Genomic DNA, 54633 nt, shown 5'->3' on the forward strand with positions numbered 1-54633 from the left:
AAGCTTCTTTTTCATGCAAACTTTAGAGGGAAGGGGAGAAGGGATTTCTTAATTTTTTATTTAGTTGTTCTTGACTTAAAGTTGTTTTTATCTAAAATATTCTTATGGAAAAAATAGAAAAGCAAAGCTTAAAAAATAAAGTGTTAGAGCTTTTAAAATCACATAAAGATAAGCTATATGAAAAATTTGGAGTGCTACATATAGGATTGTTTGGTTCTGTAGCAAGAGGAGAAGACAAATACTCTCAGATTAAATGGAAAAGAATGGCTGGTATGAGGGATGTGTTGATTCATAATATTTGAGTTGTATTTTTTAACAATAAATTAACGATTGGAGTTTATAATAAACCGAGGAGACTAGCCATGAAAAAACTTTTACTTGCTATGAGTCTTTTTGCTGGTGTTGGGTTTGCCCATGAAACGCCTTGGGGATGGGATATAAAACCGGCTGGGAAATATGTCTATACGTATAACTTTCCAACAAATGTGGTGATATCAAAGCATCATATATTTGTACTCACAAACGGAGCAACATCCTATCAAACCCTTACTATGTACGATAAGAATTTACATGAGCTTTTTCAAGTAAAAGCGTGGAAAGACGAGGTAAGCCCGTCAAAAGAACCAAATTATTTATTTTTACCCTATCAGAGCTTTTACCAAGGCATGTATTACAAAGACCAAAAGCTTTATGTGGCAGGTGGATTTTCTGACAACATTTTGGTATTTGATGTTTATCCTAAAAGCCTAAAATTGGATAAAAAGATCTACCTTAAATACAAACCTTTTCCTAAAAATCAATATCCCTATATTTATCAAGGCTTTAGATACGATTTGAGACATTTTTATCCTGATGCCGTGGTAAAAGGTGATAAATACATATATGCCACTGGACTTTTATCAAATGCTTTAGCCAGAATAGATGAGGATAATAAAAAAATTGATTATCTAAATGTAGGAGCTTATCCTTACTCTATAGCTTTATCTCCAAAATACATCTTTGTAAGCCTTTGGGGAGACAACGCCGTAGCAGTGGTGGATAGAAAACACTTTACCTTTGTGAAAAAAATATACGTAGGTAGAAAGTTAAACAAATTTAGCAAATCAGCTGGCGTTCACCCTACAAATCTTTATTATCAAGACGGGAAGCTTTTTGTAAGCTTAGCAAACAGCGGTAAAATAGCCATTATAGACACTAAAAGTTTTAAAGTATCCGGCTTTTTAAAAGATAAACTATTTAAAAATCAAGAACCTGGCGCTTATCCAAACAGCTTATACGAAAAAAATGGTAAACTTTTTGTATCGAGCGCTGGCACAAATTCTATAAATATTTTTGATGTTAAAAGCAAAAAATTGATAGGTGCTATACCAACCGGATGGTACCCAAGCGCCATGAGTATCGGAGATAAGAATATATATGTAGTCTCTGCAAAAGGTCTAGGCTCTTTTCCAAATACAAAGTATCAGTGGATAGGCATATTGATGCCTGGTATTTTACAAAAAGTTTCTTTAGAAGATGTTGATAAGAATATTTCAAGTTATACGAAAGATGTGTTCAAATACGATAAGTTTGATGGTATAAAAAACCAAGAGCCTATTGTAAAGTTTTTAAGAAAACACATAAAGTATGTGGTTTTTATACTAAGAGAAAATAAAACCTTTGACGAAGATTTTGGCACCTACAAAAGAGCTGGCAACAAGTCTGCCACGATTAAATGGGCTGACCCAAACTTAGCACTATATACCAAAAAAGAACTTCCAAATTTGTTTAACTTTGCCAACAACTATACGCTTATGGCAAATTTTTATGCCGACGGTGAAGTGACAGCCCAAGGTCATCAGTGGACTACGGGGGCAAACGTATCTGATTTTGTAGAGAGAACGTGGCAAGAGTATTATTCTGGAAGGGGATTAGCTGAAAACCCTGGATGGACAGAGGCTCTTACTTTTGGGTACGCTACAGGTTGGGGTGGTATACCAAACGGTGTAGACAATCCTTTTGCAATATACGAAAACCTAAGCAAATTAGGAAAATGGTCAAACCCTTGGATTTCCTATCCTTATAAGCTCTACCTTTTCAACAACCTACTAAAGCATCATGTATCCTTTGAAGATTTTGGTGAATTTGTATCAAGAGATAGATGGGGTAATATTCCAAAAGCTATGAAACCTCATATAGCATACTCCTTTCCGGGTTGGAACAGATTTATACTAGATACTTACAGAGCAAAAGCAGCTATAAAGTGGTTTAAAGCTCACAATATGCCAAGATTTTCTTACATATGGCTTCCAGATGACCACACCGCAGGACTTCACCCTTGCTACTACACGCCACAATACTATGTAGCCAACAACGACTATGCCACCGCCAAACTAATAGAATATCTATCTCATACTCCTTACTGGAAACATATGGCTATATTTATAACAGAAGACGATGCCCAATCTGGAGCAGACCACATAGACGCTCATAGGACTTTCGCTGTAGTTGTAAGCCCTTGGGTAAAACCTGGCTACATATCTACAAAACACTATTCTCAAATAAGCATAGTGAAAACCATTGAAGAAATCCTTGGAATACCTCCTATGTCTATATTTGACCAAACTACTCCCATTATCTCCGATATATGGACCGATAAGCCAAACTTTAGTCCTGTAAAAGCTATAAAACCTGATGTAAAGATGGCTTTTAACAAAGGATATTGCAACAACTATACGCTTTTAAGAAGAGAAGCAGGTTTAAAAGGCAAATATGTAAACAAAGAATGGCTTAAAAAGCATATGAAAAAAAGCCAAAAAGATAGCTCTTATGTGCCATCTCCTAAAAATCTATATACGCCAACATCTTTATTAAAAGTATCAGGTTTTGAACAATTTAAACAAACAGCTATAGCCACCAAAGGTTACGAAGGATATAAAAAGATGCTTAGCTATATAAAAAGCCTTGCAAACAAAGAACATAAAAGTATATGGGCTTTTATAAGTAATTGATATATATCATAGAGTAAATTAAAAAAATTAACGGAATCTTAACAAAAGATAGTTAAGATAAAAGGTATGAAAGAGGTGCAAATAGTAAGCGCAAAAGAGGGTAGGATAAGGCTAAAGGTAAACAAAGTCTATCACGGGGTGGTATACGACCTTTTGAGAAAAGCGCTAAAAGACGAAGAGATTGTATCTAAACCCTTCACCAATAGCATACTAATAAGCTGCTGTAAAGATGAAAACGCTTTACCTTTGATAAAAAAAGTGTTAAAAGAAAACGGCTTTAAAGTGGAAACAAAAGGCGATGAAATAAATTTACTATTTGCCTTCCAGCTGATGTTAAATGTAGGAGGGGGACTGGAGGGCATTGCTTTTAACGTAGCTAAAGACATTGTTTTAGATAGAGTAGGGCTTGGGGCCATATCATACTTTGTATGAAAATAGAAGATATTTCATTTTCACATCATAGAATAAGGATAAAAGGAAGCGTGGTTTACAACGAGGCTTTTGTAAAAGTGTTAAAAGAACTATTTGGCGAAGAAAACGTATATGTAAATTATCACACTAAAAGCATTAAAATAGAATCCGAAGAAATACTATCTCAGGATGAATTTCAAGAGCTATTGGAAAACCAAGATTTAAAACCGCTTGGTGAAACAGTTTGTATTACAGACTTGCATCCTTTTATATCTAGGACTATAAAATCAGACGTTTTGAAGCTTTTTTTATACACCGTTGATTACGGTTTTAGGATAGGTGCCATAAGGTTTATATGGGTAAACTGGTTATTCAACAAACTTGTAATAAAATTTTTATAGGAGGTATATATGTTTGAAAATCTTATCGGGTGCTTTTCGAGAAGATACTTTACCTGGGGTCTTGGCACGGTAGCAGTTATGTACGTGCTTGGAAAAGCTTTAGAGGAGTTTAAGCCTGTTTTAGTGGGAGTTACAAAAGAGGGTATCAGCTTTGGACAGTGGCTAAACGCTTCTTTGGAAGCCAAAAAAGAAGTGGTAGAAGATATAGTCCATGAGGCAAAGTCAGAGCTAAAAAAGGAAATAGAGCTAAAAATAACGCTTTTACAAAAACAGCAAGAGCTTTTAGAAAAGTTAAAATCATCTTTATAAGGAGGAAATAAATATGTGGTCAAAGTTAGGCGATATAGTCTGTAGCAAGTACACATCTTTTGGGCTTGGAATGTTTGCCGGTGTTTTTGGCTTTTATATGATACATAAAATATCTGAACATCAGGAGCTTATGAGAGTGCAAGAAGAGATAAACGAGCTTATGAATAGGCTAAATCAAAAAACGTTGGCACCTTCACAAGAACAACAGTCATGAAAACTCTTGTAGTAAAACACAAAACTTACGGTAGGATAAGGGTCAACTCTTTTTACCTTAAGTATTTAGATGTTTCAAAAGAAGCTATAGAAGATTTTATAAAATCTCAAGATGGTATTTTGGATGCTAAGCTAAACAAAGCCACTGGAAGCCTGTCTATATCTTACGACCCAAACAAGATATATATAGAAGAGTTTTTAGAACTTATAAACAACACACCTATCGATGTAATACTTGGTATATTAAAATCACAAAAAACAAAACCAAAAACACAAAAAGAAGAACCCTCTAAATTAAGAATGATTGTGGGGGCTGTGGGAGGGTTGCTTTCTTTAACGTCTGTGTTGCCAAATCCCTTTATAAAAGCGTTGGCTATATTTGGTTCTATACCATCTTTTAAAAGCGCTTTTTCAAACCTTTTGAAAGGCAAGCTGTCTTATCAGCTTTTAGATTCGTTGGCCCTTGGTATAACCATCCAGAGAAACATGCTACTATCAGCCAACATAATGAATCTATTTATAGGGTTAGGAGATTATCTTGAAGACAAACTAAACCAAAAAGCTAGGGCTTCTATAGAAGACCTTCTAAACGTAGATGGTGAGACCGCTTATATAGAAAAAGATGGCACAAAAATTGAGGTACCTATAGAAGAGATATCTACAGGAGATATAGTGGTGGTTTACGCCGGTGGTAGGATTCCAGTGGATGGCGTGGTAGCAGAAGGTAAAGCAGTTGTAAACGAGTCTATATTAACAGGAGAAGATAAGCCTGTTTTAAAAGAGGCTGGGTCCAAAGTATACGCTGGCACAAACGTTATAGACGGAAAAATCTATATAAAAGTAGAACAAAAAGGCGCAGATACCATCATCTCAAAAATCGCTTACATGGTAGAATCCTACATGGACCAAAAACCGGGCGTTTACGATAAATTTAACAAACTAGCCGATGCTACGGTCTTACCTATCTTAACAATAGGCTTGATCAACCAGCTTACCACCAGAAACTTAGCAAAAACATCTAGCATACTAACAATAGACTATAACACCAATTTAAGGGTATCTATACCAATAGCTGTGGCTTCTTCTATATCAAAAGCCTCAAACCACGGAGTACTTATAAAAGGCGGAAGGTCTTTAGAAGAGCTTTCTAAAATAAATTGCTTGGTAATGGATAAAACTGGCACTATCACGAGAGGAGAGCCTATTATTACAGATTTGATACCATTAGAAGAAGATTTATCCCAAGAAGAGCTTTTGAGAATAGCCGCCTCCTTAGAGCAAAGGCTAAAACACCCTATAGCTGATGCTATAGTAAATATGGCAAAAGAAAAAGGGCTTGAGCTTTACGAAAGAGAGGATTCTGATTACGATATAGGGCTTGGCATCTCAGCAAAACTAAACAACGAAGAATATAAGCTTGGCTCATCAAGATATATGGCTAATCATAAAATAGCTATACCAAAACACATAAAAGACATAGTCAGAGAGAAGCATGATGAAGGTAAAACAGTTTTATACCTTGCAAAAGGCAAAAAGATATTAGGTTTAATAGCTTTTAAAGATACTATAAGGGAAGAAGCCAAACAGGTAATAAAGAAATTAACAGATATGGATATAAAGATAGTTATGCTAACCGGTGACAATGAAGAGGTAGCACAAGCTATAGCTAAAGAAGTAGGTATAAAAGAGTTTAGAGCAAGGGTATCTCCAGAGGAAAAAGCCAAATACGTAGAACAGCTTAAAAAAGAAGGCTTCAAAGTGGCTATGGTAGGAGACGGGGTAAACGACTCTGTAGCACTCTCAGCGGCAGATGTTGGTATAGCAATGGGGGACGGTTCTCAAGTAGCTATAGACGTAGCAGATGTGGTGCTTGTAAAGGAAGATTTAAATCTTATATACAAAGCTATAAAACTTTCTAAAGATGCAATGAGAGTAGTAAACAACAACATAAAGTTTAATTTTGCTATAAATACCCTTGGAATGGCTATAGGTATATTGGGTTCTGGTAACCCTGCATTCTCGGTAATGATAAACAATGGTTCTACCATACTCTCAGCTCTATACTCTATTACACCGGATATAAAAAATGGATGAGAAAAATCTTGGGAGAGGGCTTTATTTTGTATTTGTTATAACGTTTTTGGATTTTTTACTTGAAGTCTACTACGGATACGCCTTCAACAGCTTAGCTTTGTTGTCTGACGCGGTTTACATGTTTATGGATTTATCCGGTCAAGCTTTGGCAATATTTGCCATGTATTTATCCAAAAAGCCTCCAAACCCAAAAAGGACTTTTGGATATTACAGGGTTGAAATACTATCAGCTTTGTTTAACGGCATCACTGCCGGATTTTTCCTAATAATGATATTTTTACACGCTTTTAAAAGGCTTTTACATCCAGAGTATGTAAACGCTGGTGGTGTTTTTTGGATATCTATCTTGGGTCTCTTAGTAAATATAGTTGGTATCGTGATACTTTACTTTGGCTCAAAGCACAGCTTAAACATAGCCGGTGCTTTTTTAAGGGTTTTAATGGATGGGCTTAGCTCTGTAGGCGTTATAGCATCATCTATTCTTATAGAACTTACTGGCAACTACATATTTGACCCTATAATGAGTATACTAGTAGGTCTTAGCGTTATATACCCTATTTACAAAGTATTATCAAAGTCCATAGACATTTTGATGGAATCTTCCCCAGAGTATATAAACTTAGAGGAGTTAGAAAACTTTATAAAACAGCACTTCCCAGAAATAATGATAAAATCTATACACGTTTGGAGTCTTGTGCCAGGTAAAAATATAATGTACGCGAGATTAAGAGAACAAGACTTGGAAGCTTTAGAAAACACGCCTTTAAAAGAGGTAAGAGATAAGATAAGAGCCATGAAAAAAGAGCTAAAAGAAAAGTTTGGTTTTGAGAGAGTAGTGATAGAGCTTTATTAAAGGGTTGAGGAGGTTGGTATGATAGGGGCGCTATCGCAAAAAACATACGGTTTTCGTTTAAAAGCTTTTAAACCAAAAATTACTTTTAGGTTTGAAGTGGGGAATTTTACCGTAAAGACCGCACAGAATTCCAAAGAGTTAAGGAAAGCTCTTGAATTAAGACATAAGGTATTTTATCAAGAAATTCTAAACAAAAGCAAGCTTTTTAGAATAGACATAGACAAGTTTGACTTTATAGCAGACCACATTATTATAATAGACAACAAAACTCAAAACGTAGTTGGTACCTATAGAGTTATAGCATCTAACTTTAGCGATAAGTTTTATTCGGAAACAGAGTTTGATATATCTAGTATAAAGCTTTTAAAAGCCACAAAGATAGAGATTGGAAGGGCAAGCGTGCATAAAGACTATAGAAGCGGAACCACGATAGCTTTGCTTTGGAAAGGCATTGCTTACTACGCTAAATTGGTGGGAGCTAAGTATGTGTTTGGATGTTCTAGCGTTCAAACGGAAAACTTGCTGGAAATAGTTTTAGCTTATAAATATTTAAAACAGTTTGAAAACAAAATGGTGATTCCTTTGCCGGATTTTCGCATAAAAAACTTTGAAAACTATGTAAAAACTCTTGATGCTGTAAATATGGATGTAAATAGTCTAAAAGCTTTTGTGCCCTCTCTTATCCAAAGCTATTTAAAAGCTGGTGCTGTAATATGCGGTGAACCTGCTTTTGACAAGCATTTTAAATGCGTTGATTTTATAACGCTTCTTGACGCTGACCATCTTAACAATTCTTTCAACAGAAGATTTAAATCATAGAATAATAACATAAACCAGCACTAAGCTATATCTTTTGGAGGTAATATTATGAACGTATTTTTGGACATTTTTAGTTTTGCTTTGTTTTTTGGTATTCTCACCGTCGTTTCTCCTTTTTTGGGTAAATATATGGCAGATGTATATGAAGGCAATATATACAAATTTTTAAAACCTATAAGGTATTTGGAAAAGGCAATATACAAAATACTTGGCATAGACGAATCCAAAGAGATGAATTGGAAAGAGTATCTTTATGCTTTGCTATCTTTTAACTTCTTAGGGTTTTTGATACTTTTTTTGACGCTTTTATTTCAAAAATATCTTCCATTAAATCAATACAACATACCAAACATGAGCTGGGATTTGGCTTTTAATACAGCAGCAAGCTTTGTCACAAACACAAACTGGCAAGCTTACGCAGGCGAAACCCAAGCTACATATTTTTCTCAAATGACAGGCCTTGCCCTTCAAAACTTTTTATCGGCTGCCAGCGGTATAGTGGTAGCTTTGGTACTAATAAGGGCTTTTGCCAGAAAAAACACCGTATATCTTGGAAACTTCTTTGTAGACTTTACAAGGACAATCCTGTATGTGCTTTTACCGCTGTCTTTTTTTAGCGCTTTGTTTTTAGTGTCCCAAGGGGTTATACAAAACTTTTCTCATTATAAAAGTGCAGAACTTTTAGAAGCTTTTAAAAACGGTAAAGATATAATTACCCATCAAATACTTCCTATGGGTCCAGTGGCTTCTCAAGAGGCGATAAAACTTCTTGGTACAAACGGCGGTGGGTTTTTTAACGCAAACTCAGCTCATCCCTTTGAAAATCCCACTCCTTTATCAAATGTTTTTGAGGCTTTTATTATAATCCTAATACCAGCTTCTTTGGTATTTACATTTGGTTATATGATAAAAGATAAGAGGCAAGGATGGTTTTTATACAGCGTTATGCTCTTTGTACTTCTCTTAATGATGGGTATAGGGTATTACTTTGAATATTACGGCAATCCCATAGTAAAAAAACTTGGCGTAGAAGGTCCATATTTAATAGGAAAAGAGCTTAGATTTGGCATGGGTGGGACTATGCTATTTTCAAGCATTACTACGGCCGTTTCTTGCGGTGCTGTAAATGCTATGTTTGATTCTTTTACACCTTTAGGCGGTCTTGTACCAATGTCTTTAATATCTTTAGGAGAAATCATATTTGGTGGTGTTGGTTCTGGACTTTACGGAATGCTAGCCATGATAATAATAGCTGTTTTTGTAGCAGGGCTTATGATAGGAAGAACGCCAGAGTATCTAAACAAAAAAATTGAAGCGAAGGAAATGTGGTCTTCTGTTATCATAACGTTGGTGGCTGGTGTAACATCTTTACTTCTTACTACGTTGGCCCTTTATACGAAATGGGGTCTATCTTCCATATCAAATCCTGGACCGCATGGGCTTAGCGAAGTTTTATACGCTTACATATCAGCTTCTAACAACAATGGAAGCGCCTTTGCTGGTTTAAACGCAAATACTGTATTTTACAATATCACCACAGGTTTGGCAATGTTGATAGGTAGATTTGTACCTATAGTAGCTGTATTTTATATGGCGTCTTCTTTATCGCTTAAAAAACATATACCACCAAGCCCTGGTACACTTCCTACCCATACGTTGGTGTTTGGTGTTTGGGTTGTTTTTATCATAATAGTTGTGGGTGCTCTTACATTCTTACCAGCTTTTTCGTTAGGACCTATTCTTGAGCATATGCTTATGCTAAAAGGAGTTACATTATGAAGAAAAAAGAGCTTAGTATCTTTGATAAGAAAATTCTAAAAGAAGCATCTATAAACTCAATCAAAAAACTAAACCCTGTTGAGCTTTTAAGAAATCCAGTGATGCTATCGGTGGAAATAGGAAGCGCCATTACTACTATTGACTTTTTTTACGATTTAGCCACCAACAACAATTACGCTTGGTTTAGTGGTAACGTAAGCTTATGGCTTTGGCTTACAGTGTTATTTTCTAACTTTGCAGAATCAATAGCAGAATCTCGTGGTAAAGCAAGGGCCCAATCTCTTAGAGAGGCAAAATCAAATCTTTTTGCTAAAAAGCTAAAAAACAAAGACGATAAGAATTATGAAACAGTACCAGCCTCTTCACTTCAAAAAGGTGATTTGTTTTTATTAGAAAAAGATGATATTATACCCATAGATGGGGAGCTTGTGGACGGGGTTTTACTTGTAAACGAATCTGCCGTTACGGGTGAATCGGCACCAGTTATAAGAGAATTTGGCACTGATAAATCTTCTGTAACTGCTGGGACCAAAGTTGTATCTGGGACTGGAGTAGCTGTTGCAAGCGTAAATCCAGGAGAGACCTTTATAGACAAAATGATATCTTTGGTAGAAGGAGCTAAAAGAAGGAAAACACCAAACGAAATAGCTCTTGATGTTTTAATAATATCCCTTACCGTGGTTTTTTTGGTGGTAGTCATAAACTTTAGAGCCCTTTCTTATTACAGCGTTCATTCTACCGGCAAAGGTTCCGTGGTATCTTTAGTGGTACTGGTGGCGTTGTTCGTATGCTTGGCGCCAACCACCATAGCAGCTCTTTTACCAGCCATAGGTATAGCTGGCATGGATAGGCTTTTTAGGAAAAATATAATAGCTCTTTCTGGTAGAGCTATAGAAGCCGCTGGTGATGCAAACGTATTGTTTCTTGACAAAACAGGAACTATCACCTACGGCGATAGACAAGCCTACAAACTCATAACAGTAGAAGGTGTTTCTGAAGAAGAGTTGGCAAAGGTAGCTCATATAGCTTCTTTAGGAGATAGCACCGCTGAAGGTAAGAGTATTTTTGCTTTTACAAAAGAAAAATATAACTTATCAATAGATTTAAAGGATTATAAAGTAATAGAGTTTGATGCATCAACAAGAATAAGTGGCGTGGATACAAACAACGAACACTATAGAAAAGGTTCAAGCGATGCTATAGAAAAGTATGTATCAAGTTTAGGCGGGGTCATACCAAAAAATCTGGATAGAATAGTTGAAGAAGTGGCAAAAGAAGGCGGTACTCCATTGGTAGTAGCTAAAGATAACAAAATATACGGAGTAGTTTATTTAAAGGATATTATAAAGCCTGGTATAAAAGAGAAGTTTAAGGAACTAAGAAGAGCGGGTATAAAAACCGTTATGATAACAGGAGACAACCCTCTTACAGCAGCCACTATAGCAGCGGAAGCCGGTGTGGATGATTTCTTAGCTCAGGCAAAACCAGAAGATAAATTAAGGCTAATAAGAAAATACCAAGAGGAGGGCTATATGGTAGCCATGACAGGAGATGGCACCAACGATGCACCGGCTTTAGCTCAAGCGGATGTTGCAGTAGCTATGAACTCTGGTACTCAAGCCGCTAAAGACGCCGCCAACATCATAGACCTTGACAACGACCCATCAAAGCTAATAGAAGTGGTAGAAGTTGGCAAAGAAATCCTCATAACAAGAGGGGCTATCACCACGTTTAGCATAGCAAACGATATTTCGAAATACTTCGTTATAATACCAGCAGCCGTTAGCAAAAGCTATCCAGAACTAAATATATTAAACATATTACACCTTGAAAATCCTTATATAGCAATCTTATCAGCGGTTATATTTAACGCTGTTGTAATACCGATGCTTATACCTTTAGCCTTAAAGGGTGTTAAGTATAGGCCCATAGATGCCCAGACACTGTTGGTAAGAAATTTAAGCATATACGGTATAGGCGGTGTTTTATTCCCGTTTTTTGGGATTTGGATTATATACTGGATTTGTGAAATGATTTGGAGAGTGTTATGAATGCTAAAAGCTTAAAAAACGTATTTTTGCTTTTTGTAATATTCTTTGTCTTACTAGGCATTTTATATCCTGTAGCAGTTACAGGGGTGGCAAAACTAATATTTCCTTATCAAGCTTCTGGAAGCCTTTACGAGCTAAACGGCAAAATAGTAGGCTCTAAACTTATATGTCAACCTGTATCTGACCCTGCTCTTTTCTGGCCAAGACCATCCTCTACATCTTCTTATCCTTGTAATCCGCTTAGCTCTGGTGGTTCCAACATAGGACCTACCAACAAGCAACTGGTAGAAAACATAGAATCGAGGATAAAAGTATTAAACTCATACGGACTTGAAGCTCCCTTTCCTTCTGATATGGTCATGGGTTCAGGAAGTGGCTTAGAGTCTTACATATCGCTGGAGAATGCTCTTATGCAAGCCAAAAGAGTATCTCATTATTCTGGTATACCCTATGAAGAGCTTTTAAAAATGATATATAAAAATGTCGACGGAAGGACTTTTGGCATATTTGGAGAAAAAAGGGTAAACGTTGTGAAACTTAACATGGAGCTTTTAGAATGGAAGAAGAAAGACCAATTCCAGAAAGTTTATTAGAAATAGCAGAAGAAAAGAAAAATCGCGGCAAACTCACCATATACCTTGGTGCGATGCCGGGGGTTGGGAAGACTTATGCAATGCTAAGTGATGCTAGAATTAGAAAACAAGACGGTGTAGATATAAAAATTGGGTTTGTAGAAACGCATGGAAGAAAAGAAACAGAAAAGCTCTTAGAAGGTTTAGACATTATTCCACCTTTGGAAGTAGAATACAACGGTATAAAGTTAAAAGAGCTAAACTTAGATGAAATACTCAAGATAAAACCTCAAATTTGCATTATAGACGAGCTACCCCATTCTAATCCACCTAATTTTAGAAATAAAAAACGTTATCAAGACGTAGAAGAGGTATTGAACGCTGGTATAGACGTGTGGACAGCTATGAACGTCCAGCATATAGAAAGTATAAGCGATATAGTATATCAAATAACTGGAGTAAAGGTAAGAGAAACCGTACCAGATGAGTTTGTAAAAAATGCTGACGAGATAAAGCTGATAGACTTGCCACCAGAAGAGCTTATCCAACGGTTAAAAGATGGGAAGGTCTACGTGCCTGATTTAGCCCAAGAAGCCATAAAAAAATATTTCAGACCTGGCAATATAATGGCTTTAAGAGAGCTATCTATGAGGATAGCCGCCGATAAACTAAATAAAAAACTAAATACATACATGAAAGAACATGCAATCGCTGGCCCTTGGGCTATAAAAGAAAGAATAGTAGTAGGTATATACGCTAGTCCTTTTGCAGAACATTTGGTAAGAGCAGCTTACAGGGTTGCTACCGAGATAGATGCAGATTGGATAGCTATTTACGTTGAGACAGAAAAGCACGCTTATCTTACAGATAAAGAGCTTGATTGGTTACAAAAAGCTTTAGAACTGGCAAAAAGTTTAGGGGCAGAGATTGTTTGGATAAAAGACGAGGATGTACCAAACGCCATCATAAGATATATTAAAAGCCATAACATAAATAAGATAATAATAGGAAAACCGAAAAAGTTTCCAATCTTTAGAGGTTCTATATTTAGAAAAATAGCTCAAAATACAAAATATGTTGATATATACATATTAGACCCGCCTATTGCCGAAGCAGAACTTTTTATACCGTCAAAAAAACGTATAAGCCTTCCTAAATTATATCTACCTAAACTTTACAATGTCTTTATCGGCTTGTTTCTTGTATTTCTCGCCACATTTATAGGGCTTCAGTTTAGAAGTTTTTTAAATCAACTAAATCTGGTATTTTTATTTTTGTTGGCGCTTAGTTTAGCAGCCGTGATGTTAGATACATACTCAACAATTTTTGCCACGCTAGTTAGTATAATTATATTTGATTATTTCTTTATTCCGCCCTATTATAGTTTTGCAATATCTGATATAAACTATTTCCTATCTTATACGGTTTTCGCTGTAATGATAGTGTTTATAAATCTTCTTTCAGTAAGACTGAAAAGAAATCTAAAGCAACTCCAAAAAAGCGAGGAAAAAAGCAATGTTCTTTTTGAGCTTAGCAGAAAACTGCTTAGGATAAATTCAAAAGAAGAATGTATATCCATTACCGTAAGATATGTAAAGATTTTCGTAGAAGATGTAGCGATATTTCTAAAAGACAAAGAGAATATACATATCCAAGCAGTAACAAAGAATATGAACATAAACGAACGAGTCAAAACAATAGTCCAGTGGTGTATAAAAAATAAAAAACCAGCTGGATTTTCTACGCAGACCTTCTCAGAAGACCCGTATTTTTATATGCCACTTATCTATAAAGACGACATATATGGAGTAATGATTTTTGATATGTCTAAAAGCAAAGAAACGGATTATGAACTTATATCTATCTTAGAAGCTATAGCAGATTTATTTACCGCTAGTATAGTAAAATATGTTTAGAGATATTATTGGTTTAAAGCCGTTAGTGTAGTAGGAACGTTGTTGGCGGTACAACTAAGGTAACTATAGTCTGAAGCTGTAGCGCTTGATATAGTGCATAAAAGACCCAAAGAGTTAAAAGCGTTTGATACAGCTTGAATATATTCATTTGGTATTTGGCTTGTAACAATTGTAAAAGAAGTGCTAGTAGAAAGATAAGACCACGTAGTAGCCCAGGGCCCTATAAAATGAAGCAAAGCGCAGCAATTGGCAGGGTTTGACGGAGGATGCGAGTTCCAATCACATGTGCCTTGAGCACCATTTAAGCTATACCATGAGTTCCCGTCTGTGCAAGATATTTGTGGATAAGCCCCAAGCACATCGTAGTAATCTTTCAAACCCAAAACAAACGTCCTTGCTTTATAAGAATAATTTTGCTCATGAGTAGTAGCGTTGATAGTCCTATAGCCTATAAATACCGCTCCCAAAAATATGCTAACTATAGTAAGCACAAGCAAAAGCTCTATGATAGAAAAGGCGAGTGGCCCAAAGGGCTTATTAGTATGCACATCTTTTAAACTGCCTAGTGGCCTCGCAAGAGGCTTATTGGGATGCACATTTTTTAATTTAGGCAGTGGCCTCGCAAGAGGCTTATTAGAATGCACATTTTTTAATTTAGGCAGTGGCCTCGCAAGAGGCTTATTAGTATGTATATCCCTCGAAATTGGCAGTAGCCTTAAAGGCTTATTGGGATGCATGGTCTTTAGCTTCAAGCTTTTCATATCAATAATATTATAATCCTGAAAAAAAATATGTTGTATGCGATAATAGTATATATGAAATTTGGGATATATTATAATATATTACTATGCTTGATGATTTTTTGCTCTATCTCTTACTCTCTTGATATAAACGCTCTTGATAGTGTTAGTAGAAACATATTTAAAAAGGGTTTTTTCTTGGGCTGGCAGATGAGGAAAAGAGAAAATATATGCGGGTCTTACGTAATTCCGTCTGGATGGTGGGTTTATATGGATTCATCAGATTTAAGCTCATACAAGATAGGCTATTATAAGTTTATAGCCATGAGAAACGGACTTACTCCCCTTGATGGCATAGGCGATGTTGTGTTTGGAGTATTTGATAGTGAAGCTGATGCTAACCATGCAAAAGAACTGCTCCAAAAAGAAGGTGTAAAAGGTGTAATATGGGTAGAGTATAAACCCGCAGAAGCCGTTATAAACCCCTGTGTAAATTTTGATTTAAACTATGGCAAGACACATCTTGACAAAACCCTTTATTTTATGGAAATGGCTCTATCAGAAGCCAAGAGAATAGTAAATCCCTCTGTAAATAAAAAAGCGTTAATACATGATATAAGCACAGTAATTTTGGGCCTTGAGAAAGTAGGAGCTAAAACAGAAACCCAAGATATATATAAAAAAGAAAATATAAATACTATAAAAGTGCCGCCTAATTACGAAAATCTTATAGAGAGGTCTAAGCTATGGGCAAAATGAAGTTTGTTTTAATGATTTTGGCAATTTGTAGCGTTATAGAAAATGCAAACGCACAAAATGAGTATGCACCAAAGATATCCTTTAAGGATATAGTGGAGTCTCAGGTGGGAGTCGTGAAAAAAGTAATGGATTTAAGCAAAGAGGTAAGCGAGTTAAAAACAGCCTTAGCAAAACTACAAGAGCAACAAGAAAAAACCTACGCTAAACTATCTGCCATAGAACAGGATCTGAAACAAAAAACTAAAACTTCCAATTCCAAATCAATCAAAAGTGCAGTTTCAGTGCCATCTTCTTATCAAAATCTTATAGAACAAGCAAAATCATGGGCAAAATAATATTTTTGCTTTTAATATTTATATTCTCTTGCGTAGCAAGTGCAGAAGGCGAGTACCAACCAAAGATTACTTTTAGAGATATAGTAGAATCTCAAATAGGCGTCATAAAAAAGGTGGTAGATTTAAATAAAAAAACAAAGGAACTAAGTAAAAATCTAGAAAAAGAGAAAAAGAAAGTAGAAGGTTTGGATCAAAATGTTACAAAACTACAAGAACAACAACAATTGTTTTCTAAAAAGCTAGAAAAAATAGAAAAAGAAGTAAGAGATCTAAAACTAGAACATTCTATAAAAGGTCTTGTGATAGAAAGTGAAAGCTCCAAGAAGTCCATAGGTTTTGGCAAACCCTACAAAAGAAAAACAGTCAAAGAGCTTATAAAAAACGGACCTGAAAACATATATTTTTGTGTAGACTCATTATCTTACATTCGCAAATATCCATCTATAAAATCTGTTGCTATAGGCGCTTCTTACAAAGGCGATACGTTGCAATGTCTTACGCCCTGTGGTCTTGAAGGGCATAGATTTTACTGGCTTCATATATTAAATCTTCGGACAGGTTATAAGGGCTATAGTATACTAAATAGCTCCATAAAAGAAGGCAAGTGTAAATGAAAAAGTTTCTCGCTTTTATAGGTATATTGCTGTTTATATCAATCTCTTATTCTTACCATCTTATTGGGAACTACGGAGCTACACCAAAAAACAAAACCAATACATCACCTGGTTTTATAATAAACAGCCAAAATGCTTTTTTGCTAAAACCTGTCACCTTAAATGTAAAAGATGTCCCAATACCACAAGTTTTATCTTATCTTTCAGGTATAACTCAAGTGCCTATAGAACTAAAAGACAACGTGCAAGATAGGGTTAGCTTCTACGGACAAGGTACATTAAAAAGTATATTAGACACTTTTTGCGCTTACAACAACCTGTATTATAAGGTTGAAAACGGGAAAATAGTAGTTAGAAGATATATAAGCGCTGTATTTCAGTTAAATGTGCCAATGACCACTACAAAGGCATACAATTACAATATGACGTTTGGTCAAAGCGTCACCAATAGCTCCTCTGGCGGTGGTATGTTAGGGGGTACAGCCACAAACCCTATACAAAACACAGGTACAAATAGCTCTAGCTCAACTTTTAATTTCAACGAAAACTTAGCTCAAAACATTGTAAATCTTATAACACCTCTTTTACAAGATAAACATTCAAAGATATCTTACGATCCAAATACCGGTCTTCTTACATTTTTTGGCTCTATAAACGATTATAAAACTGTAAAATCTATAGTAAATAAGCTAAATAAAGAACTGTCAGAACCCATAAAAATAAGAATAGATATAATAGCTATAAACCTTTTAAACGAATACTCTACCGGTATAAATATTCAAGCACTATTTAACAACTTAAAAAACTTAAACGTTTCTTTAAATACGCCTATGACAACTGTGAATAGCACAAATTTATTGTTTAAGGCAAGTATTACTGGAAGTAATTATAGCGCCCTATTGAACGCTTTAGAGCAATACGGCAAAACAAGGAGCATCGACAGTGAAACTTATACAGTGTTACCAAACCAACCCATAGTATATGCCCCTACCAATACCCAATCTTATATAAGCTCATACAACATATATATACCACCGACAGTGGCTGGCGTAGTTTCCACCCCTGCATACATACCAATAGTTTCTTATCTCAACACTGGCACGAGCATTACTATATTACCAAGGCTTACAAACAAAAAAAGGCTTATGGTTGATGTTTATTATTCCCAAAATACGCCTCAAAATATAAGTACTCAAAATATAACAATAAGCCAAGGAGTAAATGTCCCTATACAATTTCCAGAAATTTCATCTCAGAACTCTGTTTTAACATCTGTTTTAAAGCCAAGGCAAACTATAGCTCTTATAAGCTCTGTCTATGACCTCAAGAAAAACAACGAGGCTGGCATACCATTTTTGATAAGGATACCTCTTATAAAATACCTTTTTGGCAACACCGATAAATATTCAAACAAAGTGCAATTCATAATAACAATAACCTACGAGGGTTTGGGTGAAAGATGAGCGCGGAACAACCTCAAATACCACCAGAGAAACCTTACAAAAAATATTTGGAAAAAATTAAATCTTTTTTTAAAGATTTAAATTTTAAAGATTTTAAAATAAAAAAATATTTTGAAGCACCCCCTAATGATTCGACCGCAGACCACACAAAAAAAGAAAATGAAAAAAGAAATTTTGAAAAGATAATTTTAGGCGTAATTGTAGGATTTGTTTTTGGGGCTTTAGCAAGCAGTTTGATACTGTATTTTAAGATAAAAAGGATTCAAGAAGAATACGAAAAAACTCAAACAAGGCTTCAGATACTGTCTTCAAGATTAAAATCAAGCCAAAACCAAACAAACACAACCCAAAGCCAGAATATTCAAGATCAAAAGCTTGCTACTGCTCAGATTTTAAGCGTAATAAACAACTTACCGCCTTCTAATGCTTTTGCCAGTTTCTATGTAAACAAACTAAACGAAGAAAAATATAAAACAATACAAGAGCAAAAGTTGAGTTTAAAAAAATCACAACCTCCACCTTTACCACCTCTTAAAACATTAATAGGTAAAAATCAAGCAAACAACAGTCTACCGCAGCTTACTCCCACAACCCCACCAATACCTCAAGTATCTATGATAATATGTTCAAACAGTTGTTACGCTATTTCTTCAAACGGTCAAGTTTATACAAACGGTTTTGTACAAGGAAATTATAGGCTTGTGGTGACTCAAAACCAGATTTATTGGGAAAAAATCGATGGAAAATAACAATTTGCTATGGCAAACATAACTGTTTCAAGAAAACCGGAGAAGAATAAAGCCTGTATACAAAAACAAGAAGGAAGGAGGATAAGATATTATTGCGTAGAGAAAAAGGAGCTAAAAGATTATCTGTATGACATACTATATATGCAAGAAAACAATATAAATTTAGCCGTTAGAATAGTGCCAGAAAAAAAGAAATACTATGAATACGTTATAGCTGGCGATAGAATACAAATAAATGAAAAAGAACTTACAACAGATCAAGACCCCGAGAGCTACATAGCCACAGAGTATTTGGGAGAACCAGTAGTTATAATAAAAGAACCTCTAAAAAAAATAAAAAAACTATACGGTCCTCCGTGGTATCAAGACAAGCAAATTATAGCTCTTATTGTGATGTGGGTTATCATAATTTTTGGAGGCGCTGTATTTCTTTATCTTAAAAGCCATCAAAATAGAGAACTTACATTAGGGCATGGTGGACTTGCCGGTAAACCACCACCACCGCCTATGGGCAAAAGTCTTGGTTTAGCTCAAAAAACATCTATGATGGAGTCTTTTACAAAAGATGCTCTTTATCAAATAGCTTATGCCATAGAACAAGTATCGTCTATTGGTTATCCTGCTTATATATCTGATATAACTTATTTTATAAAAGATGAAAAGGCTGCTCCTGGTAAGGATGAAAAATTGAGTGGCAGTCTTGATATAACGTTTAGATTTGCCTATCCTGCCAAAGGTTCAAAACTTGTTAGTACAAAACCAGTACCGATATACTCTAAAACCGTTCACATAGATTTGGCGCAAGATTTTCCTGTAAAAGTATCTCATATAGACGAAGAAACTTGTGGTATGAAGCTTTTAAAAGATGGATTAAATTTGTACGATGTTGATAATTTAGAGTTTAAAGGAGATATCAAAAATTATAAAGATTTTTATGATTTTATACAAACTATGTTTTACTGCAAAGGCTATATAGAGTCTTTAAAACTTACTAATCCAAATGATATATTGTCCAAAAATACCAACAACGCCAAGAATCCTAATATGGTAAAGAAAAACATTGATATAAATGCAAATATAGATTTGTACCTTATCAAAAACAATTCTCTACCATAAGGAAAATAATATGCTTAGTAAAATTAAATCAAGACTTAGAAAAAAGGAAATAGAAAAAATTATATACGATGCAGAAGTCCAATCCGGATATGCCAACATATCTGTTGAAGAAATATATGAAAGGGTAAACAAGTATCTAAACTGGCCAGAGCTAGAAGATATAATAGAAGATATCCGTTCTGGAATGAAAAAATCCGACATTTATGAACCATACCTTTCTTATGAAGCTATTACAATAATTAGAAACGCCGAAGACAAATCTTTACCGGTTTATAGGATTTTAGAGGAATTGAAAAACATATCTGAGGCTATAGAAAAGGCAAAATCAAAACTTGTGCAAATGATAATAATGCCGATTTTTACGTTTATAGCCACCGTCATCTTGGCAGATTACGTACTTCATAAAATAGCCACCACTCTTTTGGCTACAAAGCTTATAAAAGCTCCGTTTTATCTTCCTTTTCTTATGAAATTTTTTATACCTATAAACTTTTTATTCTTAGGACTTTTTATATTCTTTGTGGTCATAAAACCAGATTATACTCCCATTGTAAAGAATATTTTTAAGGAGCTAGAAGGGGTTAGGATACTTAACACCACTAGACTTTTTTATATGGCAAATATACCAATAGAAGACATCATTCTTTATGTGGAAGAAACTTCGAAAGGCAGTATAAAAAAAGCTTTTTCCTCTGTGGATACCAATTTGGAAGGATTTTTGGAAGCCCTAGGGTCTATCCTTAAGCTTACAGAGATAGCATCTTTAGAAAGTGCCTTTTATACAGGCAAATTTAGAGATACGCTTTTTTCTTTGGCAGAAAGAAAACTAAGAGAGCTTGGTGTGTTTGTAGAAAGTATAGCTGCCACCGCCAATATAGCAGCGCTAGGACTAATAGTCATACCTCTTATACTTCTTATCGTACCTTACTTCCAAATGGCTTTTGAGCTTATAAACAAAGTTTCCTCTTTTCTCATGAACACCGGCGGTTAACTGTCGTAGACTTGTAAACCTTGGCAGACTTGTAAACCGTGGCAGACTTGTAAGTTGTAAAAGATTGTAGTGCATATATTCAGATTTATGATATATTTTATTTATATGGGGTTTTGTAAAAAGCCTAAAAAATTTATAAAGATGAGGACTGTTGTAAATTTGGGAGCGCTCTTATCTGGAATAAGTATGCTGGTTTTTCTAAGCAAAAATGCTTATCCTGTAGTATACGTAGTGCCTCCTGATATAGACATGTATATGCATCAAACAAACGATGTTTACAAAACTCTTATAGAAAATTTATGCGGTGCTGGCAACAACGGTCAAGGTATTATAAAAGATTGTTTTAAATCTCTTACCGCTTATACAAACTCAGCCGCCTCTTATAGCTTTACACCGCTGGCAAATCCAAACATAAACAATCTATCCACTACCATAGGAAATGCCAACATAATATCTTCCACTGTAGCTTTTTCATCTGTCACAAACTCTGCTATGGGTTCTAGTACTTATTGTTTTCCTATAGGAAATTCTTCTACATGTTTTAGCATAGAAGATTACACTACGATGCAATATCAAACCGTATTGCTATCGGCTAGCTATGCTAATGGGCAGCTCGTTAGCGGCTCTTCTGGAACGGTATGGATGCCGTCTTGCACATATCATACTGGTAATAGCGCTCTCTACGCCGAATTTATAGTATTTGCACCTACTTCATGCTCTTACGATTTTTTAAATCCAGGGTCTCAAAACAACGTGGTAGCTAGCAAAGTCGCTTGTCCGTCGGGTGATAGTGCAAGTACTTGTTATACAATAAGCGCATCTTGTTTTTTCGGTTCAAATACAAATTCTAGCACCGTAAGCGGTCTTTACTATACCAATCTACCAGTGCTAAGCTTTTGTCCTACTTGGAGTGAATCTTAATGTGGTTTATAATAGAAATTCTTTTAGCTTTATCTATCTTGTCCACTGTATTATCTGGTATTTATTATCTTATACCTGCTTTTAATAGAAGTACCGATGTAGCAAAATCTCAAATAAAAAGTATAAATCTAAAAAACGCTCTTTTAAACGTATATATGGATATAGCCCAAGCAGAACAAAATTGCGGTGGATATTCAGAATGTCCAGCTACACCCCTACCTTGTAATATTTCTTATACAAACGGTGGATTAAGTTTTAGTTATGTGGTAAGTTCAAATTTAAACATTACAAATGCCGTCCAAAGTGCATTTAACCAAGCTGGGTGTTCTGTAAGTATATACAGCACAACAATATCTATATTCTGCCCAAGTATTACGGCTTCTAATATAGACTTTTGCTCAAATCCAAATTATGAATCTTATACGTTTGTAAACCCCTCACCACCATCAATACCAAGCATCACGTTTTATACAATACTACAACCGGAAAATCCAGCAAGTCCATTATCAGCTCCTTACGTGGTAGATTATACACCTGTATATCAATATTATCAAAACGTATCTTTTTCCAAGTTTGAACAGATAGCATCTTCTATGAAAAATTATGTACTAGAAAGAAGAACATCGGAAATAGCAAACTCTTGTACATGGAACGGTTCTAATTGGACAGGCGGCATGGAATCGAGCTACGATTTTTATGTACCATGGATATTACAAGCATGCTCTAGTTCTCCTAATCTCCTATGCCAAAGTGCTCCAAGCCCAAACGTTTGCTCTAATTCTTGCACAAACATAAGCTTATCCCAAAACTGTAGTATAAATACGCTTCTTCAAAACGTCGGTCTTGTGAGTAGCACATCTCCTAATTTTTACTATGTGGATGGCTTTGGAAACTCCCTTACAATAATACCTTATGCAAATTTACAAGGAACCCTACCCGATATACATCCATCTTTTTCTTATATGAATGAGTGTCAAAGCGGTACAAACTGCCCTCCATTTGCTGGAGTTATAACATTAAGCAACACCAATGTCAGTTGTGTACAAACAGGCGCACCCTATTGTTATCTTCAGTTTACATATCCGTAAAAGAGGTTTTTATGCTTTTTATAACCGTAGCGTTTCTCATAATAGCTATAATAAGTTATATCTTATATATGGTCGCAAGTACGGTGCCACTTTACCATGCTGTAAATGTAGTACCCAAACCAAACATATCCACTTACCATATAATCTCAAATCTACCAAATAAAACGTTGAGCAATACAAGCACTACAAACGCTATCCAAAGTATTGTAAGCTTTTATAAAGATTCTTACGAGCAAGCTTTTATAAATGCCTGCGAAAACACAAGGTGGCTTAGCATAAAAAACAACTGTTCAAACCCAAACGATTTCAATCAAGCTTGGAGTTTTTTGCCGTCTTTAACCGGAAGCACAAATACCATTACGGGTTCAAATATCCTTTTTTCTTGCAACACAAAAAGCGCTTTTGGAGAGTATGTACTTTATAGTTCTATATCAGGCTTGCAATCAAATACATGCGTACAATGTTATTACAACCTCTCTTCCAATACCTCTATCCCATATTCAATGCCGCTTCCTTATAAAATCAATTCTCCTTACGGCACAAACACCACCCACTCTCTAACAAGTATGGGAGACCCTTGCGCCGTTGGTAGTTTTATAAGTTGTACATACGTGTGTGGCTAAATCGTAACAGACTTTTAGATATCTATCAAAGTAGGTTTTAATAAGCAATTGTTTAAATTAAACTTCTTGCAAAGCTACTATGTCATATGTTATACTAAAAGCATGAAAACGTTAGATATAAAGGATATTCCGTCAAAACTTGTGGATATATTTGAAAAGGGTAAAGAGCTTGGTGCCACTGACTTTCAGCTTATAGCAAACTATATACCAAGATATGGAATTGCCAAAAAATATGCTATTATACCAGGCATGCATAGACTAACTATAGACGATGTAATAGAAATTATAGAGCTCACATCCGAAGAGAAAAATTGGAGAGATATAATGGCTGAGTATTCTACGTTTGAATACTCTTTTGCTATAAAAAACTACGGTCTTTACAGGGTATCGGTGGCGGAATCCTTAGAAGGGCTTGGGATGGCTATACGTATACTGTCTTATGAACTTCCTTCTATTGAAATGGTGAGACTTCCAAAAGAAGTTGTTGATTTTATGAAAGATGCAAGAAGCGGTGTGGTAGTGCATACCGGAGGTACAACTTCTGGTAAATCTACGTCTATAGCTGCAGAGATAGGTTTTTTATCAGACCTTCATAACGTTGTTATATTAACCTTTGAAAATCCTGTTGAATATAGATTTTTATATAGGAAAGCGACAGTTAGGCAGTTTAACGTACCTACGCAGGTAAAGAATTTTCAACATGCTCTTAAGATAGCCCTAAGAAGCGACCCTTCTATCATACTGTTTGGTGAGGTGAGATCAGAGGATGAAATAATATCTCTTCTTGATATGGCTGCCCGTGGTCACTTGGTATTTTCCACTCTACATACAAAGAGCGTGAGCGCTACTTTTTCATTGCTAAATCAATTTGGTTCTAAAGAGCTTTTGGGTTTGTTTAGTTCCCAGATAGTAGCTATTATTTCACAGTTTTTATACCGCTCAAAAGCAAGAAAATTTTTACCTATATACGATATATTGGTACCAAACAAATCTATAAGGACTATGATAGCAGATGGAAATTTTAACGATATAGAAAGGGTTAGACAAGAAGGGAAGATTCAAGGAGGATTTTCCATAACTTTTACGCAATGTGCAAAACAATATCTTGTTAACAGAGAAATAGATGAGGAAGAGTTTAACTATATAAGATTGAGAGCTATGGAGTAATATTATGGAAGACAAAATATTTGTAAAAGGAAAGTATACCACTATAGAAATATCAAAAGACGAGCTTTTTAGGCTTTTAAAAGAATTAAAAGAAAGAACCAAAGGAATAGACTTGTTGGAAGCTTTTGAGATTATGCAAGATTTTCCCGATTTAGACAAGTTTAAAGTGTTAAGAGATTTATATGTGCTTGAGCTTAGCGGAGCTTTTAAAGAGCCAATACAAATAGAAGAACTTTATAAAGAAGTTTAAAAGATTTTTTGGAAAAAATGCCATATAAATATGTAAGCTATAGTATGCAATATCCTCGATATAAACGTAGCTATTATAAACCTGTAAAAGGGGAATTTTAATATTCCAGCCATCCAACATATAGCCTTGTAAGGCTCTCCTATTAGTATTGCAAAAATACCATATCTGTTGAAAAGAGCTTCTATTTTTACATAATGCTTTTCGGAGATTATTCTTGAAGCAATTTTATCGCCTGCAAAATATCCTAACCAATAAGATACGAAAGCTCCTAAGACATTTGATAGAACGCCTACAGCACCTATTATCCATGGATTTAGGCCTATTTTGTTGCTTATGAGCATAAAAGGTAAAACAGGTACAGGTTGTATAATGCTTTGAGTAAAGCCTACCAAAAAAACTCCAAAATATCCGTAATGCTTCACTAAACTTATAGCTATGTTTTGTATATCCATATCTTTTTATTATACTTATCCTAAAAGCTTGATACTAAAAATATATTTTAGCATATAAATATTAACTAGTTTAGCATATTGCTATCAACTTTATTATAAAAACTCTTGACAAATTTTCTAAAAGTATTATATTAATTTTTAGAAATCTTTAGAAAGGAGGTAAAGGCCTATGAGAAAGGGTTTGGCAGTTTGGAATCCATTTAGTGAATTGGAAAAAGTTAAGGCAGAGTTTGACAACCTCGTCCAAAACTTGTTGCCTACCGTTTACAGCGGTGGAGAAGTTTCTTTGGCACCAGCGATAGACGTATACGAAACAGACAAAGAAGTGGTAATAAAAGCTGAAATACCTGGTGTCAAAAAAGAGGATTTGGAAGTAAGCGTAAAGGATAACGTACTTTATATCAAGGGCGAAAAGAAAGAAGAAAAAGAAGAAAACACGGAAGCTGTCCACAGGGTGGAACGCATATACGGCAAGTTTGAAAGAATGATATCCTTGCCACCAAACGTAAAAACCCAAGATGCAAAAGCCGAATATAAGGACGGTGTCCTAGAGATAAGATTTCCTAAAAAAGAAGAATCTCAAAGCACAAAGATTAACATAGGGTAAAGCTTAAGTATTAAAGCGAAGGGGCTCAACGCCCCTTTTTTAATTTTTATCCACTTTCCCTCTGGTTTTGGTATATAATATATAGATAGCCGGAGTGGTGAAATTGGCAGACACGCTATCTTGAGGGGGTAGTCCTCGCAAGAGGGTGCGGGTTCGAGTCCCGCCTCCGGCATTTGACTGTATTATTTGTTAAAGAGGTGATGGTGATGAATTTTTCTAAAGACGATATTTTAAAAGCCTTTTACGAAAGACACGCCTGTAAGCTTTTTGATGATAAAAAGAAAATTCCTAAGGAAGATTTTGATTTCTTGCTAGAAATAGGTAGATTATCACCATCTTCTTTTGGAATGGAGCATTGGAAGTTTCTAGTAATAACATCACAAGACTTAAAGGAAAAGCTAAGACCAGTGTGCTGGAATCAACCTCAAATAACGACTTGCAGTCATCTTGTTGCTTATCTTGCCAAAAAATCTTTTTTAAAAAATCCAGACTATTATAGACCTATGTACGAAAGAAAAAGCGATATATTTCCAGATGTGGAATTAAGAGAGAAAGCCATAAAGCGTTATGAAAACTTTGTAAATCAACTCGATGATAGAGGCCTAGCTTGTTGGAGTTCCAAGCAATGTTATATAGCTGCTACAAATATGATGACGGTAGCTGCTATGATAGGTATAGACTCATGCCCAATAGAAGGTTTTGAAAAGGATAAAGTGGAAGAAATATTGGGTCTTGACACAAAGGATTATGAAATATCTATGTTTGTAGCTTTTGGTTATAGAGTAAATCCACCATCCAAAAAATATAGGCTTCCCATAGATAAACTGGTAGAATACAGATGATAAATAGATTTCCGGTTTTTCTAATAATGGAACGCCTTGAGCACAACTTAAAAGAGCAACAAAAAGCTATGAGCGTTTTATTCATAAACCAAAATAAGATTACTTACGATTTTCTGAATGCAGTTTACGATCTTTTTATGGATACGCTAGGGCTTTCTTATACGCTTATAGGTATGATGGATGAAAATATAGACAAATACACCAAAGAACACATATTTCTCGTTTCATCTGAAGCACTTTCCATGTTTAGCCTATCAATACCTTATCTAGAAGCTGGTGTTCCATTCTTTATAGAGGACACTTACATAGACAACTTATCTGTACAAGAGTTTATTTTAAGACTAGCAAACTATATAGAAAAATCTATTTTAGAAGAGACTTTTTCAAGGGAATTTATCTTAGACTCCCTCGATAAGCTGCTTAGACATCTCACATATTTTCAATATGTAAACGATAAGATACCTCGCTATCTTTAGTTTTTTCTATATATTTAAAAGCTTCTTGAATGTTTGTTATCATATCAATCGTGCTAAAAGCCTCAATATGGGACTTTTCTGCGGTTATCTCACCAGCTATACCATGTAAAAATACACCTAGTTTCAAAGCTTTTGATATAGACATTTTTGACAAAAAGGCGCTCAGTATACCGCTTAAAACATCTCCAGTACCTCCTTTAGCCATAGCTGGAGTGCCTCTTGCGGATACGTAAACTTTGCTTTCAGTGGCTATAGTAGTTATAGCACCTTTTAACACCAAAGAACAGCCGTATTGCTTATGAAATTCGTAAGATAAATCTATCTGATTTCTTATTATATCTTCTTTGGCTATACCGCTTAGTCTTGAGAATTCACCTATATGAGGTGTAATAACAATGTTTTCATTTTTTAAAAGCTCTAAAGCTTTGTACTTGGAAATAATGTTTAAAGCATCCGCATCTAAAAGTACAGGTTTGTTAAAACTAGTCAAAATGTGCTCTATTGTGCTAAGCCCTTTTTCATAAACACCGAAACCCATTCCAACGGCTATAACATCAAACTGCCCTAAATCTATATTTTCAATAGATTCTATATAATAATCTTTCGAAGGAAGGGGCATTTTTATTTGTTCTATAAGATAGTTAGAAACGCTTGCCATATGCTCTTTTGGTATGCCTACATAAACAAGCCCAGCCCCCGCCATGGTAGCAGCTTTAGCGCTCATGCTCACCGCCCCTATGTATGGCCCGTTTCCACCTATTAAAAGCACTTTACCTTCGTTGCCTTTATTGGTATCTAACTCCCGTTTTGGTAGCAACGGCTTTACATCTTTTATGCTCAATAAAACCCTTGATGTATTTGGCACGCAGACGTTGGGTATGGAAATATCCTTCACATATATATCACCTGCATACTTTGAGTAAGGGTAAAGAATATGGTAAGTTTTTGGATAAGCAAATGTTATTGTGTAATTGGCTTTTACAAACTTATCAGAAGGTATACCAGACGGAATGTCTACAGATACTACAACAGAAGAGGAGTTGTTTATAAAATCTACATAAGGCACAAACTCTTCTTTTAAAGGCGGTCTAAAACCTGTACCAAACAAACCATCTACTATAACATCGTATTTTTCTTTAGGAAAGCCATCAAGAGCTTTTATATTTAAATTTTCTAAAATAGCTTGTTGAATCTTAAACTCTTCTGTGGTTCTTGAGCTTTTAGCAACAACAAAATCACATTTAACGCCCCTTTGAGAAAGCCACCTTAAACACGCCAAAGCATCGGCCCCATTGTTTCCCGTGCTTACTACCGCTAAAACACTTTGTGGTTTTAAACTAAAGACAAAATCTGCCACAGCCTTTGCAGCGTTTTCCATTAAGACTAAAGAAGGTATACCAATTTTCTCTATGGTGCATTTATCCGCAAACGTCATTTCTTCCGGTGTAAGTATGTATATCATTTATCGTCTAAAACGGATATACAAGGTAGTTCTTTTCCTTCTAAAAGCTCTAAAAACGCACCACCACCAGTGGATACAAAATCTATAGCATTTATAACTCCAGCTCTTATGATGGCGTGGTCTGTATCTCCGCCACCAGCTATAGAAAGAGCTTGAGAATGAGCTATAGCTCTCGCCACCTCTAAAGTACCGTCTTTAAACCTTTCATATTCAAAAGCTCCCATGGGTCCGTTCCATACTATTGTTTGGGCTGTACCGATAAGCTCTTTCGCTAAACTTATAGAAACCGGCCCTATATCAAGCCCCATATAGTCTTGAGGTATTTCTTGCCAAAGCACGGTCTTTATAGGTGTATGATCAGATAACTCTTTACCCACTATAAAATCTACAGGAAGATAAAACTTAACACCGAGCTTCTTGGATATATCTATAATGTCTTTTGCAACATCTATAAGGTCATTTTCTACAAGAGACTTACCGGTATCGTATCCCATAGCTTTTATAAATGTAAAAGCCATAGCCCCGCCTATAAACATCTTATCTACTCTTTTTAATAAATTTTTTATGACGTTTAACTTTGACGATACTTTAGCACCGCCTAAAAATGCCACCACGGGCCTTTGGGGATTTATCATTGCTTTTTCAAAATAAAGAAGTTCTTTTTCCAGCAAAAAGCCCATACAAGCTGGTTTTAATATCTGTGGCACGCAATAAACAGAGGCATGTTTTCTATGGCAAGTGCCAAAGGCGTCCGATACGTAAACCTCGCCTAATGAAGCGAGTTTTTTTGAAAACTCTTCATCGCATTCTTCCTCTTCTTTATGGAATCTTAAATTTTCAAGCATTATAACGTCTTCTGGTTTTGCGCTTTTAACAATGTTCTCTACATCTTTACCTACGCAATCTGGAGCCATCACTACGTCTTTGTGTATATACCTTGAAAGACGCTTTGCTACAGGTTTTAACGAGTATTTCTCATCAAAACCTTTTGGCCTTCCAAGATGAGACATGAGTATAACTATGGCTTGAGCATCAAGCAAATATTCTATGGTAGGGATTGCAGCCCTTATCCTGGCGTCATCTTCTATATTACCCTGATTATCTATTGGTACGTTGAAATCAACCCTTACCAAGACTCTTTTTCCTTTCAGATCAACATCCCTGATAGTTTTTTTGCTTGGCATAACAACCTCCTAGGATTTTATATAATCATTATAACTAAAATTTATAGACAAAAGCCTCAAAACTGAATATAATATTGTCATGATTGCTTACGTATTTCCAGGTCAAGGTTCTCAATACATTGGAATGGGGTATGACTTTTACAAAGAGTTTTCCGAAGCTTCAAACGTATTTCATAGCGTAGAAGAAGCTCTTAGAAAGAATATAACAGATATAGTTTTTAGAGGGACAGAAGAAGAGCTTTCTAAAACTATAAATACACAACCTTCTTTGCTTGCTTGCAGCTATGCTATATATGTCTCTTTGAAAAAAATGGGTCTCAAAGATCCGGATTTTGTGGCAGGCCACAGTTTAGGAGAATATACAGCTCTGTTGGTTGCAAAGGGTATAGATCTTTACGAAGCTGCAAAGCTTACTTATTTAAGGGGAAAATACATGCAAGAGGCTGTGCCAGAAGGAAAGGGGGCTATGGCAGCCATATTGAAGCTTCCTCCAGAAAAAGTAGAAGAAGCTTGTAAAGAGGCTAAAGATGTTGGGGTGGTGGAGCCAGCAAATTACAACTCAAAAGAACAAACTGTAATATCTGGAGAAAAAGAAGCGGTGGAAAAGGCTATAGAAATAGCTAAATCCATGGGCGGTAAAGCCATAATGCTTAAGGTATCTGTGCCTTCTCATTGCTCTTTGATGAAACCTGCAGCCGATGCTTTTAGACTAAAACTTGCGCAAACACCTATCCAGAATATCACTATTCCGCTTGTCTCCAATGTTGATGCAAAAGCTCATACTATGGCACACGAGATTAGAGATAATCTTCACAAACAAATTTATTCATCTGTAAAATGGTATCAATCGGTAGAATATATGATATCTCAAGGCGTAGATACTTTTGTAGAGATAGGACCCAAAAACGTATTATCAAAACTTATATCTCAAATAGATAGTCGGGTCAGAGTTTTCAACGTAGATAAATTGCAAGATGCTGAAAATGTATTAAAGGCTCTATGATAGTGAGTGTTAAAAGGTACGATACATTTCAGTCTTATGAGTTAGATGTGTCAAGAGATATAACTGTTTTAGAGCTTTTGCATAAAATAAAAGAGATAGATCCTAGCCTTAGCTATAGGCATATGTGTAGGGCTGGTATATGCGGTACCTGCGCTTTAAAAGTGAACGGTAAAAATGTTTTGGCTTGTAAAACTAGGTTAAATAAGTTTGAGGACGAAACCATAGTGCTTGAGCCTTTGGATAACGCCGTTGTGATAAAGGATCTAGTAGTAGAACACCAACGTTGGTTTGATATGTATAAAAATATTAAAGTTGATTTTAAAAATTCAGATTACCAGTATTTTGATTTTAAAAGCATAGAAAATTCTAAGAACTGTATAGCTTGTTTTATATGCAACAGCGTATGCCCTGTTATGCCCATAGACAAAAAATTTGGTGGGCCCTTTGTGTTTGCAAGGATTTACGGTTTTCTTGAAGATAATAGGAATGCAAATAAAGATTATGGGAAGCTTATAGATGGAGCTATAAACCATTGCACTCATTGTAAAAACTGCAACTACGCTTGCCCTTTGTTTGTTATGCCAGAAACACTTATAAAAAAGTTAGAAGATGTGCTAATATCCAAGGGGCTCATACAAGCTCCTCAAAATGACTTGTTTTTTGGATTTTAAAATGGAGGTTAAGTATGTTTAAAGACATGGTAGAAGTTACGGATAAGGACATATACCAAAAGGTTATGGCTTCTGATACTCCAGCTATACTCATAGTAACATCTCCTGATAACCCTAGGAATCAGGAGTTCTACGAAGCCATTGCAAAATATATAAAACTTTATGGAGATAAGATAGGATTTTACTATCTTGATACTACGAAAAATGATTCTCAACAAGATTTTGGTCTTTGGGCAGAGCCTTCTATATTATGTTTTGCAGAAACTATGGAGATGGACAGATTTGAAAACCCACCAACCGATGAACAATTACAAACCTCTATAAACAGGATGCTGAGGATAAAATAATGAAACTCCTTTGGGCACCTTGGAGAGGTTCTTACGTAGAAAATTTGGGTAAAGAGTGCAGTTGCTTTTTGTGTGATGCTGGTAATTCTGAACCATCGATAGAGAATCTTGTTTTGGTTAAAAGCAAAAAAACGTTTGTAATAATGAACAAGTACCCTTACAATTCTGGACATCTTATGGTAGCACCTTTCCTTCATACAAACAACTTAGAAGACCTTGACGAAGAAACTGTGCAAGACATATTTTATATGACAAAAGTTTCTATAAAAGCCTTAACAGAGCTGCTGAAACCTAACGGTTTTAATATAGGGTATAATTTAGGAAGAAGCGCCGGGGCTGGTTTAGAAACCCATATACATCAGCACATAGTGCCTCGCTGGAACGGAGACACCAACTTTATGCCTACGATATTTGGGACAAAGGTGCTATCCCAAAGCTTAGAAGATCTATACGTTAGACTTTCACCAATTTTTCACAAATTACTTGACAAAAGCACGGTGAGCTAATATAATGTTTAAACCAAAATTTTATGTAAGGAGGTTATTGGCTTGGCTACAGTAATAGTTGGAGATTCTGAATCTTTTGAAAAGGCTATGAAAAGATTCAAAAAGGTTGTGGAAAGAGAAGGTATTTTGACCGAATTAAAAAGGCGCGAATTTTATGAAAAACCAAGTCAGAAGAAGAAGCGCAAGGAACGTGCTGCTAGGAAAAGGCTTTTAAAAGCAATGAAGAAAAAGAAGGTGGCGCTCTAATGGACTTCATAGTAGTTTCTGAAATGACTTTTGATAAGGTTTCTTTGCAAGAAGCTGAGATTGTTGAAAGAAAAGGCATAGGTCATCCAGATACAATATGCGATTCTTTAGCTGAAGAGCTTTCCGTTGAGCTTTCAAAACTATATATAAAAGAGTTAGGTGCTATAATGCACCACAATGTAGACAAGGCTCTTTTAGTGGGGGGTAGAGCCCATTCCAAGTTTGGTGGTGGCGAAGTTATATCTCCCATAGAGATATTCTTAGTAGGAAGAGCCCTAAGAGAAATAGATGGAAAAGAGTTTCCAGTTGATGAGTTAGCAATAGATGTTGCTCACAACTGGCTTAAAAAACATATAAGAAATTTAGATTTTAGTAAACATGTTATCCTTCAAACGCGTATAAAACCAGGAAGCAAAGACTTGGTAGAGCTTTTTGATAGATTTCAAAAGAAAGGTGAAGTGCCCTTGGCAAACGATACTTCTTTTGGGGTAGGTTTTGCACCGTTCTCTGAGCTTGAAAATATTGTATTTTACACTGAAAAGCTTTTAAACTCTGAAGAGATTAAGAATATGCATCCAGAGGTGGGAGAAGATATAAAAGTAATGGGTGTTAGAATAAAAAATAACATAAGAATTACTGTTTCAGCAGCTTTCGTAGATAAATACGTGAAAAATATAAACCAATACAAAGAGCAGAAAGAAGCTATAACCAATTTGGTGTTAGAAAATGCCAAAAAATATACCGATAAAAACGTTAACGTATTTGTAAATACTGCAGACGATATTGAAAATGAATCTGTTTATATCACCGTAACTGGCACATCTTCAGAGCAAGGGGACGATGGCCAAGTGGGAAGAGGCAACAGAGCCAACGGTTTAATAACTCCATATAGGCCAATGTCGTTAGAAGCTGCTGCTGGCAAAAATCCAGTCTCTCACATTGGAAAAATATACAACGTAGTAGCTAATATAATAGCTAATAGAGTTGTAAAAGAAGTTGAAGGAATCGAAGAAGCATACTGCTATATGGTATCTCAGATAGGTAAACCTATAAACGAACCTCAAGTTTGCGATGTAAAAGTAAGGAAAAAAGGTAATAGTTTTGATAAAGAAGCCGTTAGAAAGATAGCACAAGAAGAGCTAGAAAAAATGCCTAATACTTGGAAGCTCTTCTTGGAAAAAGAGTTCTCCGTAGCTTAAAAATTTTTTAGGAGTAGCTTATGATAGGATTGGTGGCGCTTCTTTTGATATCTTTAACCATAGCGTTTGTAATGACATTTTTAAATGAGATTTTAAATTTCAAAAGGCGCAAAACCAACAGCTACCCATACGAGTGCGGTGTACCACTTTACGATGATTCCGCTAGACCGATTTTAAAGCAAGGTTATTATTTATTTGGGCTTTTGCTGATACTGTTTGATATAGAGGCGGCTTATTTATTTCCATGGGCCGTTGTGTTTAGAAATATAGGTGCATATGGTCTGGTGGAAGCTGTAGTGTTTTTAGGTGTTCTTATTATAGGGTTTTTGTATGCCCTTAAGAAGGGCGCTTTAAAATGGCAGATTTGAAAACTTTTGTTTGTGAGGTGAAACATGGCTTCTAGCATAAATGGCAACGGTTTTATTACCACTACGGTGGATGAGTTGCTCTCATGGGGTAGACGCAACGCCCTATGGCCTGTAACGATAGGTTTGGCTTGCTGTGCTATAGAAATGATGCACGCTGCTGCATCAAGGTTTGATATAGATAGATTGGGAATGATATTTAGAGCATCTCCAAGGCAAGCCGATGTCTTGATAGTAGCGGGCACTGTTGTCAATAAGGTAGCGCCTATGTTAAAACTTATATGGGATCAAATGCCAGAACCAAAATGGTGTATATCTATGGGTGGATGTGCTTCTGCAGGAGGACCATTTCCTACATATTCTACACTTCAAGGCGTTGACCGCATTATACCAGTAGATGTTTACATACCAGGGTGTCCACCTACCCCTCAAGGGCTTATATACGGGCTTTTAGAATTACAAAGAAAAATTAGAGAAAAGAAAGTAACAAGATACGAGAAAGCTTTTGAAGAGTTCAAGAAGGATTTATCACCAGAGCTCTTAAGCGGTATTGGAGTATAACATGCCTTGGGCCTCTTCACAGACCTTAGATAGAATAAAGCACGCTTTTAGAAAAATAACAATAGATACTCAACCAAACTTTGTTTGCTTAAATGTAGAAGATACTCAAGAAATTACAAATATATTAAAACATTTAAAGGATATTGAAGATTTTAGATATTTTATAGATTTTCATGTTATAGATTTTCCTAAGGAAAAAGATAGGTTTTTAGGGCAATATATACTTGTAAATCCCTATACTTTTGAAAGGTTAGCCGTAAAAGTATGGTTTAAATCAAATAAGCTTCCTACCGCAAAAGAGATATTTCCTGGTGCTAAGTGGGCTGAAAGAGAAGCTTATGACATGTTTGGCGTGGAATTTGAAGGCCACGAAGATGTCAAAAGAATGTTTATGTGGGAAGATTACAAATACTTCCCGCTAAGAAAAGATTTTCCACTTGGCGGCATACCAGAGCAGAAGCTTCCTTCTCTAACAGAAGTTTTAGAGGGTAATACATTTCCGCCTTCTCATGATTACGATATAATGCACACTTATGTGCCTACTATGAAAGATATAGAAAAAACAGAGAAATCAAGAATTACAAAGAAAGGTCAGCTGGTGTTAAATTGGGGGCCATTGCACCCTGGGACTCACGGCACCATGTGGTTTTTGTTTGACCTTGAGGGTGAACATATTATACAAACTGACGTTATATTGGGTCAACTTCATAGAGGAATGGAAAAGATAGCAGAAAATCTTCACTACTTTCAATTCTTACCTTACACAGACAGAATGGATTATCTTTCTGCAGTTTGCAACGAGCTCTCTTATGTCCAAGCTGTAGAAAAACTTGCCAATATAGAGGTCCCTTTAAAAGCTAGATACATAAGAACAATGTTTGCTGAGCTTCAGCGTATAAATTCGCACCTTTTATGGCTTGGTACCGGCGCTCTTGATCTTGGTGCTTTGACTGTATTTTTATACGCTTTTAGAGAAAGAGAAAAAATAATGGATATAATAGAGGGCAACGCAGGCTTTAGGTTGACATCGGCATTTTTGAGGATAGGAGGAGTCCACTACGATTTGGCAAAAGGCACCTTAGAGGTGGCAAAGTACTTTGTAAAAGACTTTTACTCAAAGTTAAAAGAGTATCATGGGCTTTTAACAAGAAATAGAATATGGTTAAAGCGTACCAAAGATGTGGGAGTTATAACTCAAGAAGATGTTTATCAGTACGGTCTTACTGGTCCAGTAGCTAGAGGATCTGGTGTAGCTTACGATATTAGAAAGATAGATCCTTACGCTGCTTACGACTTAGTGGATTTTGATATTCCAGTAGGAGATATTGGAGATGTTTACGATAGATATTTAGTAAGAATGGAAGAAATGTATCAAAGCGCCCGCATAGTAGAACAATGTATAGAAGCCTTAGAAAAGATGCCAGAAAACGAACCTTATGTAAATAAGAAGCACCCAGCGGTGATACCTCCCAAAGAATATGTTTTCAACGATTTGGAAGATATGGTAAAATCCTTCAGAATAGTTGTACACGGTGAGAATATTCCAAAAGGAGAAGTTTATTCCTCTGGTGAAAATCCAAGAGGTGAGCTTGGCTTTTATATATATTCAATAGGCAAATCATCTCCTTATAGGCTTAGGATAAGGTCTTGCTCTTTTTACAACTTATCCGTATTTCCAAAAGTTATATATAAACATACAATTTCTGATGCCGTAGCTCTTCTTGGTAGTATAGATCCTGTAGTAGGAGAGACCGACAGATGAACGATATAATATTTACCGCTGTAGTTATAGCCATAAAAATTTTAATAGTTTTAGCCGTTACGCTGGGGCTTGGGGCTTACTTGACATGGTACGAAAGAAAATTTGCCGGCCATTTGCAAGCAAGGAGAGGTCCTACCGTTGTTGGACCGTTTGGCCTTTTGCAACCTTTAGCAGACGGGCTTAAGCTTATGACAAAAGCTCCAATACTTCCAAGAGGAGTAGACACTAAACTATACTATATGGCTATCATGATGGCTCTGGTTCCTGCCATTATGCTATTTGCGGTTGTACCATTTGGTCCTTCTTTTAAAATCATGGGACACGAAATAAAACCAATAGTGGCTAACTTAAACATCGCAATTCTATATGTATTTGCCATGGGTTCTATGGCTGCATACGGTACGCTGTTTGCCGGGTGGGCTTCAAACAGCAAGTACGCTTTCATAGGCTCTTTAAGGAAAGCTGCTCTAATAGTGAGTTATGAGGTGGTGCTTGGTTTTGCAGCTTTAAGCGTAATACTCCTTGCCGGTAGCATGAACGTTTTTGATATAGTGAATGCTCAGATAAAAAGCGGTGTTTGGTACATAGTATATCAACCTATAAGTTTTATATTGTTCTTGTTTTGTCTTCTGGCAGAATCTGGTAGGGTACCTTTTGATATACAAGAAGCCGAAGCTGAACTTGTAACAGGCTACAACGTAGAGTATGGTGGAATGAAGTTTGGTATATTTCCTCTGGCAGAGTGGTATCTTAATGTGTTGGCCCTTTGTGCTATAGCATCTGTTCTTTATTTTGGTGGTTGGGCTGGACCACACATATTTGGCCCTTTTTCTGGCTTTATTTGGTTTTTAGTAAAAACCTTTGGTTTGTTGTTTTTTGTGCTATGGGTACATTGGACGTTGCCTAGATATCAAGCAAAAGATGTGGTGGAATTTGCATGGAAGTACCTTCTACCAATCTCTATAATAAATTTGGTAGGAACCGCATTTTTTATTTATTTCAAAGGATGAGGTTGGCTTTATGATAAAGTTAAAAAAGCTAAGAAGGGATGATAGTTTAGGGCCTTTAGAAAGCGTTTTGTTTTTAGATTTTATAAAAGGTTTAACCATAACGATGAAAAATCTTTTAAGAAAACCTATCACTACTCAATATCCGAAAGAAAAGATAACTCCGCCAAAAAGGTTTAGAGGTAAGCATGGACATTTTGTTTACGATGGGCAAGAACCACCTTCTTTAAAAGCTATAGAAGGATTTATGTCTTTTGAAAAGGGTAAATCAAGATGTGTAGCTTGCTACATGTGTCAAACCGCATGCCCTATGCCTACTCTTTTTAGAATAGAGGCAGTACAAATGCCAGACGGTACAAAGAAAGTGGTAAGGTTTGACATGAACCTTTTAAACTGCCTATTCTGTGGATTATGCGTGGATGCTTGCCCAGTAGAATGTCTTACTATGTCAGATATACATGAGATGGCCGTTTACAGAAGGGCTCAAGCTGTCATTCATATGGATGATATGGAAAAAATAGGAGCTACAAACGCCACCGTAGTTAGAAACTTGCCAGATAGAATATGGCGAGACGATAAAGAGAGAGAAACTCTCTGGGGTAAGGTGAAATGGAACTTTTAGTGTTCGTGGTTATTTCCACTATAGCTGTTGCAAGCGCTTTAGGGGCTATTCTTGTCAAAAGCCCAATACACGTCATGGTATGGTTTCTTGGATTTATTTTATCAGTAGCAGCGTCTTTTTTTGCCCTCAAAGCAGACTTGCTCGCTGGTTTGCAACTTGTAATATACGCAGTGGCTATAGTGGTTTTTTATGTGTTAGTAATTACCACTATACCTTGGGAAAAGGTTAAGATGTTTGAGGGATTTTATAAAAAAGAGTTTGTATTTGCATTGCCAGCTTTCTTATTTACAGTAGGAGCTTCCATTTATCTTGTCATAAACTCAAGACTTTCTAATTTGAGACAGCCTTTACCAAAAGACAACGTAAGCGCTCTTGGAACGGTACTTTTCACAAAGTATATAGCACCTTTTGAGTTGGCATCATTTATTTTGTTAATAGCTATGATAGGTGCTATAATATTTGGCAAGGAGAAAGCCAATGGATAAATACTACTTGCTTCTTGGTATAGTGCTTGTGTTCATTGGTATTTTTGGTATTATAATAAGGAAAAACTTAATCACTATGCTAGTAGCCACTGAAATTATGCTAAACGGCGTAAACATATCTTTAGTATCTGTATCCCATTTTTTGGGAAAGGTGGATGCTCAGGTAATGAGTATAATAGTTTTGACTGTAGCTGCCTCAGAGGTGGCGATAGGCCTTGGTTTGGTGGTATCTATTTTTAGATTAAAAGGTTATGAAGCTTCTGAAGAAATAACGGAGTTGAGGGATTGATGCAATCTCTAATACTTCTTTTCCCACTGCTATCCTTTATAACGATAGGGCTGTTTGGCAGACGTATAGGTGATCTTGCATCAGGCGTAATAAACGCCGGTGCTGGTATATTGAGCTTTATAGTGGCTCTTATCACCATGCTGTCTATGAAAGGACCAAAAGATATAGTATTTTACAAATTCTTACCTTTATCAAACACATCTGTAGACATAGGGATATATATAGATAAACTGTCTATCACCACTACAGTTACCGTTACTTTTGTAGCCAGTGTTATATTTGTATACGCAATAGGCAATATGAGATATCTTTTTGGTAACTGGACATTTAAATTCTTTGCATACTTTAGTTTGTTCTTGTTCTCAATGCTTCTTATACTGCTGGGAGATTCTCTTATACTTATGTTCTTTGGATGGGAAGGCGTTGGTCTTGCATCTTATCTTTTGATAGGGTACTTCCATGAAGAAAAGTTTGCTACAAAGGCAAGTTTAGAAGCCTTTGTGATGAATAGAATAGGAGACTGGTCTTTTATTTTAGGTATCATATATACTTTTTGGTTGTTTGGTACGTTATCCTTGCCAAAACTTTTTGAGAACGCCAACTATGTTCCCGGTATCACTTTAGCTACGCTTCTTCTTTTTGGCGGTGCTGTGGGCAAATCAGGACAAATTCCTCTACATACGTGGCTTCCAAATGCAATGGCTGGTCCAACTCCTGTATCAGCACTTCTACACGCTGCTACAATGGTGGCTGCTGGTGTTTACATGGTGGCAAGACTTTATCCAATATTTTCTTTGTCCCAAACAACGCTAAGCTATATAGCAATAACAGGTGTTGTTACAATGCTTTTTGCCGCTTTGGTGGCTACAGTGCATGACGATATAAAAAAGATAATAGCTTTTTCTACCATGAGTCAATTGGCAATCATGTTTACAGCCCTTGGTATGGGATTTCCAACAGCAGCTATGTTTCATCTTACAACACACGCTTTCTTTAAGGCTCTCTTGTTCTTAGCTGCCGGTGCTGTAATAACAGGGCTTCATCATCACACTCAAAACATATTTGAAATGGGTGGTCTCAAAAAATACATGCCTATTACCTTTTCAGCTTTTATGATAGGTGCGTTGGCACTTTCTGGCTTTCCTCCCTTTGCCGGTTATTTTTCAAAAGATGCTATAGTATCTTCGGTAATGGATAAAAATACGCTTGTAGCCACGTTAATACTTGTAGCTTCTATGCTTACAGCTTATTACATAACCAGAGAAGCTTTTGTGGTGTTCTTAGGAGAAGGGCATTACCATGAAGAACCTCACGAAGTAGAACCTATAATGAGCTTTCCAATGCTCATACTAAGCTTTCTATCCCTTATGGGTGGATTTTTGCTTTGGAACTATTTCTCCTACATGAACAGCTCTATAGAACCACCTTCTTCTTTCATAGTACATTCTATTTACGGTGTTATAGTTGCCATAGTAGGTATATCTCTTTCTTATCTTTTGTATGTCAAAAAAATTGTAGATCCAAATACGCTTTACGAACTATTTAAGCCTATACACACTCTTATGAAATCTCAGTTTTACACAGAATACATCTATCACAACATAATAGCAAAAGGTTATCTTGCCATATCAAGGCTTATATATAAAGCAGTAGATCGTATAATAATAGATGGATTTGTGAACGGGGTGGCAAAAGTATTTATGATTTTAGTAAGATTTGTTTGGGAATTTATAGATATAAGGTTTATAGACATAATATTACATAAAATTGTCATATGGACCTTTTCTTTTGGAAGAAAATTGAAGATTATTCAAAGTGGATATTTAAATCAGTATATATTTGTCATTCTCTTAGGAATTGTGATAATATTAGGACTTATCATAAAAGGCATGAGGTTGTAGATGGAATATATTACCAACGGCTCTGGACTTATAAGTATTTCGATGTTAATCCCTGTTGCAACAACTATTTTAATAGTATTTTTGCCTGAGAAGTTTACAAAACCGATAGCTTTTGTTGGTTCGTTAATTACGTTTCTCATCTCTTTATATACTCTCAAATTTCTCAATTTCTCTAACCTATCAGACATATACCTTTACGAAAATTATCCCATCGTAAAAGAGCTTGGTATTTCTTATGCTGTTGGTGTAGACGGGCTATCAGAGGTATTTTATATATTATCTACGTTCATATCTTTCTTAGCAATAGCTTGGTCGGTAAAGGATATTCAAATTAAAAGCAGGTTAAAAGAATATTATTCTATGTTTTTACTGACCACCACTTTTCTAATAGGGGTTTTTACGGCTTGGGATTTGATATTATTTTATATATTTTATGAGCTTACCTTAGTGCCCATGATATTTGTAATAGGGGTTTGGGGATATAAATTAAGACTCTATTCTGCTTACAAATTTTTTATATATATCTTTATTTCTAGCTTGTTTTTGTTGTTTGGTATAATGATTTTATCCGCTGATAGTTTTAAGCAAACCGGTCATTTCAACGCCTTTTATCCAACACTTTTACATTTGCATCTACCACTCAATGAACAAATCTTTTTATTTTTATTGTTCTTCATAGCTTTTGCGGTTAAAACACCGCTGGTACCATTTCACACATGGCTTCCGGATGCTCACGGCGAAGCTCCTACAGCTGGTTCTGTAGTGCTGGCAGCTATACTCTTAAAGATGGGTTCTTACGCCTTTTTGAGATTTAACATAGGCCTTTTCCCAGAAGCCGCTAAACACCTGTGGCTTGTGATGGTTTTTATAGGTATCCTAACAATAATTTACGCCTCTTGGATGACCATAGCCCAAAACAACATAAAGCGCTTCGTGGCTTATTCTTCTGTTAGTCATATGGGTTTTATAGTGGCAGCTATGTTTATGCTAAACTTTCAGGGTTTTAGAGCCTCTGTATTAGAGATGGTGGCTCATGGATTTTCTAGTGCATCTTTGTTCATGATAGCTGGATTTATATACAACAGGTTACACTCTTTTAACACAAAAACTATAGCTGGTTCCGTAAAATATATGCCTATTTTTTCAATACTTGTAGCCCTTACAGGTTTTTCTGCGATGGGACTACCTGGTGGTTCTTCTTTCTGGGGTAAATTTTTAACCATAGTATCTGCAAAAGAGCACAGCTTGGATTTAGCTTTGATAGTTATAGTTAGTGCATTTTTTAGCGCCATATATATGCTTTACTTTCTTAGAAACTTGTTTTTGGAAGGTAAGACCGAAGGTTCTTTTCTCATATTTACAGATATAAGAGGCATAAAACTAACGGCTATGCTTAGCCTTGTTGTGTTGATGTTTACCATAGGGCTTTTCCCGTTTTTATTTTTTAACATCTTTGATGCTTCTATATTGAATATACTTCATATTGTTGGAATGGTTAAGAGGTAGTCTATGGATATAAGGCTTCTACTGGGTTCTACAAACTTATACGAGTTTAAATACTTACTTCCAGAAATAACGGTGTTTTTTGGTGCATTTGTCTTATTTTTGCTAGATATCGTTATGAAAAACTCGGAAACAAAGAAGAGGGTTTTTCTATGGATATCAATTTTGTTTTTGGCTCTATCGGTGCTTAGTTTTTCATTTAAAAGTGCATTTTTTAAAGATGTTTTCTCTGGTACCTATACTATAGACACGCTTGGTATGTTTTCTAAAATTTTTGAGATAGTTCTCACGCTAATGGTATTGCCATTTTTGCACACTTATATGAATAAAAAGAATACATTTTATTACGAAGTTTATTATATAACCTTTCTAAGTTTGCTAGGTATGATGACGCTTTCTTCTTCTTACAATCTTGTTGTAATATATGTGTCGCTTGAGATGGTGTCTATTAGTTTTTATATAATGACAGCTCTTTTTAGAGGGTCTTTTATATCAAAAGAAGGTGCTTACAAATACCTTGTTATAGGTGGTATAAGTATAATAATAGCTCTTTATGGTGCAGCCTTTATGTATGCAGCTTCTAAATCCTTGGATATAAGAGCCATTATGTCTTCTTACAACGATGCAAACGCAGCTTATCTTATAGTGGGTATGATATTGTTTTTATTAGCTTTTGCTATAAAAATTGGTATAATACCGTTTCATTTTTGGCTTCCGGATGCTTATACTGCAGCTCCTACTCCTATAACCGGCTTTATGGCATCAGCTGGTAAGCTGGCGTTTTTTATACCTTTACTAAGGTTAGTGCCTTACGTAAACCAACATTTATATTCGTCTTGGATGATATCAGTAAGCATATTAGCTGCCGCCACCATGATAGTGGGTAATGCTTTGGCTTTGGTACAAAGCGATTTAAAAAGACTATTGGCTTACTCTTCAATAGCCCATAGCGGATACATACTCTCTGTGTTGTCTTCTAACTCTAGTATGGGTTTAAAAGCTGCGATATATTTTGTGTTTGTTTATAGTGTAATGGGACTTGGTGCTTTCTTGGTATTAAGCGTGTTAGAACAAGCTGAGGAATGGGACAATCAACTTCCTAAAATAGGTGGACTATATAGAAACACTGGATTTTTGAGCATAAGTTTTGCAGTATTCATATTTGCATTGTTAGGAATTCCGCCAACAGTAGGTTTTGTAGGTAAGGCTTTAGTATTTTTGGGGCTTGCTATAAAAAATATATATTGGCTTGGATTTGTTCTAATATTGGCTACGGCTATATCTACCGGTTATTACGTAAGGATCGTGGTACTTATGTTTATGAAAGATGTGGAATTTCGCTTCAAACCACATTATGATATATTAGAAAATGTGTCTATAAGCCTTTTAGTTTTTCTTACTTTTGTGCTTGGGATGTTTCCGTTTGTACTTTGGAATGGTATTAGCAATATTTCGGAATTTTTATTTAAAATAGCTAACTTGAGGTGATTTGTATGGCTTATATAGGTCTTTTATCTTTGTTGGCTGTTATGCTTGGGTTGAGCGTTGTGCTTATATCGTTGAACTGGCTTTTAGGACCTAAGAAAAAAGAGCCTTACAAAACCTATCCTTACGAATGTGGTGTTCCTCTTTACGATGATACCGCTCAGACTACGTTCCATCAAGGGTATTATATATTAGGTCTTCTTCTGCTGTTGTTTGATATAGAAGTAGCCTATTTATTTCCTTGGGCTGTTGTTTATAATTATCTTGGTATATTTGGATTTATAGAAGTGTTTTTGTTTCTTTTGATTTTAACGTTTGGTTTGGTGTATGCCTGGAAAAAAGAAGCGCTTGATTGGCAGTTTGATTTGGAGAGTTTGTGATGCAAGCAAGTGAAAGGACTTTAAACGAAATAAAAGCTAAGCTACCTTATGTAGAAGTTAAAAAGGATAAATTATTATCTGTAGTTTATGTACAAAAAGAATTGCTTATCAATACTTTAAAAGCTATAAAAGAAGACTTTGGCTTTAAGCTTTTCATAGACCATTCTGTAGTGGATACTTTAGAGGCTCAAAATCGTTTTGAGGCTTTTTATATACTGTACAACGTTGATACAAAAGAACGTATAGTAGTAAAGACTAGAACTGAGCATTCGTTGCCAAGCGCAGAAAAGTTATGGTTTGCAGCTAAATGGGCCGAAAGAGAATGCTACGATATGTTTGGTATAAACTATGAGGGTCACGAACATCTAGTTAGGGCTTTCATGTGGGATACTTATAGCTATCATCCGTTGAGAAAAGATTTTCCGTTGCAAGGTTATGAAACAGTAGAACTACCTTCCTTAAATGAAACTGTTTTTGGAGACAACCTTTCTGGTACTATGAACTATAGACGAACACACACGTATGTGCCTACGCTGAAAGATTTGGAATATACAGAAAGAAATAGGATAAAAAAGAAAGCTCAGGTAGTGCTCAACTGGGGTCCGCTTCACCCTGGGACTCACGGCACTATGTGGTTTTTGTTTGACCTTGAAGGAGAGCGTATAGTACAAACCGATGTCATACTTGGGCAACTTCATAGAGGCGTTGAAAAGTTAGCAGAACACGAACCCTACCAACAATTTTTGGTATATACAGACAGAATGGATTATATATCTGCTCTTTGTAGCAATCAGGCTTGGACTGTGGCTGTAGAAAGGCTTCTTGGCATAGAAGATATTGTACCGCTAAAAGCCAAATACATAAGAACCATGATGTCTGAATTACAACGTATAAACTCTCATCTTCTTTGGCTTGGAACTTACGCTCTTGATTTGGGTGCTTTAACTATATTTTTATACGCTTTTAAAGAAAGAGAAAAAATAATGGATATAATAGAAGGCATAACGGGCGCAAGACTCACTATATCTTATACAAGAATAGGTGGAGTGAGAATGGACCTACCGGAAGGGGCTTTAGAAGTTATTGAATCTTTTATAAAGTTTTTCCCTAAAGAGTTAAAAGACTGGGAGAAAATACTTAGTAGAAATAGAATATGGGTTAAAAGAAACAAAGATGTAGGTGTTTTATCTAAAGAAGACATATATTTTTACGGGCTTACAGGTGCTGTTGCAAGAGGTTCTGGTGTATTTTACGATATAAGAAAATTAGAACCCTACGATGCTTACAGCATGGTGGAATTTGATGTACCCTTGGGGGAAAACGGCGATTGTTACGATAGATACCTTGTCCGTATAGAAGAGATGAAACAAAGTATAAGGATAATAGAGCAATGTGTTCAAAAGCTGAAAACTATGTCGCCAAACGAGCCTTTTATGGCAGAATCTCAAGACCCTAAAAAACTAAAACTTACATTGGATGGTATAGGCTTGAAAGTACCAGCTGGGGAGATTTATTCCTCAGGAGAAAACCCGCGAGGTGAGCTTGGGTTTTATATAAATTCAAAAGGCGGTTTAAAGCCTTACAGAGTAAAGATAAGACCGGGTTCTTTTTATAATCTTTGTGTATATCCTCATCTTATGGAAAATAGGTATGTGGCAGATGCTGTTACTATATTGGCAAGCCTTGACCCTGTTGTTGGGGAGGTAGATAGATGAGTATAGTAGCTTTGGGTATCATAATAGCTATCAAAGTAGTAGTTATACTAGCCATAATACTTGGTATAGGTGCTTACCTTACGCTAGTGGAAAGAAAGGTGGCAGCTCACATTCAAAGACGCCCAGGTCCAATGGTGGTGGGTTGGCACGGGCTTTTACAACCTTTGGCAGACGGTATTAAGCTTTTAACAAAGGAAGATATATTGCCGTCTTCTGCAAACCAAGTACTTTACAATCTGGCTATCATTATGGCTTTGGTCCCAGCTTCTTTGGTGTTTGCTGTAGTGCCTTTTGGACCAGAGATACATGTGTTTGGTTACGATGTAAAACCTATACTTACAGATGTAAACATTGGCATAATAATGGCGTTTGCTTTTGGGTCTTTAGCGGTATATGGAGTAGCCCTTTCTGGATGGGCTTCAAATAGTAAATACGCTTTAATAGGTGCTCTTAGAAAAGCTGGTATTATCATATCCTATGAGGTGGTGATTACATTTGCAGCGTTAGGACCCATTATGTTGGCAAAGTCTCTTTCCACATACGATATAGTAATGGCTCAAATCCATCAGAAGGTTTGGTATATTTTCTTACAACCTATATCTTTTGTAGTATTTGTTTTTGCGCTTTTGGCAGAAACCGGAAGAGTGCCTTTTGATATCCAAGAAGCAGAGGCTGAACTCGTAACAGGTTTTACAGTGGAATACGGCGGTATGAAATTTGGATTATTTCCTTTGGTAGAATGGTACGTAGAAGTGCTTTCTCTATCCTCTATATTGACTGTGCTCTACCTTGGTGGTTGGAGTCCTATAAATATACCTTTTGTAGGATTTGTAGACCCTCTTTTCTTTTTGGGACCATGGTCTGGCTTTATTTGGTTTATAATAAAAGTTACCATTTTGTTTTTGCTTGTGCTTTGGCTTCATTGGACGTTGCCAAGGTATAGAATAGACCAAATTACTACGATAGCGTGGAAAGTGATGTTGCCTTTGGCACTTTTTAACATACTTATAACTGCCTTTATAGCACCTTTGTTGAGAGGTTAGGATTATGATAAAGAAAGTTTTTGAAAAACCTTTAAACTTTTTGGAAACTATACTTTTCTTGGATTTTATAAAGGGTATGTCTATCACTATCAAGCAAGCCTTTACAAAGACTATAACTACTCATTATCCTTATGAAAAATTAACACCTCCTAAAAGATTTAGGGGATTTTTTGGCCACAAAACGGTAAACGGCTTGGAACCGCAACCGGCTTTTGACGAATGGGTAGAGAGAATGAAAATAGAGCCCCGTCCAGGTCAGTCAAGGTGTGTTGTATGCTATTTATGTAAAAAAGCTTGTCCAGTACCAGATTTATTTGAGATAGATGGTCAAAAACTTGAAAACGGTAAAAAGGTCGTATCTGTATTCAATATGAACCTTATGCTTTGCACATTTTGTGGTTTGTGTGTAGATGCTTGCCCGGTAGATTGTTTATTCCAAAGCGATATACACGAAACAGCTTCTTTTTCAAGAAAAGATTCTATTTTAAACTTAGAAAAGCTTGAAGCTATAGGTAAATCTTGGCAAGACAGAAGAGAGCATGAGCCAGACCGTATATGGATAGACGATGATGCTAGACAAGCTCTTTGGAGAGAAAACAAATTAAATCTTAAAAAGGTGGACAATGCTTAACCAAATCGCTTTTTATCTATTTGGTAGTATAAGCATAATATGTGGTTTGGGTGTTGTTAGTGCCTCAAATCCAATATACGTAGTTTTATGGCTTTTAGGAGCTTTAATAGCGATAAGTGGAATATTTTTCAGCGCTGGTGCTGAGCTTTTGGGAGCTCTTCAGCTAATGGTTTACGTTGTGGCTATAGCAGTTTTTTATATACTCATCATTACAGCGGTTCCTTGGAGAAAACTACATAAAAACGAACAGCACAATAGATTGATAGGCGTCACCGTACTTCCTTTTATAGCCCTGTTGTATGTAGAAGCTTTCATAGTGGGAATATCTGGTGTTTCTATAACTAAAAATAAAATTATAGAAACTATAACAAAAAACTATGGAAATGCAGAGGTAATTGGTATTAAACTATTTAGCACATATTTTTGGGCTTTTGAGCTCATGTCTGTGCTTTTGCTTATTAGTATGATAGGGGCCATTTTGCTTGGTAGAAAAGAGGAGAAAACGTATGATTGAGACTATTGCTAGCAAATTGTTGGTTCAAAATGTGAGTCAGTATTTTATCTTGTCATTTATACTTCTTGGGATAGGGCTTTTTGGCATGATGGTTAGAAAAAACCTTATTACCATTCTAATGTCTTTAGAGTTAGCGTTAAACTCTGTAAATATAGCCTTTGTTGGTATAGATAGACTAAACCATCTTATAGACGGTGAGATTTTTGCCCTTTTTACAATAGCTTTAGCGGCAGCTGAAGCAGCGGTTGGTCTTGGTATTATACTTTCTTTGTTTAGATTAAGAAAAGCAGAAAACGTAAACGAAATCATAGATTTGAAGGGGTAAAGATGCAATCTCTAATACTTCTTTTCCCACTGCTATCCTTTATAACGATAGGGCTGTTTGGCAGACGTATAGGTGATCTTGCATCAGGCGTAATAAACGCCGGTGCTGGTATATTGAGCTTTATAGTGGCTCTTATCACCATGCTGTCTATGAAAGGACCAAAAGATATAGTATTTTACAAATTCTTACCTTTATCAAACACATCTGTAGACATAGGGATATATATAGATAAACTGTCTATCACCACTACAGTTACCGTTACTTTTGTAGCCAGTGTTATATTTGTATACGCAATAGGCTATATGAGATATCTTTTTGGTAACTGGACATTTAAATTCTTTGCATACTTTAGTTTGTTCTTGTTCTCAATGCTTCTTATACTGCTGGGAGATTCTCTTATACTTATGTTCTTTGGATGGGAAGGCGTTGGTCTTGCATCTTATCTTTTGATAGGGTACTTCCATGAAGAAAAGTTTGCTACAAAGGCAAGTTTAGAAGCCTTTGTGATGAATAGAATAGGAGACTGGTCTTTTATTTTAGGTATCATATATACTTTTTGGTTGTTTGGTACGTTATCCTTGCCAAAACTTTTTGAGAACGCCAACTATGTTCCCGGTATCACTTTAGCTACGCTTCTTCTTTTTGGCGGTGCTGTGGGCAAATCAGGACAAATTCCTCTACATACGTGGCTTCCAAATGCAATGGCTGGTCCAACTCCTGTATCAGCACTTCTACACGCTGCTACAATGGTGGCTGCTGGTGTTTACATGGTGGCAAGACTTTATCCAATATTTTCTTTGTCCCAAACAACGCTAAGCTATATAGCAATAACAGGTGTTGTTACAATGCTTTTTGCCGCTTTGGTGGCTACAGTGCATGACGATATAAAAAAGATAATAGCTTTTTCTACCATGAGTCAATTGGCAATCATGTTTACAGCCCTTGGTATGGGATTTCCAACAGCAGCTATGTTTCATCTTACAACACACGCTTTCTTTAAGGCTCTCTTGTTCTTAGCTGCCGGTGCTGTAATAACAGGGCTTCATCATCACACTCAAAACATATTTGAAATGGGTGGTCTCAAAAAATACATGCCTATTACCTTTTCAGCTTTTATGATAGGTGCGTTGGCACTTTCTGGCTTTCCTCCCTTTGCCGGTTATTTTTCAAAAGATGCTATAGTATCTTCGGTAATGGATAAAAATACGCTTGTAGCCACGTTAATACTTGTAGCTTCTATGCTTACAGCTTATTACATAACCAGAGAAGCTTTTGTGGTGTTCTTAGGAGAAGGGCATTACCATGAAGAACCTCACGAAGTAGAACCTATAATGAGCTTTCCAATGCTCATACTAAGCTTTCTATCCCTTATGGGTGGATTTTTGCTTTGGAACTATTTCTCCTACATGAACAGCTCTATAGAACCACCTTCTTCTTTCATAGCACATTCTATTTACGGTATTATAGTTGCCATAGTAGGTATATCTCTTTCTTATCTTTTGTATGTCAAAAAAATTGTAGATCCAAATACGCTTTACGAACTATTTAAGCCTATACACACTCTTATGAAATCTCAGTTTTACACAGAATACATCTATCACAACATAATAGCAAAAGGTTATCTTGCCATATCAAGGCTTATATATAAAGCAGTAGATCGTATAATAATAGATGGATTTGTGAACGGGGTGGCAAGTACTACGTCAAATTACGGTAAACCTATTAGCAGACTTCAAAATGGCAAGCTAAATTACTACGCTCTTTATATGCTTTACGGTGTTGTTTGTGTATTTTTGCTTTTAATCTTAGTAATCTTTAAAGGGGGTATCCTAAATGGCTAGTATTCTCAATATAGCTATATTTTTACCTTTGGTGGGCGCTTTTATAGTGTCTCTTTTTAGAAATGAGTGGCTTACTAAGGTAGTATCTATAGCGATATCAGGGGTCGTTTTCGCTTTAAGCGTTATACTACTTGTTAACTTTAATCCAAACACTCATCATTTTCTTTATAGGACTACCGTACCATGGATATCATCTCTTGGCATAAATTACGATGTTGGTTTAGATGGGCTTGGTGTATCTTTGTTTACCCTTACTGCTCTTATATTTTTTACAGTTTTTATATGGGCTATAAAAGTAAAGGAAAAACCAAATCTTTTTTACGCATTGTTTCTAATACTTGAAACCACTTGTCTTGGTACCTTCTCTGCTCTTGATCTATTCTTGTTTTACCTTTTCTGGGAAGGAATGCTAGTTCCTATGTACTTCATAATAGGTTTCTGGGGACACGATAGAAAAATATATGCTGCAAATAAATTCTTTATATACACATTTTTTGGTAGTTTATTTTTACTGCTTGGTTTAGCCACAATGATAGTTTATGGCTATTTTATAAGTGGTCATATATCTTTTGAATACGACTTCCATAGGCATATAGCTTATCCTCTTTGGCTTCAAATAATACTTTTTGTGCTTTTCGGTATAGGCTTTGCCGTAAAGGTACCCATGTGGCCTGTACACACGTGGCTTCCAGATGCTCACGTAGAAGCTCCTACTGCTGGTTCAGTGGTTTTGGCGGGAGTTTTGCTAAAAATGGGCACTTTTGGCTTTGTAAGGTACTCTCTTCCTCTTTTCCCACAAGCTTCCAAGATATTTATCCCTATCATGTTTATGCTTAGTGTAATAGCTATTATTTACGCTGCTATGATGGCTATATCTCAAACAAACATAAAGAAGTTGATAGCATATTCTTCAATCAGCCACATGGGAATGGTAACCCTTGGAACATTTGCCCTTTCTGTGAGTGCTATAAATGGAGCTTCTTATATGATGATAGCTCACGGTCTTAGTTCTGCAGCTTTATTTTATGCAGCTGGTTTTATATATGATAGATTCCATTCCTATGAGATGTCGGATTTAGGCGGTATAGCCAAATATCTTCCAAACTTTGCTATTTTATTTATGATAAGCGGTTTGGCATCTATAGGGCTTCCTGGTTTCTCTGGTTTTGTCTCTGAGTTTTTAATATTACTTGGCACTTTCAAATATTTCCCAATGTGGGCTATTGTTGCTGGTGTAGGAATGGTGCTCGGCGCAGCATACTTCTTGTATATGTATAAGAATGTAATGCTTGAATCTGCCTCTTTACCAGAATCTAAAATCCAAAAACTTCAACATACTATGGATTTGGAGCTTCACCACATAATACCTTTTGTGTTAATACTTTTTGGTGCTTTTATAATGGGAATTATGCCATATAACTTTGTTAACATAGTCTCTCAAACATCAAAGCTTATTTTAGGGAGATTTTGATGAAAGCGTTGTATCCTGATATCATCACAACTGTAGGTATAATATTTCTGATAATTGTAGAGTTGTTTTTACCAAGCTTTGACCTTATAGGTTTTCTCGGGTTTTTAATAAGCTTTATAAGTGGCGTGCTAGCTATAAAATACTCGTTGGCAGGATATCGTTTCAACGAGTGGTTGCTTGATATAAATGCTTTTTCTTTGTTTTTAAAAGGTGTAATATACATACTTACATCTTTTGTGATATTTAGTTCTGTAAGCTTTTTTAAAAGCAAAAAGACCTTCTTAGAAAATGTATATACGTTTCTTCTTATCTCTTTAGGCCTTTCAATAATGGTATCTTCTAAAAATCTTGCAGTTATATTGTCTGGCTTGGAACTTGCCTCTATATCCATGTACATATCCGTTGGTATGTTAAGGGACGACTACGTGTCAAAAGAAGCATCTTTTAAATACCTTGTGCTTGGAAGCATGGCTACTGCATTTTTTGGTATTGGGAGCGCATTTTATATAGGGGCTACTTCCCATCTTGGTATTATAAGCGTATCCGTTAACCATAACACCGCTTTTGCCTTAGCATCTTTGTTTTTGTTTATAGCTTTTGCTCTAAAAGTATCAGCTGCACCTTTTCATTTTTGGACACCAGACGCTTACGAAGGGGCTCCCACTTCTACCACAGCCTTCATATCTACGGTTCCAAAAATAGGGTTTTATGCGGTTATATTTTTGTTGGCAAGTTATATATTTCCTATAACCAACAATTTTAGCTATATAGTTGGTATTGTAGGTGTTATATCAATGTTTTGGGGAAACTTGGTAGCTTACGCTCAGAATTCTGCCAAAAGGATGCTGGCTTATTCTTCAATAGGGCATGCTGGTTATTTCCTAATAGGTTTTTCAAGATACAATCCGTTATCGGTAAGCTCCACAATATTTTATGTGATAGTTTACGCTTTTGCTACAGCGGGTGCTTTCTTGGTGCTTTCAATACTAGAAAAAAATCAATCTTGGACCCACGACATGAACAACTATAAAGCACTTTACAAAAAAAGCCCCTTTTTGGCAGCTGCTTTAGCTTTATTTTTGTTTGCTTTAATAGGCATACCGCCTTTTGCTACTTTCGTAGGTAAGTTAGGCATATTTTTGGGTCTTGTAAACTCCAACGCTTGGTTTTTCGCTATTTTGTTTGTTATAGGTAGTGTCATAGCCGCTGGTTATTATTTAAAATTAATTGTTTATATGTTTTTTAAAGAACCTGTTGCGGAGGACAATATGTCGTTGTCGCTTAACTTATTCGATACAATAGGGATTAGCGCTTTTCTTGTAGCTGTTTTTTTCTTCGGAATTTTTCCAAACGTATTGTTTGATATAATATTAAAAGATATGTTTCATGGGTAACATTGTAGTATTGTCTGCACCATCTGGAGCTGGTAAAACCACTATAGCTTACAAGCTTTTAGAAGAACTTAAAACGCTTAAAAGAGTAGTTACCGCAACCACAAGGCCAAAAAGGGCCAACGAAAAAGATGGCCTAGATTATATCTTTTTATCTGAGCAAGAGTTTAAAAGCATGATAGAAAACAACGAATTTGTTGAATATGCAAACGTTTATGGTTATTACTACGGGACTCCTATAAAAAGCGTTAAAACTCTTATAGAGGAAGGTTATGATGCATTACTAGTTATAGATGTGCAAGGTGCTAAAAATATAAAAAAACTGTTTCCCTCTTCTCTTTTGATATTCTTAATGCCGCCTTCTTTGGAAGAGCTTTATGCAAGATTTAAAAATAGAGGCTTTGAAGACCAAAACGCCTTAAATAGAATTGAAGCTGCAAAAAAAGAGATATCCTGTGCAAAGTATTTTGATTTTATTGTAGTAAATAGATATGTGGATGAAACAGTGAATATGATTAAATCTATTATTTATTGTAATAAATCAAGAAGAGAATACTTTTTAGAGCACAAAGACCACGTAGGAAGTGATATAATAAATATTTTAGAAGGAGGTAAGTGTGATGTCTTCGAGACCGAAGATTTATGAAGCTCTTAAGAAGGTTAACAACAAATACGAACTTGTACATGCGGCTGTTAAATATACAGAAAAACTAATGCAAGAGGACGATAGCTCTTTTATAAGAGGAAAAAGAGAGCTTATCAAAAAAACGTTCTTTGCTATAAACAGACTTGCAGATAGCGATATAGAAATAAAAATAACAGAAGAAAACGAAGAAATAAATAAAAATGAAGAAATACATAGCTGACATAATCTATGAGCAATTAGAAAACGGCGCAAAAGTATACATAAGAAAAAGACCAGATGTAGAATCTGTATCCATACAGGTTTGGTTTAGCGTAGGCTCTAGCTATGAAGATTATAAGGAAAAAGGCATGGCTCACTTCCTTGAACATATGCTTTTTAATGGCTCTGAAAGATATGAATACGGTGAATTGGATGTTTTGGTAGAAGGATTGGGAGGTCAAATAAACGCCGCCACCTCAAAAGATTTTACATATTATT

General features: G+C 35.9%; 60 protein-coding genes and 1 tRNA gene. 57 read left to right on the forward strand and 4 right to left on the reverse strand.

Features of this window, described 5'->3' with window-relative positions:
- The first annotated feature begins 104 nt into the window (after window positions 1–104).
- From ACP5S8_RS01060 to ACP5S8_RS01120, 13 genes are all read left to right on the forward strand, one after another.
- A complete protein-coding gene (locus ACP5S8_RS01060) occupies window positions 105–302 on the forward strand; it encodes a nucleotidyltransferase family protein (protein ID WP_461875357.1) in 198 nt (65 codons plus the stop codon).
- Window positions 303–362: 60 nt separating this feature from the next.
- Window positions 363–2990, forward strand: coding sequence for a bifunctional YncE family protein/alkaline phosphatase family protein (locus tag ACP5S8_RS01065; protein ID WP_461875358.1), 2628 nt, complete (start codon window positions 363–365; stop codon window positions 2988–2990).
- Window positions 2991–3056: 66 nt separating this feature from the next.
- Window positions 3057–3422 (forward strand): hypothetical protein, encoded by a 366-nt coding sequence (locus tag ACP5S8_RS01070; protein WP_461870799.1) that lies wholly within the window; start codon window positions 3057–3059, stop codon window positions 3420–3422.
- The gene (locus ACP5S8_RS01075) at window positions 3419–3802 is read left to right on the forward strand and encodes a hypothetical protein (protein WP_461870800.1); all 384 of its coding nucleotides are present in this window, start codon (window positions 3419–3421) and stop codon (window positions 3800–3802) included. The genes ACP5S8_RS01070 and ACP5S8_RS01075 overlap by 4 nt, the downstream gene beginning before the upstream one ends.
- A 9-nt stretch (window positions 3803–3811) precedes the next feature.
- Window positions 3812–4111: a hypothetical protein gene (locus ACP5S8_RS01080; RefSeq protein ID WP_461870801.1), complete on the forward strand. Its 300-nt coding sequence runs from the start codon at window positions 3812–3814 to the stop codon at window positions 4109–4111.
- Between the two features lie 13 nt (window positions 4112–4124).
- Window positions 4125–4325 carry a hypothetical protein gene (locus tag ACP5S8_RS01085; RefSeq protein WP_461870802.1) on the forward strand — a complete coding sequence of 67 codons (201 nt, stop codon included), beginning with the start codon at window positions 4125–4127 and terminating at the stop codon, window positions 4323–4325.
- On the forward strand, window positions 4322–6418 hold the full coding sequence (locus tag ACP5S8_RS01090; RefSeq protein WP_461875359.1) for a heavy metal translocating P-type ATPase: 2097 nt from the start codon (window positions 4322–4324) through the stop codon (window positions 6416–6418). The genes ACP5S8_RS01085 and ACP5S8_RS01090 overlap by 4 nt, the downstream gene beginning before the upstream one ends.
- On the forward strand, window positions 6411–7271 hold the full coding sequence (locus ACP5S8_RS01095) for a cation diffusion facilitator family transporter (protein WP_461875360.1): 861 nt from the start codon (window positions 6411–6413) through the stop codon (window positions 7269–7271). The genes ACP5S8_RS01090 and ACP5S8_RS01095 overlap by 8 nt, the downstream gene beginning before the upstream one ends.
- 18 nt (window positions 7272–7289) lie before the next feature.
- Entirely contained in the window at window positions 7290–8090 is an 801-nt protein-coding gene (locus tag ACP5S8_RS01100) for a GNAT family N-acetyltransferase (RefSeq protein WP_461875361.1), read from the forward strand.
- A gap of 48 nt (window positions 8091–8138) precedes the next feature.
- Window positions 8139–9869, forward strand: coding sequence for a potassium-transporting ATPase subunit KdpA (gene kdpA / locus ACP5S8_RS01105; protein ID WP_461875362.1), 1731 nt, complete (start codon window positions 8139–8141; stop codon window positions 9867–9869).
- Entirely contained in the window at window positions 9866–11920 is a 2055-nt protein-coding gene (gene kdpB / locus ACP5S8_RS01110; protein WP_461875363.1) for a potassium-transporting ATPase subunit KdpB, read from the forward strand. Before kdpA ends, kdpB begins: the two co-directional genes overlap by 4 nt.
- Complete coding sequence (gene kdpC, locus ACP5S8_RS01115) at window positions 11917–12513, forward strand: potassium-transporting ATPase subunit KdpC (protein ID WP_461875364.1); 597 nt, start codon at window positions 11917–11919, stop codon at window positions 12511–12513. The genes kdpB and kdpC overlap by 4 nt, the downstream gene beginning before the upstream one ends.
- Window positions 12477–14408 carry a DUF4118 domain-containing protein gene (locus ACP5S8_RS01120; protein WP_461875365.1) on the forward strand — a complete coding sequence of 644 codons (1932 nt, stop codon included), beginning with the start codon at window positions 12477–12479 and terminating at the stop codon, window positions 14406–14408. Before kdpC ends, ACP5S8_RS01120 begins: the two co-directional genes overlap by 37 nt.
- 5 nt (window positions 14409–14413) lie before the next feature.
- Here the strand turns inward: ACP5S8_RS01120 and ACP5S8_RS01125 are convergent, their stop codons facing one another.
- Window positions 14414–15169, reverse strand: a complete 756-nt coding sequence (locus ACP5S8_RS01125; RefSeq protein ID WP_461875366.1) for a type II secretion system protein — start codon at window positions 15167–15169, stop codon at window positions 14414–14416.
- A gap of 93 nt (window positions 15170–15262) precedes the next feature.
- On the opposite strand from ACP5S8_RS01125, the gene ACP5S8_RS01130 reads away from it, so the two are divergent.
- The 12 genes from ACP5S8_RS01130 (at window position 15263) to ACP5S8_RS01185 (ending at window position 25224) form a co-directional block, all read left to right on the forward strand.
- Window positions 15263–15907, forward strand: a complete 645-nt coding sequence (locus tag ACP5S8_RS01130) for a hypothetical protein (RefSeq protein WP_461875367.1) — start codon at window positions 15263–15265, stop codon at window positions 15905–15907.
- Entirely contained in the window at window positions 15895–16242 is a 348-nt protein-coding gene (locus tag ACP5S8_RS01135; protein ID WP_461875368.1) for a hypothetical protein, read from the forward strand. Before ACP5S8_RS01130 ends, ACP5S8_RS01135 begins: the two co-directional genes overlap by 13 nt.
- A complete protein-coding gene (locus ACP5S8_RS01140) occupies window positions 16230–16856 on the forward strand; it encodes a hypothetical protein (protein ID WP_461875369.1) in 627 nt (208 codons plus the stop codon). Before ACP5S8_RS01135 ends, ACP5S8_RS01140 begins: the two co-directional genes overlap by 13 nt.
- Window positions 16853–18319: a type II secretion system protein GspD gene (locus ACP5S8_RS01145; RefSeq protein ID WP_461875370.1), complete on the forward strand. Its 1467-nt coding sequence runs from the start codon at window positions 16853–16855 to the stop codon at window positions 18317–18319. Before ACP5S8_RS01140 ends, ACP5S8_RS01145 begins: the two co-directional genes overlap by 4 nt.
- Entirely contained in the window at window positions 18316–19068 is a 753-nt protein-coding gene (locus ACP5S8_RS01150; protein WP_461875371.1) for a hypothetical protein, read from the forward strand. The genes ACP5S8_RS01145 and ACP5S8_RS01150 overlap by 4 nt, the downstream gene beginning before the upstream one ends.
- A 9-nt stretch (window positions 19069–19077) precedes the next feature.
- Window positions 19078–20184 (forward strand): hypothetical protein, encoded by a 1107-nt coding sequence (locus ACP5S8_RS01155; protein WP_461875372.1) that lies wholly within the window; start codon window positions 19078–19080, stop codon window positions 20182–20184.
- A 10-nt stretch (window positions 20185–20194) separates the two neighbouring features.
- Window positions 20195–21175, forward strand: coding sequence for a hypothetical protein (locus ACP5S8_RS01160; protein ID WP_461875373.1), 981 nt, complete (start codon window positions 20195–20197; stop codon window positions 21173–21175).
- 87 nt (window positions 21176–21262) lie between these two features.
- Window positions 21263–22096: a hypothetical protein gene (locus ACP5S8_RS01165; RefSeq protein ID WP_461875374.1), complete on the forward strand. Its 834-nt coding sequence runs from the start codon at window positions 21263–21265 to the stop codon at window positions 22094–22096.
- On the forward strand, window positions 22096–23184 hold the full coding sequence (locus ACP5S8_RS01170; protein ID WP_461875375.1) for a hypothetical protein: 1089 nt from the start codon (window positions 22096–22098) through the stop codon (window positions 23182–23184). Before ACP5S8_RS01165 ends, ACP5S8_RS01170 begins: the two co-directional genes overlap by 1 nt.
- Before the next feature lie 11 nt (window positions 23185–23195).
- On the forward strand, window positions 23196–23807 hold the full coding sequence (locus ACP5S8_RS01175; protein WP_461871206.1) for a hypothetical protein: 612 nt from the start codon (window positions 23196–23198) through the stop codon (window positions 23805–23807).
- 102 nt (window positions 23808–23909) lie between these two features.
- Window positions 23910–24974 carry an ATPase, T2SS/T4P/T4SS family gene (locus ACP5S8_RS01180; RefSeq protein ID WP_461875376.1) on the forward strand — a complete coding sequence of 355 codons (1065 nt, stop codon included), beginning with the start codon at window positions 23910–23912 and terminating at the stop codon, window positions 24972–24974.
- 4 nt (window positions 24975–24978) lie between these two features.
- Window positions 24979–25224 (forward strand): hypothetical protein, encoded by a 246-nt coding sequence (locus ACP5S8_RS01185; protein WP_461869852.1) that lies wholly within the window; start codon window positions 24979–24981, stop codon window positions 25222–25224.
- On the opposite strand, the gene ACP5S8_RS01190 is transcribed toward ACP5S8_RS01185, so the two are convergent.
- Window positions 25221–25676, reverse strand: coding sequence for a YqaA family protein (locus ACP5S8_RS01190; RefSeq protein ID WP_461869851.1), 456 nt, complete (start codon window positions 25674–25676; stop codon window positions 25221–25223). The genes ACP5S8_RS01185 and ACP5S8_RS01190 overlap by 4 nt on opposite strands.
- 169 nt (window positions 25677–25845) lie before the next feature.
- On the opposite strand from ACP5S8_RS01190, the gene ACP5S8_RS01195 reads away from it, so the two are divergent.
- The 4 genes from ACP5S8_RS01195 to ACP5S8_RS01210 all read left to right on the forward strand — a co-directional run bounded on the left by ACP5S8_RS01195 (window position 25846) and on the right by ACP5S8_RS01210 (window position 27601).
- On the forward strand, window positions 25846–26283 hold the full coding sequence (locus ACP5S8_RS01195; RefSeq protein ID WP_461875377.1) for an Hsp20/alpha crystallin family protein: 438 nt from the start codon (window positions 25846–25848) through the stop codon (window positions 26281–26283).
- An 88-nt stretch (window positions 26284–26371) separates the two neighbouring features.
- Window positions 26372–26455: transfer RNA gene (locus tag ACP5S8_RS01200), tRNA-Leu, on the forward strand.
- A 34-nt stretch (window positions 26456–26489) separates the two neighbouring features.
- Window positions 26490–27125: an NAD(P)H-dependent oxidoreductase gene (locus ACP5S8_RS01205; RefSeq protein ID WP_461875379.1), complete on the forward strand. Its 636-nt coding sequence runs from the start codon at window positions 26490–26492 to the stop codon at window positions 27123–27125.
- Complete coding sequence (locus tag ACP5S8_RS01210) at window positions 27122–27601, forward strand: hypothetical protein (RefSeq protein ID WP_461869847.1); 480 nt, start codon at window positions 27122–27124, stop codon at window positions 27599–27601. Before ACP5S8_RS01205 ends, ACP5S8_RS01210 begins: the two co-directional genes overlap by 4 nt.
- Here ACP5S8_RS01210 and ACP5S8_RS01215 read toward each other — a convergent pair.
- Both ACP5S8_RS01215 and ACP5S8_RS01220 read right to left on the reverse strand, forming a co-directional pair.
- Window positions 27555–29063: an NAD(P)H-hydrate dehydratase gene (locus ACP5S8_RS01215; RefSeq protein WP_461875381.1), complete on the reverse strand. Its 1509-nt coding sequence runs from the start codon at window positions 29061–29063 to the stop codon at window positions 27555–27557. The two genes, ACP5S8_RS01210 and ACP5S8_RS01215, sit on opposite strands and share 47 nt — an antisense overlap.
- Entirely contained in the window at window positions 29060–30247 is a 1188-nt protein-coding gene (locus ACP5S8_RS01220) for a phosphoglycerate kinase (protein WP_461869844.1), read from the reverse strand. The genes ACP5S8_RS01215 and ACP5S8_RS01220 overlap by 4 nt, the downstream gene beginning before the upstream one ends.
- Before the next feature lie 79 nt (window positions 30248–30326).
- Between ACP5S8_RS01220 and fabD the strand changes: the two genes are divergently transcribed.
- The 28 genes from fabD to ACP5S8_RS01360 form a co-directional block, all read left to right on the forward strand.
- Complete coding sequence (gene fabD / locus ACP5S8_RS01225; protein WP_461869843.1) at window positions 30327–31250, forward strand: ACP S-malonyltransferase; 924 nt, start codon at window positions 30327–30329, stop codon at window positions 31248–31250.
- On the forward strand, window positions 31247–31921 hold the full coding sequence (locus ACP5S8_RS01230) for a succinate dehydrogenase/fumarate reductase iron-sulfur subunit (RefSeq protein ID WP_461875382.1): 675 nt from the start codon (window positions 31247–31249) through the stop codon (window positions 31919–31921). The genes fabD and ACP5S8_RS01230 overlap by 4 nt, the downstream gene beginning before the upstream one ends.
- A gap of 14 nt (window positions 31922–31935) precedes the next feature.
- Window positions 31936–32268 (forward strand): thioredoxin, encoded by a 333-nt coding sequence (locus ACP5S8_RS01235; RefSeq protein ID WP_461875384.1) that lies wholly within the window; start codon window positions 31936–31938, stop codon window positions 32266–32268.
- On the forward strand, window positions 32268–32774 hold the full coding sequence (locus ACP5S8_RS01240) for an HIT family protein (RefSeq protein ID WP_461869840.1): 507 nt from the start codon (window positions 32268–32270) through the stop codon (window positions 32772–32774). The genes ACP5S8_RS01235 and ACP5S8_RS01240 overlap by 1 nt, the downstream gene beginning before the upstream one ends.
- A gap of 42 nt (window positions 32775–32816) precedes the next feature.
- Window positions 32817–33020, forward strand: coding sequence for a 30S ribosomal protein S21 (gene rpsU, locus ACP5S8_RS01245; RefSeq protein ID WP_015419347.1), 204 nt, complete (start codon window positions 32817–32819; stop codon window positions 33018–33020).
- Window positions 33020–34219 carry a methionine adenosyltransferase gene (locus tag ACP5S8_RS01250; protein ID WP_461875385.1) on the forward strand — a complete coding sequence of 400 codons (1200 nt, stop codon included), beginning with the start codon at window positions 33020–33022 and terminating at the stop codon, window positions 34217–34219. The genes rpsU and ACP5S8_RS01250 overlap by 1 nt, the downstream gene beginning before the upstream one ends.
- Window positions 34220–34239: 20 nt before the next feature.
- A complete protein-coding gene (locus ACP5S8_RS01255; RefSeq protein WP_461869838.1) occupies window positions 34240–34587 on the forward strand; it encodes an NADH-quinone oxidoreductase subunit A in 348 nt (115 codons plus the stop codon).
- 24 nt (window positions 34588–34611) lie between these two features.
- Window positions 34612–35145 (forward strand): NuoB/complex I 20 kDa subunit family protein, encoded by a 534-nt coding sequence (locus ACP5S8_RS01260; RefSeq protein WP_461869837.1) that lies wholly within the window; start codon window positions 34612–34614, stop codon window positions 35143–35145.
- Between the two features lies 1 nt (window position 35146).
- Window positions 35147–36907: an NADH-quinone oxidoreductase subunit D gene (locus tag ACP5S8_RS01265; protein WP_461869836.1), complete on the forward strand. Its 1761-nt coding sequence runs from the start codon at window positions 35147–35149 to the stop codon at window positions 36905–36907.
- The gene (nuoH, locus tag ACP5S8_RS01270; protein ID WP_461875387.1) at window positions 36904–37917 is read left to right on the forward strand and encodes an NADH-quinone oxidoreductase subunit NuoH; all 1014 of its coding nucleotides are present in this window, start codon (window positions 36904–36906) and stop codon (window positions 37915–37917) included. Before ACP5S8_RS01265 ends, nuoH (ACP5S8_RS01270) begins: the two co-directional genes overlap by 4 nt.
- 10 nt (window positions 37918–37927) lie before the next feature.
- Window positions 37928–38536, forward strand: a complete 609-nt coding sequence (locus ACP5S8_RS01275; RefSeq protein WP_461869834.1) for a NuoI/complex I 23 kDa subunit family protein — start codon at window positions 37928–37930, stop codon at window positions 38534–38536.
- Complete coding sequence (locus ACP5S8_RS01280; RefSeq protein WP_461869833.1) at window positions 38524–39021, forward strand: NADH-quinone oxidoreductase subunit J family protein; 498 nt, start codon at window positions 38524–38526, stop codon at window positions 39019–39021. Before ACP5S8_RS01275 ends, ACP5S8_RS01280 begins: the two co-directional genes overlap by 13 nt.
- Window positions 39014–39310, forward strand: coding sequence for an NADH-quinone oxidoreductase subunit NuoK (gene nuoK / locus ACP5S8_RS01285; protein ID WP_012513795.1), 297 nt, complete (start codon window positions 39014–39016; stop codon window positions 39308–39310). Before ACP5S8_RS01280 ends, nuoK (ACP5S8_RS01285) begins: the two co-directional genes overlap by 8 nt.
- Window positions 39310–41211: an NADH-quinone oxidoreductase subunit L gene (nuoL, locus tag ACP5S8_RS01290; RefSeq protein WP_461875389.1), complete on the forward strand. Its 1902-nt coding sequence runs from the start codon at window positions 39310–39312 to the stop codon at window positions 41209–41211. The genes nuoK (ACP5S8_RS01285) and nuoL (ACP5S8_RS01290) overlap by 1 nt, the downstream gene beginning before the upstream one ends.
- Window positions 41212–42717 carry a complex I subunit 4 family protein gene (locus ACP5S8_RS01295; RefSeq protein WP_461875390.1) on the forward strand — a complete coding sequence of 502 codons (1506 nt, stop codon included), beginning with the start codon at window positions 41212–41214 and terminating at the stop codon, window positions 42715–42717.
- A 3-nt stretch (window positions 42718–42720) separates the two neighbouring features.
- A complete protein-coding gene (locus ACP5S8_RS01300) occupies window positions 42721–44202 on the forward strand; it encodes an NADH-quinone oxidoreductase subunit N (RefSeq protein ID WP_461875391.1) in 1482 nt (493 codons plus the stop codon).
- Window positions 44203–44207: 5 nt separating this feature from the next.
- Window positions 44208–44579, forward strand: coding sequence for an NADH-quinone oxidoreductase subunit A (locus ACP5S8_RS01305; protein ID WP_015419358.1), 372 nt, complete (start codon window positions 44208–44210; stop codon window positions 44577–44579).
- Window positions 44579–46294, forward strand: coding sequence for an NADH-quinone oxidoreductase subunit D (locus ACP5S8_RS01310; RefSeq protein ID WP_461875392.1), 1716 nt, complete (start codon window positions 44579–44581; stop codon window positions 46292–46294). The genes ACP5S8_RS01305 and ACP5S8_RS01310 overlap by 1 nt, the downstream gene beginning before the upstream one ends.
- Window positions 46291–47337, forward strand: coding sequence for an NADH-quinone oxidoreductase subunit NuoH (nuoH, locus tag ACP5S8_RS01315; RefSeq protein ID WP_461869828.1), 1047 nt, complete (start codon window positions 46291–46293; stop codon window positions 47335–47337). The genes ACP5S8_RS01310 and nuoH (ACP5S8_RS01315) overlap by 4 nt, the downstream gene beginning before the upstream one ends.
- Before the next feature lie 4 nt (window positions 47338–47341).
- Entirely contained in the window at window positions 47342–47968 is a 627-nt protein-coding gene (locus tag ACP5S8_RS01320) for a NuoI/complex I 23 kDa subunit family protein (protein WP_461869827.1), read from the forward strand.
- On the forward strand, window positions 47961–48482 hold the full coding sequence (locus ACP5S8_RS01325) for an NADH-quinone oxidoreductase subunit J family protein (protein ID WP_461869826.1): 522 nt from the start codon (window positions 47961–47963) through the stop codon (window positions 48480–48482). Before ACP5S8_RS01320 ends, ACP5S8_RS01325 begins: the two co-directional genes overlap by 8 nt.
- Window positions 48475–48807, forward strand: coding sequence for an NADH-quinone oxidoreductase subunit NuoK (gene nuoK, locus ACP5S8_RS01330; RefSeq protein ID WP_012513804.1), 333 nt, complete (start codon window positions 48475–48477; stop codon window positions 48805–48807). Before ACP5S8_RS01325 ends, nuoK (ACP5S8_RS01330) begins: the two co-directional genes overlap by 8 nt.
- 2 nt (window positions 48808–48809) lie before the next feature.
- Window positions 48810–50648 carry an NADH-quinone oxidoreductase subunit L gene (gene nuoL, locus ACP5S8_RS01335; RefSeq protein WP_461875393.1) on the forward strand — a complete coding sequence of 613 codons (1839 nt, stop codon included), beginning with the start codon at window positions 48810–48812 and terminating at the stop codon, window positions 50646–50648.
- The gene (locus ACP5S8_RS01340; RefSeq protein WP_461875395.1) at window positions 50641–52119 is read left to right on the forward strand and encodes a complex I subunit 4 family protein; all 1479 of its coding nucleotides are present in this window, start codon (window positions 50641–50643) and stop codon (window positions 52117–52119) included. The genes nuoL (ACP5S8_RS01335) and ACP5S8_RS01340 overlap by 8 nt, the downstream gene beginning before the upstream one ends.
- The gene (locus tag ACP5S8_RS01345) at window positions 52119–53513 is read left to right on the forward strand and encodes an NADH-quinone oxidoreductase subunit N (RefSeq protein WP_461869823.1); all 1395 of its coding nucleotides are present in this window, start codon (window positions 52119–52121) and stop codon (window positions 53511–53513) included. The genes ACP5S8_RS01340 and ACP5S8_RS01345 overlap by 1 nt, the downstream gene beginning before the upstream one ends.
- Window positions 53506–54156 carry a guanylate kinase gene (gene gmk, locus ACP5S8_RS01350; RefSeq protein WP_461869822.1) on the forward strand — a complete coding sequence of 217 codons (651 nt, stop codon included), beginning with the start codon at window positions 53506–53508 and terminating at the stop codon, window positions 54154–54156. The genes ACP5S8_RS01345 and gmk overlap by 8 nt, the downstream gene beginning before the upstream one ends.
- Window positions 54131–54376: a DNA-directed RNA polymerase subunit omega gene (gene rpoZ / locus ACP5S8_RS01355; RefSeq protein WP_461869821.1), complete on the forward strand. Its 246-nt coding sequence runs from the start codon at window positions 54131–54133 to the stop codon at window positions 54374–54376. Before gmk ends, rpoZ begins: the two co-directional genes overlap by 26 nt.
- Window positions 54357–54633: M16 family metallopeptidase (locus ACP5S8_RS01360; protein WP_461875397.1), on the forward strand; the 277-nt coding region annotated here is incomplete at its 3' end. The genes rpoZ and ACP5S8_RS01360, both read left to right, overlap by 20 nt.

It is taken from the genome of Hydrogenobaculum sp. (genome assembly GCF_049967395.1).
Classification (GTDB): Bacteria; Aquificota; Aquificia; order Aquificales; family Aquificaceae; genus Hydrogenobaculum.

Bases quoted from the DNA above. Each gene is read 5' to 3' on its own strand.
- ACP5S8_RS01060 (WP_461875357.1), top strand. From the start codon at position 105: ATGGAAAAAATAGAAAAGCAAAGCTTAAAAAATAAAGTGTTAGAGCTT.
- ACP5S8_RS01065 (WP_461875358.1), top strand. From the start codon at position 363: ATGAAAAAACTTTTACTTGCTATGAGTCTTTTTGCTGGTGTTGGGTTT.
- ACP5S8_RS01070 (WP_461870799.1), top strand. From the start codon at position 3,057: ATGAAAGAGGTGCAAATAGTAAGCGCAAAAGAGGGTAGGATAAGGCTA.
- ACP5S8_RS01075 (WP_461870800.1), top strand. From the start codon at position 3,419: ATGAAAATAGAAGATATTTCATTTTCACATCATAGAATAAGGATAAAA.
- ACP5S8_RS01080 (WP_461870801.1), top strand. From the start codon at position 3,812: ATGTTTGAAAATCTTATCGGGTGCTTTTCGAGAAGATACTTTACCTGG.
- ACP5S8_RS01085 (WP_461870802.1), top strand. From the start codon at position 4,125: ATGTGGTCAAAGTTAGGCGATATAGTCTGTAGCAAGTACACATCTTTT.
- ACP5S8_RS01090 (WP_461875359.1), top strand. From the start codon at position 4,322: ATGAAAACTCTTGTAGTAAAACACAAAACTTACGGTAGGATAAGGGTC.
- ACP5S8_RS01095 (WP_461875360.1), top strand. From the start codon at position 6,411: ATGGATGAGAAAAATCTTGGGAGAGGGCTTTATTTTGTATTTGTTATA.
- ACP5S8_RS01100 (WP_461875361.1), top strand. From the start codon at position 7,290: ATGATAGGGGCGCTATCGCAAAAAACATACGGTTTTCGTTTAAAAGCT.
- kdpA (WP_461875362.1), top strand. From the start codon at position 8,139: ATGAACGTATTTTTGGACATTTTTAGTTTTGCTTTGTTTTTTGGTATT.
- kdpB (WP_461875363.1), top strand. From the start codon at position 9,866: ATGAAGAAAAAAGAGCTTAGTATCTTTGATAAGAAAATTCTAAAAGAA.
- kdpC (WP_461875364.1), top strand. From the start codon at position 11,917: ATGAATGCTAAAAGCTTAAAAAACGTATTTTTGCTTTTTGTAATATTC.
- ACP5S8_RS01120 (WP_461875365.1), top strand. From the start codon at position 12,477: ATGGAAGAAGAAAGACCAATTCCAGAAAGTTTATTAGAAATAGCAGAA.
- ACP5S8_RS01125 (WP_461875366.1), bottom strand. From the start codon at position 15,169: ATGAAAAGCTTGAAGCTAAAGACCATGCATCCCAATAAGCCTTTAAGG.
- ACP5S8_RS01130 (WP_461875367.1), top strand. From the start codon at position 15,263: ATGATTTTTTGCTCTATCTCTTACTCTCTTGATATAAACGCTCTTGAT.
- ACP5S8_RS01135 (WP_461875368.1), top strand. From the start codon at position 15,895: ATGGGCAAAATGAAGTTTGTTTTAATGATTTTGGCAATTTGTAGCGTT.
- ACP5S8_RS01140 (WP_461875369.1), top strand. From the start codon at position 16,230: ATGGGCAAAATAATATTTTTGCTTTTAATATTTATATTCTCTTGCGTA.
- ACP5S8_RS01145 (WP_461875370.1), top strand. From the start codon at position 16,853: ATGAAAAAGTTTCTCGCTTTTATAGGTATATTGCTGTTTATATCAATC.
- ACP5S8_RS01150 (WP_461875371.1), top strand. From the start codon at position 18,316: ATGAGCGCGGAACAACCTCAAATACCACCAGAGAAACCTTACAAAAAA.
- ACP5S8_RS01155 (WP_461875372.1), top strand. From the start codon at position 19,078: ATGGCAAACATAACTGTTTCAAGAAAACCGGAGAAGAATAAAGCCTGT.
- ACP5S8_RS01160 (WP_461875373.1), top strand. From the start codon at position 20,195: ATGCTTAGTAAAATTAAATCAAGACTTAGAAAAAAGGAAATAGAAAAA.
- ACP5S8_RS01165 (WP_461875374.1), top strand. From the start codon at position 21,263: ATGATATATTTTATTTATATGGGGTTTTGTAAAAAGCCTAAAAAATTT.
- ACP5S8_RS01170 (WP_461875375.1), top strand. From the start codon at position 22,096: ATGTGGTTTATAATAGAAATTCTTTTAGCTTTATCTATCTTGTCCACT.
- ACP5S8_RS01175 (WP_461871206.1), top strand. From the start codon at position 23,196: ATGCTTTTTATAACCGTAGCGTTTCTCATAATAGCTATAATAAGTTAT.
- ACP5S8_RS01180 (WP_461875376.1), top strand. From the start codon at position 23,910: ATGAAAACGTTAGATATAAAGGATATTCCGTCAAAACTTGTGGATATA.
- ACP5S8_RS01185 (WP_461869852.1), top strand. From the start codon at position 24,979: ATGGAAGACAAAATATTTGTAAAAGGAAAGTATACCACTATAGAAATA.
- ACP5S8_RS01190 (WP_461869851.1), bottom strand. From the start codon at position 25,676: ATGGATATACAAAACATAGCTATAAGTTTAGTGAAGCATTACGGATAT.
- ACP5S8_RS01195 (WP_461875377.1), top strand. From the start codon at position 25,846: ATGAGAAAGGGTTTGGCAGTTTGGAATCCATTTAGTGAATTGGAAAAA.
- ACP5S8_RS01205 (WP_461875379.1), top strand. From the start codon at position 26,490: ATGAATTTTTCTAAAGACGATATTTTAAAAGCCTTTTACGAAAGACAC.
- ACP5S8_RS01210 (WP_461869847.1), top strand. From the start codon at position 27,122: ATGATAAATAGATTTCCGGTTTTTCTAATAATGGAACGCCTTGAGCAC.
- ACP5S8_RS01215 (WP_461875381.1), bottom strand. From the start codon at position 29,063: ATGATATACATACTTACACCGGAAGAAATGACGTTTGCGGATAAATGC.
- ACP5S8_RS01220 (WP_461869844.1), bottom strand. From the start codon at position 30,247: ATGCCAAGCAAAAAAACTATCAGGGATGTTGATCTGAAAGGAAAAAGA.
- fabD (WP_461869843.1), top strand. From the start codon at position 30,327: ATGATTGCTTACGTATTTCCAGGTCAAGGTTCTCAATACATTGGAATG.
- ACP5S8_RS01230 (WP_461875382.1), top strand. From the start codon at position 31,247: ATGATAGTGAGTGTTAAAAGGTACGATACATTTCAGTCTTATGAGTTA.
- ACP5S8_RS01235 (WP_461875384.1), top strand. From the start codon at position 31,936: ATGTTTAAAGACATGGTAGAAGTTACGGATAAGGACATATACCAAAAG.
- ACP5S8_RS01240 (WP_461869840.1), top strand. From the start codon at position 32,268: ATGAAACTCCTTTGGGCACCTTGGAGAGGTTCTTACGTAGAAAATTTG.
- ACP5S8_RS01250 (WP_461875385.1), top strand. From the start codon at position 33,020: ATGGACTTCATAGTAGTTTCTGAAATGACTTTTGATAAGGTTTCTTTG.
- ACP5S8_RS01255 (WP_461869838.1), top strand. From the start codon at position 34,240: ATGATAGGATTGGTGGCGCTTCTTTTGATATCTTTAACCATAGCGTTT.
- ACP5S8_RS01260 (WP_461869837.1), top strand. From the start codon at position 34,612: ATGGCTTCTAGCATAAATGGCAACGGTTTTATTACCACTACGGTGGAT.
- ACP5S8_RS01265 (WP_461869836.1), top strand. From the start codon at position 35,147: ATGCCTTGGGCCTCTTCACAGACCTTAGATAGAATAAAGCACGCTTTT.
- nuoH (WP_461875387.1), top strand. From the start codon at position 36,904: ATGAACGATATAATATTTACCGCTGTAGTTATAGCCATAAAAATTTTA.
- ACP5S8_RS01275 (WP_461869834.1), top strand. From the start codon at position 37,928: ATGATAAAGTTAAAAAAGCTAAGAAGGGATGATAGTTTAGGGCCTTTA.
- ACP5S8_RS01280 (WP_461869833.1), top strand. From the start codon at position 38,524: ATGGAACTTTTAGTGTTCGTGGTTATTTCCACTATAGCTGTTGCAAGC.
- nuoK (WP_012513795.1), top strand. From the start codon at position 39,014: ATGGATAAATACTACTTGCTTCTTGGTATAGTGCTTGTGTTCATTGGT.
- nuoL (WP_461875389.1), top strand. From the start codon at position 39,310: ATGCAATCTCTAATACTTCTTTTCCCACTGCTATCCTTTATAACGATA.
- ACP5S8_RS01295 (WP_461875390.1), top strand. From the start codon at position 41,212: ATGGAATATATTACCAACGGCTCTGGACTTATAAGTATTTCGATGTTA.
- ACP5S8_RS01300 (WP_461875391.1), top strand. From the start codon at position 42,721: ATGGATATAAGGCTTCTACTGGGTTCTACAAACTTATACGAGTTTAAA.
- ACP5S8_RS01305 (WP_015419358.1), top strand. From the start codon at position 44,208: ATGGCTTATATAGGTCTTTTATCTTTGTTGGCTGTTATGCTTGGGTTG.
- ACP5S8_RS01310 (WP_461875392.1), top strand. From the start codon at position 44,579: ATGCAAGCAAGTGAAAGGACTTTAAACGAAATAAAAGCTAAGCTACCT.
- nuoH (WP_461869828.1), top strand. From the start codon at position 46,291: ATGAGTATAGTAGCTTTGGGTATCATAATAGCTATCAAAGTAGTAGTT.
- ACP5S8_RS01320 (WP_461869827.1), top strand. From the start codon at position 47,342: ATGATAAAGAAAGTTTTTGAAAAACCTTTAAACTTTTTGGAAACTATA.
- ACP5S8_RS01325 (WP_461869826.1), top strand. From the start codon at position 47,961: ATGCTTAACCAAATCGCTTTTTATCTATTTGGTAGTATAAGCATAATA.
- nuoK (WP_012513804.1), top strand. From the start codon at position 48,475: ATGATTGAGACTATTGCTAGCAAATTGTTGGTTCAAAATGTGAGTCAG.
- nuoL (WP_461875393.1), top strand. From the start codon at position 48,810: ATGCAATCTCTAATACTTCTTTTCCCACTGCTATCCTTTATAACGATA.
- ACP5S8_RS01340 (WP_461875395.1), top strand. From the start codon at position 50,641: ATGGCTAGTATTCTCAATATAGCTATATTTTTACCTTTGGTGGGCGCT.
- ACP5S8_RS01345 (WP_461869823.1), top strand. From the start codon at position 52,119: ATGAAAGCGTTGTATCCTGATATCATCACAACTGTAGGTATAATATTT.
- gmk (WP_461869822.1), top strand. From the start codon at position 53,506: ATGGGTAACATTGTAGTATTGTCTGCACCATCTGGAGCTGGTAAAACC.
- rpoZ (WP_461869821.1), top strand. From the start codon at position 54,131: ATGTCTTCGAGACCGAAGATTTATGAAGCTCTTAAGAAGGTTAACAAC.